The sequence below is a fragment of the Streptomyces sp. NPDC057877 genome, assembly GCF_042796855.1.
Classification (GTDB): Bacteria; Actinomycetota; Actinomycetes; order Streptomycetales; family Streptomycetaceae; genus Streptomyces.
Genome location: NZ_JBHVMS010000007.1, coordinates 502,916 through 560,269 on the forward strand (window position 1 = coordinate 502,916; position 57,354 = coordinate 560,269).

The 57,354-nt window shown below is 73.3% G+C and carries 47 protein-coding genes (1 of these 47 running past the window's edge); 24 read left to right on the forward strand and 23 right to left on the reverse strand.

Translation table 11 applies throughout. From position 1 onward, the window contains the following. Window positions 1-118: 118 nt before the first annotated feature. The 4 genes from ACFVQG_RS23850 to ACFVQG_RS23865 all read left to right on the forward strand — a co-directional run bounded on the left by ACFVQG_RS23850 (window position 119) and on the right by ACFVQG_RS23865 (window position 3,947). On the forward strand, window positions 119-1,480 hold the full coding sequence (locus ACFVQG_RS23850; RefSeq protein WP_383386860.1) for a peptidase C39 family protein: 1,362 nt from the start codon (window positions 119-121) through the stop codon (window positions 1,478-1,480). A gap of 63 nt (window positions 1,481-1,543) precedes the next feature. Next, window positions 1,544-1,705, forward strand: a complete 162-nt coding sequence (locus ACFVQG_RS23855) for an SCO1431 family membrane protein (RefSeq protein ID WP_383386863.1) — start codon at window positions 1,544-1,546, stop codon at window positions 1,703-1,705. Window positions 1,706-1,793: 88 nt separating this feature from the next. Beyond that, on the forward strand, window positions 1,794-2,462 hold the full coding sequence (locus tag ACFVQG_RS23860) for a TetR/AcrR family transcriptional regulator (RefSeq protein ID WP_383386866.1): 669 nt from the start codon (window positions 1,794-1,796) through the stop codon (window positions 2,460-2,462). 312 nt (window positions 2,463-2,774) lie between these two features. Then, entirely contained in the window at window positions 2,775-3,947 is a 1,173-nt protein-coding gene (locus tag ACFVQG_RS23865; RefSeq protein WP_383386869.1) for an acyl-CoA dehydrogenase family protein, read from the forward strand. Here ACFVQG_RS23865 and ACFVQG_RS23870 read toward each other — a convergent pair. Both ACFVQG_RS23870 and ACFVQG_RS23875 read right to left on the reverse strand, forming a co-directional pair. After that, entirely contained in the window at window positions 3,910-4,182 is a 273-nt protein-coding gene (locus ACFVQG_RS23870; RefSeq protein WP_383386872.1) for a hypothetical protein, read from the reverse strand. The two genes, ACFVQG_RS23865 and ACFVQG_RS23870, sit on opposite strands and share 38 nt — an antisense overlap. Before the next feature lie 200 nt (window positions 4,183-4,382). Then, window positions 4,383-4,844, reverse strand: a complete 462-nt coding sequence (locus ACFVQG_RS23875) for a hypothetical protein (RefSeq protein ID WP_383386875.1) — start codon at window positions 4,842-4,844, stop codon at window positions 4,383-4,385. Window positions 4,845-5,078: 234 nt separating this feature from the next. Here ACFVQG_RS23875 and ACFVQG_RS23880 point away from each other — a divergent pair, with 234 nt between their 5' ends. From ACFVQG_RS23880 to fxsA, 4 genes are all read left to right on the forward strand, one after another. Then, on the forward strand, window positions 5,079-5,519 hold the full coding sequence (locus ACFVQG_RS23880) for an Lrp/AsnC family transcriptional regulator (protein WP_016434164.1): 441 nt from the start codon (window positions 5,079-5,081) through the stop codon (window positions 5,517-5,519). A 118-nt stretch (window positions 5,520-5,637) separates the two neighbouring features. Beyond that, window positions 5,638-7,242, forward strand: a complete 1,605-nt coding sequence (locus tag ACFVQG_RS23885; protein ID WP_383386879.1) for an amidohydrolase — start codon at window positions 5,638-5,640, stop codon at window positions 7,240-7,242. Between the two features lie 541 nt (window positions 7,243-7,783). Continuing rightward, window positions 7,784-8,569, forward strand: coding sequence for a polyprenol monophosphomannose synthase (locus tag ACFVQG_RS23890; protein ID WP_383386882.1), 786 nt, complete (start codon window positions 7,784-7,786; stop codon window positions 8,567-8,569). A gap of 65 nt (window positions 8,570-8,634) precedes the next feature. Then, window positions 8,635-9,195 (forward strand): FxsA family membrane protein, encoded by a 561-nt coding sequence (fxsA, locus tag ACFVQG_RS23895; RefSeq protein WP_383386885.1) that lies wholly within the window; start codon window positions 8,635-8,637, stop codon window positions 9,193-9,195. 301 nt (window positions 9,196-9,496) lie between these two features. Here fxsA and ACFVQG_RS23900 read toward each other — a convergent pair whose 3' ends face one another. The 4 genes from ACFVQG_RS23900 to ACFVQG_RS23915 all read right to left on the reverse strand — a co-directional run bounded on the left by ACFVQG_RS23900 (window position 9,497) and on the right by ACFVQG_RS23915 (window position 13,038). Then, on the reverse strand, window positions 9,497-9,871 hold the full coding sequence (locus ACFVQG_RS23900; protein WP_003977404.1) for an RNA polymerase-binding protein RbpA: 375 nt from the start codon (window positions 9,869-9,871) through the stop codon (window positions 9,497-9,499). Between the two features lie 278 nt (window positions 9,872-10,149). Further along, window positions 10,150-11,496 (reverse strand): MFS transporter, encoded by a 1,347-nt coding sequence (locus tag ACFVQG_RS23905; RefSeq protein WP_383386887.1) that lies wholly within the window; start codon window positions 11,494-11,496, stop codon window positions 10,150-10,152. Between the two features lie 49 nt (window positions 11,497-11,545). After that, on the reverse strand, window positions 11,546-12,313 hold the full coding sequence (locus ACFVQG_RS23910; RefSeq protein WP_383386889.1) for a glycerophosphodiester phosphodiesterase: 768 nt from the start codon (window positions 12,311-12,313) through the stop codon (window positions 11,546-11,548). Continuing rightward, window positions 12,310-13,038: a YitT family protein gene (locus tag ACFVQG_RS23915; RefSeq protein WP_383386892.1), complete on the reverse strand. Its 729-nt coding sequence runs from the start codon at window positions 13,036-13,038 to the stop codon at window positions 12,310-12,312. Before ACFVQG_RS23915 ends, ACFVQG_RS23910 begins: the two co-directional genes overlap by 4 nt. 34 nt (window positions 13,039-13,072) lie before the next feature. On the opposite strand from ACFVQG_RS23915, the gene ACFVQG_RS23920 reads away from it, so the two are divergent. Next, the gene (locus ACFVQG_RS23920; protein ID WP_383386895.1) at window positions 13,073-14,572 is read left to right on the forward strand and encodes a PLP-dependent aminotransferase family protein; all 1,500 of its coding nucleotides are present in this window, start codon (window positions 13,073-13,075) and stop codon (window positions 14,570-14,572) included. A 126-nt stretch (window positions 14,573-14,698) separates the two neighbouring features. Here ACFVQG_RS23920 and ACFVQG_RS23925 read toward each other — a convergent pair whose 3' ends face one another. Next, window positions 14,699-16,351: a hypothetical protein gene (locus tag ACFVQG_RS23925; RefSeq protein ID WP_383386898.1), complete on the reverse strand. Its 1,653-nt coding sequence runs from the start codon at window positions 16,349-16,351 to the stop codon at window positions 14,699-14,701. 46 nt (window positions 16,352-16,397) lie between these two features. Next, entirely contained in the window at window positions 16,398-16,592 is a 195-nt protein-coding gene (locus ACFVQG_RS23930; protein WP_383386901.1) for a hypothetical protein, read from the reverse strand. A 306-nt stretch (window positions 16,593-16,898) separates the two neighbouring features. Here ACFVQG_RS23930 and ACFVQG_RS23935 point away from each other — a divergent pair, with 306 nt between their 5' ends. From ACFVQG_RS23935 to ACFVQG_RS23955, 5 genes are all read left to right on the forward strand, one after another. Beyond that, window positions 16,899-17,291: an ankyrin repeat domain-containing protein gene (locus tag ACFVQG_RS23935; protein WP_383386904.1), complete on the forward strand. Its 393-nt coding sequence runs from the start codon at window positions 16,899-16,901 to the stop codon at window positions 17,289-17,291. Between the two features lie 323 nt (window positions 17,292-17,614). Further along, window positions 17,615-19,033, forward strand: a complete 1,419-nt coding sequence (locus ACFVQG_RS23940; protein WP_383386907.1) for a HEAT repeat domain-containing protein — start codon at window positions 17,615-17,617, stop codon at window positions 19,031-19,033. Between the two features lie 139 nt (window positions 19,034-19,172). Next, complete coding sequence (locus ACFVQG_RS23945; RefSeq protein ID WP_383386910.1) at window positions 19,173-20,303, forward strand: glycosyltransferase family 4 protein; 1,131 nt, start codon at window positions 19,173-19,175, stop codon at window positions 20,301-20,303. Next, a complete protein-coding gene (locus tag ACFVQG_RS23950) occupies window positions 20,300-21,511 on the forward strand; it encodes a glycosyltransferase (protein ID WP_383386913.1) in 1,212 nt (403 codons plus the stop codon). Before ACFVQG_RS23945 ends, ACFVQG_RS23950 begins: the two co-directional genes overlap by 4 nt. Further along, window positions 21,508-22,359, forward strand: coding sequence for an SGNH/GDSL hydrolase family protein (locus ACFVQG_RS23955; RefSeq protein WP_383386916.1), 852 nt, complete (start codon window positions 21,508-21,510; stop codon window positions 22,357-22,359). The genes ACFVQG_RS23950 and ACFVQG_RS23955 overlap by 4 nt, the downstream gene beginning before the upstream one ends. 8 nt (window positions 22,360-22,367) lie before the next feature. On the opposite strand, the gene ACFVQG_RS23960 is transcribed toward ACFVQG_RS23955, so the two are convergent. From ACFVQG_RS23960 to ACFVQG_RS23980, 5 genes are read right to left on the reverse strand one after another with little or no spacing between them, the layout of a single operon-like run. Beyond that, entirely contained in the window at window positions 22,368-23,237 is an 870-nt protein-coding gene (locus tag ACFVQG_RS23960; protein WP_383386920.1) for a biotin-dependent carboxyltransferase family protein, read from the reverse strand. Next, window positions 23,234-23,884, reverse strand: coding sequence for an allophanate hydrolase subunit 1 (locus ACFVQG_RS23965; RefSeq protein ID WP_383386923.1), 651 nt, complete (start codon window positions 23,882-23,884; stop codon window positions 23,234-23,236). The genes ACFVQG_RS23960 and ACFVQG_RS23965 overlap by 4 nt, the downstream gene beginning before the upstream one ends. Further along, window positions 23,881-24,639 (reverse strand): LamB/YcsF family protein, encoded by a 759-nt coding sequence (locus ACFVQG_RS23970; RefSeq protein ID WP_383386926.1) that lies wholly within the window; start codon window positions 24,637-24,639, stop codon window positions 23,881-23,883. Before ACFVQG_RS23970 ends, ACFVQG_RS23965 begins: the two co-directional genes overlap by 4 nt. An 18-nt stretch (window positions 24,640-24,657) precedes the next feature. Continuing rightward, on the reverse strand, window positions 24,658-25,479 hold the full coding sequence (locus ACFVQG_RS23975; RefSeq protein WP_383386929.1) for a putative hydro-lyase: 822 nt from the start codon (window positions 25,477-25,479) through the stop codon (window positions 24,658-24,660). Then, window positions 25,476-26,789 carry an MFS transporter gene (locus ACFVQG_RS23980; RefSeq protein ID WP_383386932.1) on the reverse strand — a complete coding sequence of 438 codons (1,314 nt, stop codon included), beginning with the start codon at window positions 26,787-26,789 and terminating at the stop codon, window positions 25,476-25,478. Before ACFVQG_RS23980 ends, ACFVQG_RS23975 begins: the two co-directional genes overlap by 4 nt. Before the next feature lie 224 nt (window positions 26,790-27,013). Here ACFVQG_RS23980 and ACFVQG_RS23985 point away from each other — a divergent pair, with 224 nt between their 5' ends. The 4 genes from ACFVQG_RS23985 (at window position 27,014) to ACFVQG_RS24000 (ending at window position 35,037) form a co-directional block, all read left to right on the forward strand. After that, window positions 27,014-27,721 (forward strand): GntR family transcriptional regulator, encoded by a 708-nt coding sequence (locus ACFVQG_RS23985; protein WP_383386935.1) that lies wholly within the window; start codon window positions 27,014-27,016, stop codon window positions 27,719-27,721. Window positions 27,722-27,812: 91 nt separating this feature from the next. Beyond that, a complete protein-coding gene (locus ACFVQG_RS23990; RefSeq protein ID WP_383386937.1) occupies window positions 27,813-29,339 on the forward strand; it encodes a hypothetical protein in 1,527 nt (508 codons plus the stop codon). Window positions 29,340-29,412: 73 nt separating this feature from the next. Beyond that, a complete protein-coding gene (locus tag ACFVQG_RS23995; protein WP_383386940.1) occupies window positions 29,413-30,303 on the forward strand; it encodes a hypothetical protein in 891 nt (296 codons plus the stop codon). Between the two features lie 30 nt (window positions 30,304-30,333). Continuing rightward, on the forward strand, window positions 30,334-35,037 hold the full coding sequence (locus ACFVQG_RS24000; protein WP_383386943.1) for a hypothetical protein: 4,704 nt from the start codon (window positions 30,334-30,336) through the stop codon (window positions 35,035-35,037). Window positions 35,038-35,185: 148 nt separating this feature from the next. Here ACFVQG_RS24000 and ACFVQG_RS24005 read toward each other — a convergent pair whose 3' ends face one another. The 9 genes from ACFVQG_RS24005 to ACFVQG_RS24045 all read right to left on the reverse strand — a co-directional run bounded on the left by ACFVQG_RS24005 (window position 35,186) and on the right by ACFVQG_RS24045 (window position 48,917). After that, complete coding sequence (locus tag ACFVQG_RS24005; protein WP_383386946.1) at window positions 35,186-36,646, reverse strand: aldehyde dehydrogenase family protein; 1,461 nt, start codon at window positions 36,644-36,646, stop codon at window positions 35,186-35,188. A gap of 89 nt (window positions 36,647-36,735) precedes the next feature. Beyond that, complete coding sequence (locus ACFVQG_RS24010; RefSeq protein ID WP_383387091.1) at window positions 36,736-37,686, reverse strand: ABC transporter substrate-binding protein; 951 nt, start codon at window positions 37,684-37,686, stop codon at window positions 36,736-36,738. Window positions 37,687-37,751: 65 nt separating this feature from the next. Beyond that, window positions 37,752-39,791, reverse strand: coding sequence for an ABC transporter permease (locus ACFVQG_RS24015; RefSeq protein ID WP_383386949.1), 2,040 nt, complete (start codon window positions 39,789-39,791; stop codon window positions 37,752-37,754). 2 nt (window positions 39,792-39,793) lie between these two features. Then, entirely contained in the window at window positions 39,794-40,894 is a 1,101-nt protein-coding gene (locus ACFVQG_RS24020) for a glycine betaine/L-proline ABC transporter ATP-binding protein (RefSeq protein WP_383386952.1), read from the reverse strand. Next, complete coding sequence (locus tag ACFVQG_RS24025) at window positions 40,894-42,471, reverse strand: GMC family oxidoreductase (RefSeq protein ID WP_383386955.1); 1,578 nt, start codon at window positions 42,469-42,471, stop codon at window positions 40,894-40,896. The genes ACFVQG_RS24020 and ACFVQG_RS24025 overlap by 1 nt, the downstream gene beginning before the upstream one ends. Window positions 42,472-42,611: 140 nt before the next feature. Then, on the reverse strand, window positions 42,612-43,793 hold the full coding sequence (locus ACFVQG_RS24030) for an aromatic ring-hydroxylating dioxygenase subunit alpha (RefSeq protein WP_383386958.1): 1,182 nt from the start codon (window positions 43,791-43,793) through the stop codon (window positions 42,612-42,614). A gap of 11 nt (window positions 43,794-43,804) precedes the next feature. After that, complete coding sequence (gene solA / locus ACFVQG_RS24035; protein WP_383387094.1) at window positions 43,805-44,959, reverse strand: N-methyl-L-tryptophan oxidase; 1,155 nt, start codon at window positions 44,957-44,959, stop codon at window positions 43,805-43,807. 129 nt (window positions 44,960-45,088) lie between these two features. Further along, window positions 45,089-47,764: an FAD-dependent oxidoreductase gene (locus ACFVQG_RS24040; protein ID WP_383386961.1), complete on the reverse strand. Its 2,676-nt coding sequence runs from the start codon at window positions 47,762-47,764 to the stop codon at window positions 45,089-45,091. A 319-nt stretch (window positions 47,765-48,083) separates the two neighbouring features. Next, entirely contained in the window at window positions 48,084-48,917 is an 834-nt protein-coding gene (locus ACFVQG_RS24045) for an IclR family transcriptional regulator (RefSeq protein ID WP_383386964.1), read from the reverse strand. 378 nt (window positions 48,918-49,295) lie between these two features. Here ACFVQG_RS24045 and ACFVQG_RS24050 point away from each other — a divergent pair, with 378 nt between their 5' ends. After that, a complete protein-coding gene (locus tag ACFVQG_RS24050; RefSeq protein ID WP_383386967.1) occupies window positions 49,296-49,616 on the forward strand; it encodes a bifunctional 3-phenylpropionate/cinnamic acid dioxygenase ferredoxin subunit in 321 nt (106 codons plus the stop codon). Between the two features lie 2 nt (window positions 49,617-49,618). After that, window positions 49,619-50,806, forward strand: coding sequence for an NAD(P)/FAD-dependent oxidoreductase (locus tag ACFVQG_RS24055; RefSeq protein ID WP_383387097.1), 1,188 nt, complete (start codon window positions 49,619-49,621; stop codon window positions 50,804-50,806). Window positions 50,807-51,108: 302 nt separating this feature from the next. Here ACFVQG_RS24055 and ACFVQG_RS24060 read toward each other — a convergent pair whose 3' ends face one another. Continuing rightward, window positions 51,109-51,615, reverse strand: coding sequence for a hypothetical protein (locus ACFVQG_RS24060; RefSeq protein WP_383387100.1), 507 nt, complete (start codon window positions 51,613-51,615; stop codon window positions 51,109-51,111). A gap of 418 nt (window positions 51,616-52,033) precedes the next feature. Between ACFVQG_RS24060 and ACFVQG_RS24065 the strand changes: the two genes are divergently transcribed. The 4 genes in view from ACFVQG_RS24065 to ACFVQG_RS24080 are tightly spaced (at most 24 nt apart) and all read left to right on the forward strand, a layout consistent with a single transcriptional unit that may run on beyond the window. Then, window positions 52,034-54,934, forward strand: coding sequence for a nitrate- and nitrite sensing domain-containing protein (locus ACFVQG_RS24065; protein ID WP_383386970.1), 2,901 nt, complete (start codon window positions 52,034-52,036; stop codon window positions 54,932-54,934). Then, on the forward strand, window positions 54,931-55,368 hold the full coding sequence (locus tag ACFVQG_RS24070) for a roadblock/LC7 domain-containing protein (protein WP_383386973.1): 438 nt from the start codon (window positions 54,931-54,933) through the stop codon (window positions 55,366-55,368). The genes ACFVQG_RS24065 and ACFVQG_RS24070 overlap by 4 nt, the downstream gene beginning before the upstream one ends. Window positions 55,369-55,377: 9 nt before the next feature. Next, the gene (locus tag ACFVQG_RS24075) at window positions 55,378-55,773 is read left to right on the forward strand and encodes a DUF742 domain-containing protein (RefSeq protein ID WP_383386976.1); all 396 of its coding nucleotides are present in this window, start codon (window positions 55,378-55,380) and stop codon (window positions 55,771-55,773) included. A gap of 24 nt (window positions 55,774-55,797) precedes the next feature. Further along, window positions 55,798-57,354 carry the start of a hydantoinase B/oxoprolinase family protein gene (locus ACFVQG_RS24080; protein ID WP_383386979.1) on the forward strand. 2,088 nt of this gene lie beyond the right edge of the window, so the window shows 1,557 of its 3,645 coding nt (coding positions 1-1,557); the start codon lies at window positions 55,798-55,800; the stop codon falls past the right edge of the window.

The following is a 57,354-nucleotide window of genomic DNA, read 5'->3' on the forward strand; positions in this document are numbered from 1 at the left end:
TATTGGTGGACGCGCCATGGCCCCAAGTGCTGGCCGGACGGCCCGGTCAGCGTTCATAGTTGGCCCACGATCCAAGCACTGACCTGCCCCGACTTCGACACCTGGGGGTCTTTCGCCCATGAGCAGAGCCGAACAGCCGTCCCGCAGAACCCTCCTGGCCGCCGCGGTCGTCGCCGCGGTGGGCAGCGGCGCGGGAGGGGCGGTGGCCCACGCGGCCAGCAACGCCCCGGGCACCGCCCAGGCCCCGGCCCGCCCCATCGACAACCGCGCCTGGACGTCGTACACCGACTGGCGCACGGGTGCGGCGCGCGGCACCCGTGCCGTCGGCGGCGCCCGGCCCGGCCTGGTGATCGGCACGCCCGCCGGGAGCGCCGACTACACCGACCCGCACACCGGGCGCGGCGCCGCCTGGGAGTACGCGACCTGGACCTCCCCCGTGCACCGGCCCAAGGTGCCCTCGACCGAGGTGATCGCCTCCTGGAACGCCCACACCCCCGGCGGCACCTGGCTCCAGGTCGAGCTGAAGGGCACCTACTCCGACGGCACCGACACCCCCTGGTACGTCATGGGCCGCTGGGCGGCGGGCGACGAGGACATCCGGCGGACCTCGGTGGACGACCAGGGCGACGGCAAGAGCAGTATCTGGACGGACACGTTCGCCATCGACGACGCCGCGTCGGGGCTGCGGCTGACCGCGTACCGGCTGCGGCTCACCCTCTACCGCAGGCCCGGCACCAAGCTCACCCCGACCGTGTGGCGGCTCGGCGCGATGGGCTCCGACATCCCCGACCGCTTCACCGTGCCCGCCACCGCCCCGGGCCTGGCCCGCGAGCTGATCGTCCCGCGTTACTCGCAGGAGACCCACGTCGGCCAGTACCCCGAGTACGACAACGGTGGCGAGGCCTGGTGCAGCCCCACCTCCTCGCAGATGATCGTCGAGTACTGGGGCGGCCGTCTCACCGACGAGCAGCTGTCCTGGGTCGACCCGGCCTTCGCCGACCCGCAGGTCTGCCACGCGGCCCGGTACACCTACGACTACCAGTACGCGGGCTGCGGCAACTGGCCCTTCAACGCCGCCTACGCCGCCACCTTCGACGGCATCCAGGGCGTGGTCACCCGGCTCGGCTCGCTCACCGACCTGGAGACGCTGATCGCGGCGGGCATCCCGGCCATAACGTCCCAGTCGTTCCGCGAGGAGGAGCTGACCGGGGCCGGGTACGGCACCTCCGGCCATCTGATGACCGTGATCGGCTTCACCGCCGACGGCGACGTGATCGCCAACGACCCGGCCTCGCCGAGCAACGAGGCGGTGCGGCGCGTCTACCGGCGGCGGGAGTGGGAGAACATCTGGCTGCGTACCAAGCGGTACAACGCCTCCGGCAAGGTCGTCTCCGGCACGGGCGGCGTCTGCTACCTGTACTTCCCGGCCCGGCCGACCGCGCGCCAGCGCGCCGCGCTGCAGGCGGTCGGGGTGTGCTGAGCCGCCCCCGGCTGTGACCAACCTCTCGGCCGTACGGGGGGCAGGCGGTGGCAGGGTGGACGGATGACCGCACACCCCGCCACCGCCGCCCTCGTCCGAACCGGCGGCCCGCTCGTCCGTACCGGCGGCCCCAAGGACGACGGCCCGAAGATCGTCGAGCAGGCCCTGGGATGGGTCCTCGTCGTGGTCGTCGCCATGCTCGTGACCCAGCTCGGCCTGCTCTGACCCCGGCCCTCCGGCTGTGACCTGACCCACTGGCCGACCTGCCATACTGCCGTGGAGTCCCGCCGCCCCCCGGAGACCAGGGTCGAAATTGAATATCAGTCAACAGCGCGCCACCGCCGACGCCGCCCGTCCCCGGGTCCGCGGCACCGAGCGCTCCCTGGCGCGCCGCGCCGAACTCCTCGCCATCGGGCGGCGGCTGTTCGCCGACAGGTCCTACGACGCGCTCTCCATGGACGACATCGCCCGCCAGGCCCATGTCGCCAAGGGGCTGATCTACTACTACTTCCAGTCCAAGCGCGGCTACTACCTCGCGATCGTCCAGGACTCGGTCGCCGACCTCGTCGACTTCGCGGCCCGTGAGGCCGAACTGCCCCAGCTGGACCGGGTGCACCGCACCGTCGAGAGCTATCTGCGCTACGCCGAGCACAACCAGGCCGCCTACCGCACCATCGTCAGTGGCGGCGTCGGCTTCGACACCGAGGTCCAGGCCATCCGGGACGGCGTCCGCGAGGCGATCGTCGACACCATCGCCGACGGGGCGTACGGCAGCCGGGACGTGGCGCCGGTCGCCCGCATGGGGCTGCTCGGCTGGGTGTGCGGCGTCGAGGGCGCGACGCTGGACTGGATCGACCGGCCGGGGCTGTCCCGCGAGACGATGCGGGAGCTGCTGGTGAGGACGCTCGGGGGGACGCTGCGGGCGATCGAGGAGCTGGATCCCGCGTACCGGGCTCCCGCTCCGGCCCGCCGGGACGGCTGACGCGGGGCGGCGGGCCGGTGGTTCCGGGGCGGGGGCGTGGGGGAGCCTCCCGGGGTTGGTCCACGGGGCCGCCCGAGGGGTCCCGGCGCCTCTGGCGTTCCATGCCGTGAGCGGGCGGGTACGTGTTTGAAGTGAGCGGTCGTTAACCGGTGACGGGAGGTTCTCCATCGGGCATACTCACAGCGCAGCCGCTGGTCAGCCGCTTCCGAGACCCGGGAGCGGGAGCACCGGCGGATGCCGTGAGACCCGGCGGAGCCGCCACCACCCGAGACGGTGCCCGCCGCTGTGCCCGAAAGGGAGGAGAGCGTTTCCATGCCCGACCGCGCCCCGCACCCGGTGGACCGTCAACTGCCCACGGACGAGGCCCGGGACCTGATCTCGCTCGTCCGTGACATCGCACAGCGCGAGATCGCCCCGCAGGCGGCCGAGGAGGAGGACGCCGGCCGCTTCCCGCGCGAGATCTTCTCCCTGCTGTCCCGGTCGGGCCTGCTCGGACTGCCGTACGACTCCGAGTACGGCGGCGGTGACCAGCCGTACGAGGTCTACCTCCAGGTCCTGGAAGAACTGGCCGCCGCCCGCCTCACCGTCGGCCTCGGCGTCAGCGTGCACACCCTGGCCTCCTACGCCCTCGCCGCCTACGGCTCCAAGGAGCAGCAGGTCGAGCACCTGCCCGCGATGCTCGGCGGCGGTCTGCTCGGCGCCTACTGCCTGTCCGAGCCGTCGTCCGGATCGGATGCCGCGTCGCTGCGGACGAAGGCGGTGCGCGACGGCGACGACTGGGTGATCACCGGCACCAAGGCCTGGATCACCCACGGCGGCGTCGCCGACTTCTACACCGTGATGGCGCGCACCGGCGAGGAGGGCCCGCGCGGGATCACCGCGTTCCTGGTGCCCGGCGACGCCCCGGGGCTGAGCGCCGCGGCGCCGGAGAAGAAGATGGGCATGAAGGGCTCGCCCACCGCACAGGTCCACCTCGACGGCGTACGCGTCCCGGACGGCCGCCGCATCGGCGACGAGGGCCAGGGTTTCGCGATCGCGCTCTCCGCGCTCGACTCCGGGCGGCTCGGCATCGCGGCCTGCGCGATCGGCGTGGCCCAGGCGGCGCTGGACGAGGCGGTGTCGTACGCGGCCGAGCGGCGGCAGTTCGGCAAGCCGATCGCCGACTTCCAGGGGCTGCGCTTCATGCTCGCCGACATGGCGACCCAGATAGAGGCGGGCCGCGCGCTGTACCTGGCGGCGGCCCGGCTGCGGGACGCGGGGCGGCCCTTCGCCCGGCAGGCCGCCATGGCGAAGCTGCACTGCACCGACACGGCGATGCGGGTCACCACCGACGCCGTACAGGTCCTCGGCGGGTACGGGTACACCGCGGACTTCCCTGCCGAGCGCTATATGCGCGAGGCCAAGGTGCTCCAGATCGTCGAGGGCACGAACCAGATCCAGCGGATGGTCATCGCCCGCCATCTCGTGGGCCCGGAGACCCGCTGAACTGTCCCGGCAGCACCAGGGGCGCCGCCAGCCGGACCCACTCCGGGTCGTGGCGCCCCGGCAGGGTGCGGCCGTGGCCCGCCCAGGTCTGGAGCAGATCCCGGTAGATCGGCGGGTCCGACAGCTGCGGCGGAGGCGGCTGTGCGGGCAGCGGAACCGATTCGGCGGGGCGGCGGACGAAGATCTGGCGCTGCCGCCCGGTCGCCGACGGGGTGGCCGACTGAATGGGGGTCATACCCGGCCAACGCGGGAGCAGGCGGGCAGGTCACCGGCGCACGGAATCGGGAGTGCGTTCCCGGAGCGCTCCGGCGCGTGCGTGCCGGACCCGCACCACGGCAGGCTGGGGCTGTGGTGCGGGGTGGCTACGGGGTGTCGCGAGGTGCGTCAGGAAGGCGCTGTGACGCGAGAGGCGTCGGCGGCCCGGCGTGACGTGGCTCAGGCGGCCTGACGGGAGGTGTCCACGGCGGCGTGGTGCCGCATCGCGGGGACCCTGATCGGGCGTGAACCCGGACCGCCCACGTGCGAGAAGGGCTGCATCCGCCAGTCGAGCCCCTGAGGGAGCGTCAACAGCAGGGCGGTGTCCTGCTCCTGCGGTTCCACGGTCTCGTCGGCGGGGCGGGCGTCCGAGGCCCGGCGGCCCGTACCCGCGCAGACCGTGAGGCCGAACGGGTTCCACGGCGAGGCGCACAGCGCGTGCTCCGGCAGGACCTCCTCGTCCGCCAGCAGGGCGATGGGCTGGGCGCAGTCCGGGCAGACCACCCGGTACATCTCGAAGGTGTCGTACGCGTCAAGCTCGTCGGCGTCGAAGTCGTCGGGTTCGACGCCCTCCGGCGTGGGCTCGACGACAAGCTGCTGCCGCTTGGGTGCGGTGCGACCAGGGCGCTTAAGACTCTGCATGGGATTCTCCCCCTCGGGCTGGGCCGTGAAGGCGCTGCGGCCTCGACCACACCAAGCACTTCCCGTCCCGCATCCGGGGTAATCACGGGAACATTACGGAGCCCGTTCGAGGGGTGTGGTCTTCGTCACATGCCGCCCGCAGGTGCCCGGCCCGGCGCTTTTGTCCCCTGAGGGCGGCCCGGTCCGTTCTGCCGAGGTATCCGCGGAGATCAAGCGCACTGTAGGTTCTGCGCCATGGAGGAGCTGGACCGTCAGATCGTGCAGCTGCTCGTCAAGGACGGGCGGATGAGCTACACCGACCTGGGCAAGGCCACGGGCCTGTCCACGTCGGCCGTGCACCAGCGGGTGCGTCGGCTGGAGCAGCGTGGCGTCATCCGCGGCTACGCCGCGGTGGTCGACCCCGAGGCCGTGGGGCTGCCCATGACGGCCTTCATCTCGGTGAAACCGTTCGATCCCAGCGCGCCGGACGACATCGCGGACCGGCTGGCGGGCGTTCCCGAGATCGAGGCGTGCCACAGCGTCGCGGGCGACGAGAACTACATCCTCAAGGTGCGGGTCGCCACCCCGCACGAGCTGGAGGAACTGCTGGCCCGGCTGCGGTCGTTGGCGGGGGTGTCCACGCGGACGACGGTCGTGCTGTCGACGCCGTACGAGGCACGGCCGCCGCGGGTGTGACGGTCGTACCGCCGGTGCGGGTGACCGGTGGCTGATCGCGCAGTTGCCCGCGCCCCTGGGCGGCGTTGTGGGTGACCCCTGTGCAGCGGGTTCCCGGCGTGGGGTGAGACTGGTGCGCATGAGTGAGCGCACCGAGCCGGTCAAGACCGTTCTGCTTCGTCGTGGAGAGGTCCACAGTCCCGCCGATCCCTTCGCCACCGCCATGGTCGTCGAGCGGGGTCAGGTGGCCTGGGTCGGCTCCGAGGGGGCGGCGGACGCGTTCGCGGACGAGGCGGACGAGGTCGTCGACCTGGACGGCGCGCTGGTCACCCCGGCGTTCACCGACGCCCATGTGCACACCACCGCCACCGGTCTCGCGCTGACCGGCCTCGACCTGTCGGCCGCGCCCACCCTGGACGCGGCCCTCGGTCTGGTCCGGGAGTTCGCCGCCGCCCGCCCGCACGACCGCGTGCTGCTCGGGCACGGCTGGGACGCCGCCCGGTGGCCCGGTGGGCGCCCGCCGACGCGCGCCGAACTCGACGCGGCCACCGGCGGGCGGCCCCTGTACCTCAGCCGGATCGACGTGCACTCCGCGGTCGTCACCACGGCCCTGCTGGACCTGGTCCCCGGCGAGGTCACCCGGGAGGACCGCCCGCTGACCGCCGACGACCACCACGCCGTACGGGCCGCCGCGCTCGGGGCCGTCACCCCGCTCCAGCGCACCGAGGCCCAGCGCGCCGCCCTCGCGCACGCCGCCTCGCTCGGCATCGGCACGGTCCACGAGTGCGCCGGACCGGAGATCTCCGCCGAGGACGACTTCACCGGGCTGCTGCGGCTGGCCGGTGCGGAGGACGGGCCGCGGGTGGTCGGCTACTGGGCGGAGCGCGATGTGGAGCGGGCGCGGGAGCTGGGGGCCGTCGGCGCGGCCGGGGACCTGTTCGTCGACGGGGCGCTCGGCTCCCACACCGCCTGTCTGCACCAGCCGTACACCGACGCGGACCACACCGGCACCGCCTACCTGGACGCCGACGCCGTCGCCGCGCATGTCGTCGCCTGCACCGAGGCGGGGCTCCAGGCGGGCTTCCACGCCATCGGCGACGCCGCGGTGAGCACGGTCGTCGACGGGGTGCGCGCCGCCGCCGAGAAGATCGGCCTGGCCCGCGTACGCGCCGCCCGGCACCGGATCGAGCACGCCGAGATGCTCACCCCCGACACCGTCGCCGCCTTCGCCGAGCTGGGGCTGACGGCGTCCGTGCAGCCCGCCTTCGACGCGCTGTGGGGCGGCGAGGACGGCATGTACGCCCAGCGGCTCGGCGCCGAGCGGGCCCGCACCCTGAACCCCTTCGCCGCGCTGCTGCGCGCCGGGGTCCCGCTCGCCTTCGGCTCCGACAGCCCGGTCACCCCGCTCGACCCGTGGGGCACGGTCCGCGCCGCCGCCTTCCACCACACGCCCGAGCACCGGATCTCGGTGCGGGCGGCGTTCACCGCGCACACGCGCGGCGGCTGGCGGGCGATCGGCCGGGACGACGCCGGTGTGCTGGTGCCGGGCGCGCCCGCGGACTACGCCGTGTGGCGCACCGGCGACCTCGTCGTCCAGGCCCCCGACGACCGGGTGGCACGCTGGTCGACCGACCCGCGCTCCGGCACCCCCGGGCTGCCTGATTTGAGCCCTGGCTCCGAGCTGCCCGTATGCCTGCGTACGGTGGTCGGCGGCCGGACCGTGTTCGTACGGCCGGGCGAGTGATCTACGGGGGCGGCGCTGTGGCCGCCCCCGCCCGCCACCCCTCCCACGACCTGCGCATCCTCGCCGCCGACCGGCGAGCGGACGGAAGACCGGCCGGTCCGGCGACTGTTGACAGGCAGCGGCCGGGGGCCGGTAGGTTCGGCCGGGTCCACCATCGGACGCCCGACCGGGGAACCTCCGCGCACTCGGCGCGGCGCCGCTGGGTCAGGGACGGTGTACCGCACCGGGGCACCGCCACTGGGAGCCAGGCTCAGCGTCCGCGCTGGCCGAGGGAAGGTTCCGGCCGGTCGGCAAGGTGTGACCGGGGTGGGGCCCGCGCGCTCAGTAGACAACGGCTTCAGGTCGATCCGCAGCCAGCGGGTCCCAGGTCGGACCGAAGGGCGCCGGGCCCCCATCCGCCGCATCCGGGCGAAAGACACCGAAAGAACTGATCCCTACCCCGAACTTCGGCGATCGACACCGGAATACCAACGTCCCCTCACGTCGGCGCAGGCCGCGAGCACTATGGTGGACCTCTGCGTACGGACTTGAAGGGGCAGCAGTGAACGACGGCGACGGGACCCTCGCGGCACAGGACCGGGCGAGGCGCTTCGGTCCGCTCGGCACGGCTCTGGTGATCATCCCGACCTACAACGAGGCCGAGAACATCGCGTCGATCGTCGCCCGGGTGCGCGAGGCCGTCCCCGAGGCGCACGTCCTGGTCACCGACGACAACAGTCCCGACGGCACCGGCAAGCTGGCCGACGAACTGGCCGCCTCCGACGACCACGTCCAGGTGCTGCACCGCAAGGGCAAGGAAGGGCTCGGCGCCGCCTATCTCGCGGGCTTCCGCTGGGGTCTGGAGCACGGCTTCGGCGTACTGATCGAGATGGACGCCGACGGCTCGCACCAGCCCGAGGAACTGCCCCGGCTGCTGACCGCGCTCAAGAACGCGGACCTCGCGCTCGGCTCGCGCTGGGTGCCCGGCGGGCGGGTGGTGAACTGGCCCAAGGGCCGGGAGTTCATCTCCCGTGGCGGGAGCCTCTACTCGCGCGTGCTGCTGGACGTGCCGATCCGTGATGTCACCGGCGGCTACCGCGCCTTCCGCCGCGAGACCCTCGAAGGGCTCGGTCTGGAGGAGGTGGCCTCGCAGGGGTACTGCTTCCAGGTCGACCTCGCCCGCCGCGCCGTCAGGGCCGGTTACCACGTCGTCGAGGTGCCGATCACCTTCGTGGAGCGCGAGCACGGCGACTCCAAGATGAACCGCGACATCCTGGTGGAGGCGCTGTGGCGGGTCACCACCTGGGGGGTGGGGGAGCGGGTGGGCCGCGTCCTGCGGCGCCGCTGACGGTCCCGGAAGACCTGGCCGCCCCGCTTATCCCGTGCTGAGCCGGGGCCAGGCACACTGGAGGCATGACGACTGGCGCTCAGACCTCCGCCCAACCTGCCCGGCCCCCGCGCTCCCGGCTGCGGACCTTCCTGCCGCTGGGCGTCGCGGCCTGGCTGGTGCTGGAGATCTGGCTGCTGACCGTGGTCGCGGACGCGGCGGGCGGCCTTACGGTGTTCCTGCTGCTGATCGCCGGGCTGGTGCTCGGCACCGTGGTCATCAAGCGGGCGGGCAGGCGCGCCTTCCAGAACCTCAACGAGGCGATGCAGCGGGGCACGGCCCCCTCGCGCGGGGGTGGCAACGGCCTGATGATGCTGGGCGGTCTGCTGCTGATGATGCCCGGCCTGATATCGGACGCGTTGGGCCTGGTCCTGCTGGTGCCGCCGGTCCAGAAGGCGCTGAGCCGCCGCGCCGAGCGCACCTTCGAGCGCAGACTCCGCACCGCCCGCCCCGGCACCCTGGGCGACGCCTTCCAGCAGGCCCGGATGCACCGCCCCGACGGCAAGGTCGTCCAGGGCGAGGTCATCAGGGACGAGCCCGAGCCACGGGACCGGCCGGAGGGGCCGCGCCCCCCGCTCGATCGCTGAGCTGGGCTGGCCGGGTCCCCTGCTTGCCGCTGGGCTGAAACCCGCTGCTCCGTGGGGTCGCCGCGAGGGACGGTGCCCGCTGCCCGGCCGCTGGGCATCTCCGTAGCCCGGCCGCTGGCCGTGCCCCTTGCCCGGCCGCTGGGCGTGCCCGCCACCCGACCGTTGGGCTGGGCCGCCGTCGCCCGCTCGGCCGCCGGGTGGGCCCCGTCACCCGAATCCGCGCACGCCAACGACCGCGGGCGCCGTACATGTACGTACGGCGCCCGCGGTCAATGTGGTGCCTAGATTGTCACGCCTTCGGCTACGCGCTCTTGCGGCTGTCCCTGGGGTGCACCGCAATGTTCATCGCACCGGAACGCAGCACGGCGAGACGCTCCTCGAGGACCTCTTCGAGTTCCTCGCGGGTGCGCCGCTCCATCAGCATGTCCCAGTGCGTACGCGCAGGCTTGGCCTTCTTCTCCTCCGGACCGTCGCCGTCCACGAGAAGTGCCTGGGCCCCGCAGACCTTGCACTCCCACTCCGGCGGGATCTCCGCCTCGACCGAGAAGGGCATCTCGAATCGATGCCCCTTCTCGCATGCGTACTCCACGGCCTGGCGCGGGGCCAGGTCGATGCCGCGGTCCGTCTCGTAGCTGGTCACCACGAGGCGCGTGCCGCGAAGAGCTCGCTCACTCATGAATCGTGCCTCCCGGGCTTGTCGCCCACAGGACAGGTGTCGCTGTCGTCGTCATCCGGTCAACGTCCGGTCGGCGGTAAAGATTCCCGTTCCGAGTCCCGTTCCGGGTCATGCGTCGCCGTCGTAGCCGCAGCCTTGTCAACCAGTGCAGTACCCACCGGCGCCCGGTTTGTCACATCTGAAAGGAGATGTCACCCAGCGTTTCGGCATCTTTGACGCGCAGTAACGGTACGCCTGGCAGGCCAAACGCGTACACTACAGCCCTTTCGCTCCGAGTGCTAAATCCTGTCCGGCACCGGATTGCCCGCGTCGCGGATCGCCTGCCGCACCGGGACCCGGGCGAGCAGCACGAAGCCCAGGACGAAGAAGGCCACCAGCGAGATGATCGCGTCCCGGTAGCTGCCGGTCAGCTGGTAGGTCAGCCCGAACAGCAGCGGGCCGAGCCAGCTCATCCCGCGGTCGCTCAGCTCGTACGCCGAGAAGTACTCGGCCTCCTTGCCCGGCGGGACCAGATGCGAGAAGAGGGAGCGGGACAGCGCCTGGCTGCCGCCGAGCACCAGGCCGATGCCCGCGGCCAGCACGAAGAACCACACCGGGGCCCCGGCGGGGAGGAAGTAACCGGCGCCGAGGGTGAGCGTCCAGGCGACCAGCGAGCCGAGGATCGTGCGCTTGGCGCCGTACGTGCGGGCCAGCCTGCCGAGGGCCAGCGCGCCCGCCACCGCCAGCACCTGCACCAGCAGCACTGCCACGATCAGCGTGGACTGTTCCAGGCCCAGCTCCTCCGAGCCGTAGACCGACGCCTGGGAGATCACCGTCTGGATGCCGTCGTTGTAGAGGAGGTACGCCAGCAGGAAGGCCAGGGTGAGCGGGTGGCGGCGCATGTCGCGCAGGGTCGCCGCGAGCTGCGCGCGGCCGGGCAGGGCGGCCTCCCGCGCGGGGGAGCGGCGGTCGCGCAGCCGTCGTAGCGGAATGATCGCGAAGGCGCCCCACCACAGACCGGCCGAGGCCAGGCAGATGCGGACGGCCGTGCTCTCGGAGACGCCGAAGGAGTCGTGGGCGAGATACAGGACCAGGTTGGCGATCAGCATCAGGGCGCCCGCCGCGTAGCCCAGGGCCCAGCCGCGCGAGGAGACCGCGTCGCGCTCCTCGGGCGGCGCGATCTGCGGGAGGTAGGAGTTGTAGAGCATCATCGCCACCGACTGGGCGGCGTTCGCCACGACCAGCAGCGCGCCGCCGAGCAGATAGCGGTCGCCGTCGAGGAAGAACATGCCCGTCGTCGCCGCGGCGCCCACATAGGCGGCGGCAGCCAGGAGCGGCTTCTTGCGGCCGGTGCGGTCGGCGGCGGCGCCCACCAGCGGCATCGCCAGGATCGCCACGATCACCGACAACGACACCGCGTACGCGAAGAAGGAACCCGCGCGCACCGGGATGCCGAGGGGGTGGACGAAGCCGTCGGCGTCCGCGGCCGACTTGGCGACCGAGGTCAGGTACGGCCCGAGGAACACCGTGAGCACGCTGGTGGAGTAGACGGAGCAGGCCCAGTCGTAGACGTACCAGCCGCGCTGCTCGCGCCGCCGTTCCGCGGTCTCGTCGGCGGCCTGTGCCCGCACGGTGTCGGTGCCCACCCGTGCCCTCGCTTCCCCGTGCGGCGCCGCACGAAGGCCCGGGCCGGGGTCAGACCCAGACGCCCCGGTCCTCCATGACCTTGCGCAGTGTGTCGATGTGATCGGTCATGATGCCATCGACGCCCAGGTCCAGGAGACGGTGCATGGCCTCGGCCTCGTTGATCGTCCACACGTGCACCTGGAGCCCGCGCGCGTGGGCGCTGCGCACGAAGCGGTGGTCGACCACCTGGATGCCGGACTGGCTCTCGGGCACCTGCGCGGCCACCGCCGAGCGGCGCAGCGCGGCCGGAACCCCCCAGGACCTCAGCCGCAGATTGAGTACCCCGCGGGTTCCGTACGACGTCGCCAGGCGCGGCCCGGCCAGCCGCTGGGCGCGCACCACCCGGGCCTCGGAGAACGAGCCGACGCAGATCCGGTCCCAGCAGTCGGTGCGGGCGATCAGGTCGAGCAGGGGGTGCAGCGCGGGCTCCGCCTTGATGTCGACGTTCCAGCGGACCTCGGGGAACTCCTCCAGCAGCTCCTCGAAGAGGGGCACCGGTTCCTGGCCCGCCACGCGCGCGTGCCGTACGTCCGCCCAAGGCAGGTCGGCGATGCGGCCCGCCCCGTCGGTCACCCGGTCCAGCGTGGCGTCGTGGAAGGCGACGAGCTTGCCGTCGCGGGTGGCGTGCACATCGGTCTCGATGTAGCGGTAACCGGTCTCGACCGCGCGCCGGAACTGCAGGGCGGTGTTCTCCAGGCCGTCCGCCGCGCCGCCCCGGTGGGCGAAGGCGAGGGGGCCGGGGTGGTCGAGGTAGGGGTGGCGTATCCGCGGGGTCACCTTCGCAGTATCGCGCGCCGCGATGGCGCGGTGGCAACGACCGTGCTGCCGCCGGATGCCGTCGGGACGGCGAAAACGCGCAGAAAGAGCTGGGCGAGCGGACCGATCGACACCGCGTACAACAGGGTGCCGACGCCGATCGTGCCGCCGAGCAGGAAGCCGGTGATGACGACCGCCACCTCGACCGCCGTACGCATCAGGCGGATCGAGCGGCCGGTGCGCCGGTGCAGGCCCGTCATCAGGCCGTCGCGCGGGCCGGGTCCGAAGCGGGCCGCGATGTAGAGGCCGGTCGCCACGCCGTTCAGCACGATCCCGGCCAGCATCAGGGGGACGCGGACGGTGAGGGCGTGGGCGTCGGGGACCAGGGCGAGGGTGCCGTCCATCGCGATGCCGACGACGAAGACGTTGGAGACGGTGCCGAGGCCTGGGCGCTGGCGCAGCGGGATCCACAGCAGCAGCACCGCCGCGCCGACGATGATCGACACGACGCCGATGGTCAGGCCGGTGCGCTCGGCGAGGCCCTGGTGCAGCACGTTCCAGGGTTCCAGGCCCAGGCCCGCCCGGACGAGGAGCGCGGAGCTGGCGCCGTAGAGGGCGAGGCCCAGATAGAGCTGGATCAAACGGCGCGGGACGTGTCCCTGCGTGGGCGACGCGGACAAGAGGTGCCCCCCTGGTGGTGAAGTGGCCTGACGCGTGACACTCTGTGGCTTGGTAGGTAGGGCCATCCAGGGCCAATTCGGGGAAGGTGGACTGATCGTCATGGCGCAGTGGACCTCGGCGGTGGGTGCGGCGCAGCTCGCCCGGCTGCTCACCTCACAGCAGGACCGGCCCGCGGGCCCGGGGACGCGCCGTCCGCCCGCCTACCGCGCGCTCGCCGACGGCATCCGGCTGCTGGTGCTCGAAGGGCGCGTCCCGGTGGCCGCCCGGCTGCCCGCCGAGCGCGAACTCGCCCTGTCGCTGTCCGTGAGCCGTACGACGGTCGCCGCCGCATACGAGGCCCTGCGCGGCGAGGGCTTCCTGGAGTCGCGGCGCGGGGCGGGCAGCTGGACCGCCGTACCGGCCGGTAACCCACTGCCCGCGCGGGGGCTCGAACCGCTGCCGCCCGAGGCGCTCGGCTCGATCATCGACCTCGGCTGCGCCGCGCTCCCGGCGCCCGAACCCTGGCTCACCCGGGCCGTGCGGGGGGCCCTCGAGGAACTCCCGCCGTACGCCCACACGCACGGCGACTATCCGGCCGGGCTGCCCGCACTGCGCGCCATGATCGCCGACCGGTACACCGCGCGCGGGATCCCCACCATGCCCGAGCAGATCATGGTGACGACCGGGGCGATGGGCGCCATCGACGCGATCTGCCATCTGTTCGCGGGGCGCGGTGAGCGGATCGCCGTCGAGTCGCCGTCGTACGCCAACATCCTCCAGCTGATGCGGGAGACCGGTGCCCGGCTGGTGCCCGTGGCGATGGCCGCGGGACTCACGGGGTGGGACATGGACCGCTGGCGGCAGGTGCTGCGGGAGGCCGCGCCGCGGCTCGCCTATGTCGTCGCCGACTTCCACAACCCGACCGGCGCGCTCGCCGACGAGGACCAGCGGCGGCAGCTCGTCGAGGCGGCCCGCTCGGCCGGGACCGTGCTGGTCGCCGACGAGACGATGACCGAGCTGTGGCTGGACGACGACGTGCGGATGCCCCGGCCGGTGTGCGGGTTCGACCCCGCCGGGTCCACGGTGATCACCGTCGGGTCGGCCAGCAAGGCCTTCTGGGCCGGGATGCGCATCGGCTGGGTGCGGGCCGCGCCGGACGTCGTCCGCAGCCTGGTCGCCGCCCGCGCGTACGCCGATCTGGGCACGCCGGTCCTCGAACAGCTCGCGGTGAACTGGCTGTTCGGCACCGGGGGCTGGGAGCAGGCCGTCGAGATCCGGCGCGCCCAGGCCCGCGACAACCGGGACGCGCTGGTCGCCGCCGTGCGCCGGGAGCTGCCCGGCTGGGAGTTCGAGGTGCCCCAGGGCGGGCTCACCCTGTGGGTGCGGGCCGGGGGGCTGTCCGGGTCGCGGCTCGCCGAGGCGGGGGAGCGCGTGGGGGTGCGGGTGCCGTCCGGGCCGCGGTTCGGGGTCGACGGGGCCTTCGAGGGGTATGTGCGGCTGCCGTTCACCGTGGGGGGCGCGGTGGCCGAGGAGGCGGCGGCGCGGCTGGGGGCGGCGGCGCGGCTGGTGGAGAGCGGGGGCGCGGGGGGCGGGGAGACGCCGCGGACGTTCGTGGCGTAACCGCGGGCCCGGGGCTCGTCGCTAGGTCGCTATAGGGGAGCGCACGGTTGCGGGGCTCGTCGCCGTGCGGAACGCATGGCCCCGGGGCTCGTCGCCGTGCGGAGCGCACGGCCCCGGGGCTCGTCGCTACGACGTCTCCGCCACCGCGGGCACCGGGTCCGGCTTGTCGAGGGTGGGCCGCGGGGCGGGCTCGGGGGCGGCTTCGGTCTTGCTGTCGGCCGGGGCCTCCGCCGGGGCCTCCATCGGGGCCTCGACCTCCCCGTCCACCGGGGTGGTGCGCGGCGGCAGCAGGTCCAGTACCGCCTGCCGGTGGGCCTCGCTCGTCGCGTCGTCGTAGGGGTCCGGGGTCGCCGGGACCTGGAGGCGCAGGACCGGTCCGTTGCCCAGGCGGGCGTAGCCGCGGCCGGGTGGGACGTCGGTGACCGGCGTGGTGTGCGGCGGGGCGCCCAGGTACTGCTCCAACTGCGCGGCGGTCGCGGGGCCGAGGACGACACGCGCGCGCGTGTGCTGCCGTACCGGCTCGCTCAGCGCGTCCACGCTGTCGAACTGTTCGGCGACGACGACCGTGACGCCCGCCAGGCGGCCGTGCCGCAGCGGGACCTGGAGCAGGGACTGCGGGTCCTTGTGGCCGTCGGCGGCGGCGACATGGGCGAGGGCGGTCGGGCGGTCCAGGAGGAGCCACAGGGGCCGCTTGGTGTCGTCCGGCGGCGGGTGGCCCGCCTGGCGGGCGCGGTTGACGGCGATCAGTCGGCGCTCGGTCTCGTGCGCCGCCCACTCCAGGCTGGCCAGCGCCCCGGCGAGCGCGCACTCGACGGACAGGACGCCGTCCCGGCCGGTGAGGCAGGCGTACTCGCCGGTGCCGCCGCCCTCGACGATGACGACGTCGCCGTACTCGAGGGCCTGGAGGGCGATGGAGCGCAGCAGGGTCGAGGTGCCGCTGCCGGGCTGGCCCAGGGCCAGGAGGTGGGGTTCGGTGGAGCGCAGGCCGGTGCGCCACACGACCGGCGGGATGTCGTGCTCCTCCTCGCCGTAGGTGAGGGGGAGCGTGCGCTGGACCTCGGTGCGGTCGGTGAGGCCGAGGACGGTCTCGCCGGGCGCGGTGACGAAGCGCTGGGCGGCGATGCCGGTCGGGAGGGGGGCGAGGGCGGTGACCGTGAGCTGGTTGCCCTCCTCGTCCCAGTCGAAGTGGTACTCGCGGCCACGGCCCGACTTGGCGGTGAGCAACTGCTCGATACGCGCGCGTGCGGCCGGTTCGCCGTCCGTGAAGTACGCCGGGTAGTCGATGACCAGGCGGTCGACGCGGCCCGAGGCGTCGAAGTCGTACGACGTCAGGGCCTTCTCCCAGTCGCCGCCGTGGGCGTACACCGGCTCGGGGTCCTCGGCCGCGGAGAAGTACGGCACCAGCGCCTCGTAGAGGGACTTCAGGCGCTGGACCTGGGATTCGTCGGGCCCGTCCGAGGCCGCTGGGGTGCGGTCGCGGCCCTGCCACGCCGCCGCCGCCATCAGGGTGACGGCGGCGAGCAGGGGGCCGTACGGCACGAGCGCCACCACCAGGATGACCGAGGCCACCAGGAACAGCAGTGGACCGCGCTTGTCCTTGGGGGTGTCGGACCACCTGCGCCGCCCGGCCGAGGCCAGTCGGCGCAGCCCGCGCGTGATGGTGATCAGCGGGTGGAGGACGTCGGTGGCGCTGTCGGCCGCCGTCCGGGCCAGCTCCCGGCTCCGGGCGAGCTGTGCGCTGCCGCTGCTCAGAATGCGGGGGAGGGGGCGCCGGGCCACTGCTGTCTCCTGGAGGTGCGTACGGGTGGGGAGGGGCGGGAGGGCGTCAGAACTTGATGCCGCCCAGCAGGCTCGCGAGGCTCTCGCCGCCCGCCTTGATGCTTGGCGCGATGGCCGTACTCGCGAGGTAGAAGCCGAACAGGACCGAGATCAGTGCGTGCGACGCCTTGAGTCCGTCCTTGCGGAAGAAGATGAAGACGACGACGCCGAGCAGGACGACTCCGGAGATGGAGAGAATCATGAGGGTCTCCTGGTGTGAGGGGACAGTCACCATGAGTACTTCCAGGCTCACAGCATGTATCCATACGACAAAAGGTGCAACTGGGTGAAATTCCGCAGATTTCGTCCGGATGGTCGAGCCGTCGTCGGCGCGCCGGACCGGCGCGGTTGCGTCCGGCGGGCGCATTGGTGATCTTTGCCTCGGGCGTGACCGGTCATGTGCGCCCGCAGCAAGTACGCTGGCGATTCACTCGTACGGCCGCTCCGCTCGCCGCCGTACGCTGCTCCCCGCAGTCCCCGAAGCACGCAGTGAGAGGCGGTCCCGCCGATGACCGATGTCCCCGACCCCGAGGTCGTGGAACTCGCGACCAAGATCTTCGATCTGGCCCGGCAGGGGCAGACCGAGGCCCTGGTGGCCTATGTCGACGCGGGCGTTCCGGCCAACCTCACCAATGACCGCGGGGACTCCCTGGTGATGCTGGCCGCCTACCACGGGCACGCCGCGACGGTGCGTGCGCTGCTCGGGCGCGGCGCCGAGGCCGACCGGATCAACGACCGGGGTCAGACCCCGCTCGCCGGGGCCGTCTTCAAGGGCGAGCAGGAAGTGATCAGAGCCCTTCTGGAGGGTGGTGCCGATCCTGCCGAGGGAACTCCCTCGGCCGTTGACACCGCTCGGATGTTCGGCAAGACAGAACTGCTGGAATTGTTCGGCGCACACTGATCCGAACGCCCTGACCAGCGCGGACAGGCCGCCTGACGGGGTTTGGAACGGAAAACGGGGGAGGCGGAAGAAGGCCGCCGGAAATATCGGTCGCGGTACTGATAACCGCCGAGTCATCATGACGTCGTGATTCACGGACGCGATGGCTGGGCAGGTGTTGCCGCACCGCGCGGACCGTGACGGTCCGCTCGGGCCACTTGACGAGAGGCAGAGGAAGATGGTCTACAGCAAGCAAGAGACGGCGGGCGCCCCGACGTGTTGTCACGCGGCCAGGTAGTGCACATTCCCCGGTTGCGTCGACGCTTGATGTGAGGCTGTTTCCCATGTTCGATCCGGTCATAGCGCCCAGCGGTACGCTGCTCGGCCTGCTCCAGCGGGGCCGCGGCGACGGCACACTGCACGCGCTCACCGCCCCCCGTCCGGAAGCGCTCGCGGCACTGAACCACTGTGTGCTGCGCGACCCCCGCCACGACTGGCAGGTGGAGAACCGCTCCCTCTACTACGCCCGCCTCTACCTCGACCTGGGCGGCGATCTGGACGCCATCGAGGCGCACCTGTTCGATGCCGAGGACGTCCTCGACACCGAGGAGTCCCGCACCGGGCTCGCCCTCGCCGTCCTCGGCCACCTCGCCTCCTACGGCCGCCGGGACGCGCTCGACCTGCTGCGCCGGTACGCCGCCCACGGCTCCAACTGGGCGTGGGCCCTGGACGAGCTGGCGCTGCGCGACGACGACGCCGGGCTGCGCGCCCTGGCCGTGCCCGTGCTCGCGCGATTCCCCGCCGACGCGGAGGGCGAGGCCGAGCTGGCCGCCGCCGTACGCGACGCTTTCGAGCCACGGCCGTGGCGGCTGTGGGCGGAGGACTCGCGCGAGGCGATCGCCACGCGCGTGCGTGCCGCCCAGGAGACCGGCTGCTTCGACCGCTGGCAGCGGCAGATGAGCCCCTCGGGACCCCGTCCCGGCTGGAGCGTGCAGGCGGTGTTCGAATGGGCCCACCAGGGCCTCGAACGCGGCGCCGCCCTCCATGTGCCCGCCGCCCGGTGTCTCAGCGCGGTCGCGGGCCCCGAGGACCGGGCCGAGATCGTGCAGGCGGCCAAGGACGGCTCCGACGGCGCCCGCTGCACGGCCCTGCGCTACCTCGCCGACGGCAACGACTCCGACGCCCTCCACCTGATCGAGGCCGCCGTCGCCGGTGGCTCCGCGGTCGTCGTGGAGGCCGCCGTGGACGCCTTCGAACGCATGCGCAGTGTCGCCGCCGTCGACCGCGCCCGCGGCTGGGTCCAGCGGCCCGACGCGCTCGGCGCCGCCGCCGGACGGATGCTCGCCTGCCGGGGCGCCGCCAGGGACAGCGACCTCGTCCTCGGCGCCCTGCGGGAGGCCGTACGCAGCGAAGGCCCCGACGCGCCCACCCTGTGGACCCTGATCGACGGCGCCGGACGGCTCGGCATCGTCTGCGCGGCGCCCGTGCTGCGCCACGTCTACCGCGAGACCGCCTCCTCCCACCTACGCGGCCGGGCCGCCCGCGCGCTCGCCGCCACCGACCCCTCCTTCGCCACCGGATTCGCCGTCGAGTGCCTGTGGGACTGCGAGGAGACCACCCGCGAACTGGCCGCCCGGCACGCCGAGACCGGCGACACCCGCGTCGTGGAGCGACTGCGCCGCCTGGCCGCGGATCCAGCCGAGGAGGCGGAGGTCCAGACGGCCGTACGCAGCCGGATCGGCCCCGACGCGCCCGCAGTGTGAACGAGGGGTGACTCGCGGGTCAGGAGCGCATGGACACGCCCTGACCTGCGCATGTGCCGATCCAGAAGCTCATGGGACGTTCCTCGCCAGGAAAGATCCACGTTGACGCGGCCACGTCCAGTACGGCGACAACACCCGTATGCGTGTCGTCATCGTGACCGAATCCTTTCCCCCCGATGTGAACGGCGTGGCAAACTGCGCGCTCCAGACCGCCCGGCACCTCGTCGATCGCGGTCACGCTCCCCTCGTCGTCGCACCGGCGCCCGCCCCGGGCAACAAGGCCGACGCCGCCCTGGCGCCGTGCCCCGTGGTCCATGTCCCCTCCCTACCGCTCCCCGGCTACCCCCAGGTCCGCGTCGCTCTCCCCAGCCGACGCCTGGCCGCCGCGCTCGTCGAACACCGCGCGGACGTCGTCCACCTGGCCAGCCCCTTCATCCTCGGCGTCCGCGGCATGGCCGCCGCCGCCCGGCTCGGCATCCCCGCCGTCGCCGTCTACCAGACCGACCTGGCCGGATACGCCCGCACGTATGTGGGCGCCGGTGAGGCCGCGGCCTGGCGGCGGATCCGCTCCGTGCACTCCGCCGCCGACCGCACCCTCGCGCCCTCCAGCGCCTCCCTGCGCGACCTGGAGGCGCACGGCGTGCCCCGGGTACGGCTGTGGCCGCGCGGCGTGGAGACCGGCCGCTTCCGCCCCGACCGCCGCGACGAGGCACTGCGCCGCGAACTCGCCCCGAACGGCGAGGTGATCGTCGGCTACGTCGGACGCCTCGCCCCCGAGAAGCAGATCGAACTGCTCGCCGGTGTCTGCGCCCTGCCCGGTGTGCGCGTGGTCGTCGTGGGCGACGGGCCGAGCCGCCCCGGCCTGGAGGAGACGCTGCCCGGTGCCGTCTTCCTCGGCCGCCGCGGCGGGGACGACCTCGCGCGGATCTTCGCCTCGCTGGACGTCTTCGCGCACACCGGTCCCTTCGAAACCTTCTGCCAGACCGTGCAGGAGGCCATGGCCAGCGGCGTGCCGGTCGTCGCGCCCGCCGTCGGCGGCCCGCTCGACCTGGTCGACCACGGCCGCACCGGGCTGCTGGTCCCGCCGCGCGACGCCGACGCCGTACGCGACGCGGTGGCGACCCTGGTCGCCGACCCCGCGCTGCGCGCCGCCTACGGCTCCGCCGGGCGCGCCACCGTCGAGGGGCGCACCTGGGCGGCCGTCGGTGACCGGCTCATCGCCCACTACGAGGACGTCCTCGCCGCGCGGACGGCGGTGATGGCGGCATGAGCGCGGTCGCGCGCGGGGACGCCCTGCGGATCGTACGGCTCGCCAACTTCGTCGCCCCCGCCTCCGGCGGCCTGCGCACCGCCCTGCGCGAACTGGGCAGGGGCTTCCTGGCCGCCGGACACGAGCCGGTCCTCGTCGTGCCCGGCGAGCGCCACAGCGACCAGGAGACCGAGCAGGGCCGCGTCATCACCCTGCCCGGCCCGCTGCTGCCCGGCACCGGCGGCTACCGCGTCCTCACCGACAAGCGCCGCGTCGCCGCCCTGCTGGAGGAGCTGGCCCCCGACCGGCTGGAGGTCTCCGACCGTACGACGCTCAGGTGGACCGGCCGGTGGGCGCGGCGCGCCCGGGTGCCCGCGGTGATGGTCTCCCACGAGACCGCCGACGGCGTGCTGCGCACCTGGGGGCTGTCCGAGGGCCTGTCCCGGCGCGCCTCCGACGCGCTCAACGCCCGCACCGCGCACGCCTACGCGCGCGTGGTGTGCACCACCGAGTTCGCCGAGCGGGAGTTCGTCAGGATCGGCGCCACCAACGTCGTACGGGCACCCCTGGGCGTCGATCTGGTGACCCGGCACCCGGCGCTGCGCGACCCGGCGGTGCGCGAGCTGCACGCGCGCGGGGACCAACGGCTGCTGGTGATGTGCTCCCGGCTCTCCGTGGAGAAGCGGCCCGGCACCGCCCTGGACGCCCTGGAGGCGCTGCTGCGGCGCGGCGGGAAGGCGGTGCTGGTGGTCGCCGGGGACGGGCCGCTGCGCGGGCGGCTGGAGCAGCGGGCGGCGGAGCGGGACCTGCCGGTGACGTTCCTCGGGCACGTCGCCGACCGTGAGCTGCTCGGCGCCCTCCAGGCCTCCGCCGACGTGTGCCTGGCCCCGGGGCCCGCGGAGACCTTCGGACTCGCCGCGCTGGAGGCCATGGCGTGCGGTACGCCCGTGGTGGCGAGCGCCTCCTCCGCGCTGCCGGAGGTGATCGGCGCCGCCGGGGCCACCGCGGCCGACCACGGGGAGGCCTTCGCCGACGCCGTGACGATGCTCCTGGAACGGGCCGAGGGCGAGCGGCGGGAGGCGGCACGCGCGCGTGCGGAGTGCTTCGGCTGGGACACGGCGGTCGCGTCGTTCCTCGCCGCGCACGACGCGCCGGTCCGGGTGGAGCGGCCCGCTGCGCCGAGCGGGGGCGTGCAGCGGCCCGCCGTGTCGCGCGGGGGCGCGGCATGAGACCCGTGTCCTTCGTGGCGCTCGGCGACTCCCTCACCGAGGGGGTGGGCGATCCCGTGGGCGGCGGGTGGCGCGGCTGGGCCGCGCTGCTCGCCGCCGCGCTCGGCGAGCGGCCCGCCGAGCTGACCAACCTCGCGGTCAGCGGGGCGCAGACCCGGGACGTGCTGGAGACCCAGCTGCCCGCCGCGCTGGCCCTGCGGCCCGACGTCGTGTCCGTCCTCGTCGGCGTCAACGACACCCTGCGCCGCACCTTCGACATCCACGCCGTCGCCGCCCGCCTCGACGAGGTGTACGCCGCCTGCACCGCGCAGGGCGCCGTCCTGCTCACCGCCTGCCTGCCCGACCCCGGCGCGATGCTCGGGCTGCCGGGCGCGCTGGCCCACCCGCTGGCCCGGCGGCAACGGGCGGTCAACACCGTGGTGCACGCCCTCTCGGAGCGGTACGGGGCCGTCCATCTGCACGCGGCCGAGGGCGCCTGGCTCACCGACCGCGCGATGTGGAGCGCCGACCGGCTGCACCCCGGGGAGCGCGGTCACCGGCAGCTGGCCGTGCGCTTCCACGCGCTGCTGGCCCGCACCGGCCTGGCGAGCGGCGCCGGGCCCTCGCCGGACCCGGAGTTCCCGCCGCCCACGCGGGCGGCGCGGCTGCGCTGGATGGCCACCGCGGGCACCGGCTGGGTGGCCCGCCGGTGCACCGACCTGCTGCCCCAACTGCTGCGCCTCGCGGCCGACGAGATGCGCCACCGCGCGCGCGGCACGAGCGCCCGGCTCGACCTGCGCACGGCCCACGCGGTGTCGGCGGCGCTGGCCGCGCTGTCGGTGGGGGAGGGGCGGGCGGAGGCGGCGTAGCCGGGGCCTCAGCGGCGGCGCACCGCCAGGAAGCGCACCGGGGTGCCGGGGCGCGCCTGGGCCGCCGCGGGCAGGTCGGCGGCGCGGACCACCGCGATCACCGGGTAGCCGCCCGTGGTGGGGTGGTCGGCCAGGAAGACGACCGGGCGGCCGTCCGGGGGGACCTGGACCGCGCCCAGCACCATGCCCTCGCTGGGCAGTTCACCCGGCCGCGCCCGCTCCAGGGCGGGCCCCTCCGTACGCAGCCCGATGCGGTTGCTCGCGGCCGACACCCGGTACGCGCGCGTGGTGAGGACCCGCAGGGCGCCCGGGGTGAACCAGTCGTCGCGCGGGCCCGGGGTCACCCGGAGGAGCAGTTCCGTCGGAGGGCGCGGCTGCGGGGCGACGTCCACGCGCGCGTGCGGTCCGGTGGCATGCCCCAGGGGGAGGACCGCGTCGTCGGTGAGGGGCGGCGGGCCGAGCCCGGACAGCAGGTCCGTCGAACGGCTGCCGAGCACCGGCTCGACGGTGATGCCACCGGAGAACGCGACATAGCCGCGTACGCCGGAGATCGCCGCGCCGACGTCCAGCAGCGCCCCGGCGGGCACCCGCACCGGCGCACCCCAGGCGACCGGACGCCCGTCGACGGAGACCGGGCAGGGCGCGCCGCCCACCGCCACGGTGACCGCCGAACGCGGGCGCACGGCACAGCCGTTGAGCGTCGTCTCCAGGACGGCCGCCTCGCGCGCGTTGCCGACCAGCCGGTTGACAAGCGCCGCCGCGGGCGCGTCGAGCGCGCCGGAGCGGGGGACGCCGAGGTGGGCGTGGCCGGGGCGGCCGAGGTCCTGCACGGTGGTGAGGGCGCCGGGGCGTACGACGGCGAGGGCGCGGTCGGTCATGCGGTCACCGCTCCCGCTCCCGCTCCCGCTCCCGGCACCGGCACCGGCACGAAGCGCACCCGCGCTCCGGGCGACAGCAGCGCGGCCGGTACGCGCGCGTGGTCCCACAGCACCGCGTCGGTGGTGCCGATCAGCTGCCAGCCGCCCGGCGACGAGCGCGGGTACACGCCCGTGTAGGGCCCTGCCAGCGCCACCGCACCGGCCGGGACGGCGGTGCGCGGAGTGGCCCGGCGCGGGACGTCATAGCGGGGCGGCAGCCCGGTCAGATAGCCGAAGCCGGGCGCGAACCCGCAGAAGGCGACCCGGAACTCGGTGGCGGCGTGCACGCGGGCCGCCTCCTCCTCGGTCACCCCCCAGTGCGCGGCGACGTCCACCAGGTCCGGGCCGTCGTAGCGCACCGGGAGTTCGACCACGTGCCCCGCGCGCGGGGGCGCGGGCGGCACCTCGGAGGCGGTCAGCTCGGCGGCGAGGCGGGCCGGGTCGGGGACACCGTCCAGGAGGACCGTGCGGGCCGCGGGCACGATCTCCCGGACCCGCAGCGCCCCCTCGGCGCGACGGCGCAGCAGCTCCGCGTGCAGGGCCTGCGCCTCGTCCCCCGAGGACACCTCGACGAGCAGGGCGTCGTCACCGACGGGCAGAGCCCTCATACGAAGGACTCCACCCGGACGCCCGACTCCTCCAGCCGCCGTCTGACCCGCCGGGCCAGCTCCACCGCGCCCGGCGTGTCGCCGTGCAGGCACAGGGAACGCGCGCGTACGTCGATCCGCGCGCCGGAGTGCGCGATGACCGTCCCCGCACGGGCCAGGCCCACCGACCGCTCCACCACCGCCTCCGGGTCGGTGACCACGGCGCCGTCCCGCGCGCGTGGGACGAGCGTGCCCTCGTCGGTGTACGCGCGGTCCGCGAACGCCTCGGGGACGTCCGGGAGCCCCGCCTTGGCCGCCAGCTCCAGCAGGCGCGAGCCGGGCAGCCCGAGCACCGGCAGCGTGGCGTCGGCGAGGAGTACCCCGTCGACGACCGCGCGGGCCTGCTCCTCGTCGTGCACGACCCGGTTGTAGAGCGCGCCGTGCGGTTTGACGTAGGCCACGCGCGATCCCGCCGCGCGGGCGAAGACCTCCAGGGCGCCGATCTGGTAGGCCACTTCGGCCGTCAGCTCGGCGGGCGGCACGTCCATCGCGCGCCGCCCGAACCCCGGCAGGTCCCGGTAGGAGACCTGCGCCCCGATCGTCACCCCGCGCTCGGCCGCCAGCTCGCACACCCGCCGCATGGTGGCCGCGTCCCCGGCGTGGAAGCCGCAGGCCACGTTGGCGCTGGTGACGACGGACAGCAGCCGTTCGTCGTCGGTGAGCCGCCAGCGGCCGAACCCCTCGCCGAGGTCGGCGTTCAGATCGATCGAGGTCATGGATCCTCTCCACTCGGGTCAGGCCACGCGGTACTGGTCGTCGCGCGTGTCGGTCAGGAACATCTGCCCCGGTGCGTGGGTGAGGGCGAACGGCGGGCGGGAGGCCGCGAGGGCCGCCTGCGGGGTCACACCGCAGGCCCAGAACACCGGGATGTCGTCCGGTTCGGCGGTCACCGGGTCGCCGAAGTCGGGGCTGGCCAGGTCGTCGATGCCGAGCGACGCCGGATCGCCGCAGTGCACCGGGCCGCCGTGCACCGCCGGGAGCAGACTGCTCTCCCTGATGGCCGCCGCCAGCCGGTCCGGCGGCACCGGGCGCATCGACACCACGAGCGGACCACTCAGCCGCCCCGCCGACCGGCACTGACGGCTTGTCACGTACATCGGGACGTTGCGGCCCTGCTCGACATGGCGGATCGGCACGCCCGCCGCCATGAGCGCCCACTCGAAGGTGAAACTGCACCCCAGCAGGAACGTCACCAGGTCGTCCCGCCAGTACGACAGCACGTCCGTGGGCTCGTCGACCAGTTCCCCGTCCCGCCACACCCGGTAGCGGGGCAGGTCGGTGCGCAGATCAGCGCCGTCCGCGAGGACGGTCGTCCAGGAGCCCGCGTCGGTGACGTCGAGCACCGGGCACGGTTTGGGGTTGCGCTGGCAGAACAGCAGCATGTCGTACGCCCAGTCGGCGGGCACCGACACCAGGTTGACCTGGGTGTGCCCGGCCGCGACACCGGCCGTGGGCCCGGTCAGTCCGGCGCGGAACCGGGCCCGGGCGGCTTCCGGGCTCCACGCGTGCGCGTGCTCCTCGGCCAGCACTACGGGGCCGTCGTCGATGCGGTTCACAGCAGCTCCCTTCCACGGGTCTCCGGCAGTCCGAGCAGCGCCAGCGCGGCGAGACCGTATCCGATCGCGCCGAAGACCAGCGCGCCGCCCACGCCCCAGCTGTCGGCCAGGAAACCGACCGTCGTGGGGAAGACGGCGCCCACCGCGCGTCCGGTGTTGTAGGTGAAGCCCTGTCCCGTGCCGCGCACCGCCGTCGGGTACAGCTCGCTCAGGAACGACCCGAACCCGCTGAAGATGGCCGACATGCAGAAGCCCAGCGGGAAGCCCAGCACCAGCAGCAGGGTGTTGGCTCCGCTCGGGATGTTGGTGTACGCCAGGATGCACACGGCCGACAGCAGCGCGAACAGCCAGATGTTGCGGCGGCGGCCCAGCCGGTCGGTGAGGTAACCGCCCGTCAGATAGCCGAGGAAGGCCCCGGAGATCAGGAACGTCAGATAGCCGCCGGTGCCGACCACCGACAGGCCGCGCTCGGTCTTAAGATACGTCGGCACCCAGGTCGCCAGCGTGTAGTAGCCGCCCTGGACGCCGGTGGAGAGCAGGACCGCGAAGACCGTGGTGCGCAGCAGGCCGGGCTTGAAGATGGCCTTGAAGGAGTCGGCCGCGCTGCCGTTCCCGCGGCTCCTCTCGCGGACGGCGGCGGCCTGCGGCGCGTCGTGCACCCGGCGCCGCATCCACACCACAAGGAGCGCGGGCAGCGCGCCGGTCCAGAACATCACGCGCCAGGCCAGGTCGTCGTCGAGGAAGGAGAACACCAGCGTGTAGACGATCGCGGCGGCGGCCCAGCCCACGGCCCACGAACTCTGGATGGCGCCGAGGGTGCGGCCCCGGTGCTTGGCGCTCGCGTATTCGGCGACCAGGATCGCGCCGACCGCCCACTCGCCGCCGAAACCGAGGCCCTGGAGGGCGCGGAAGACCAGCAGCGTCTCGTAGTTGGGCGCGAAGCCGCAGGCCACGGTGAAGACCGCGTACGTGATCACCGTGATCATCAGTGCCTTGACCCGGCCGATCCGGTCGGCGATGACGCCCGCGAGCGCGCCGCCGACCGCCGAGACGACCAGGGTGACGGTGGTGAACAGGCCCGTCTGGCCGCTGTCCAGGCCGAAGTACGCGGCGAGCGCGACCATGCTCAGCGGGAGCGTGAAGTAGTCGTACGAGTCCAGGGCATAGCCGCCGAACGCACCGGCGAAGGCGCGGCGTCCGCGCGGGCCGAGGGCGCGGAGCCAGCCCAACGGGCCTTCGTCGCCGGTGTGTTCGCGGGTTGCCGGGTGCGGGGCGGTGGCTGGGGCCTGCGGTGGAGGGGTCGTGCTCATGGGCACCTCGCAGTGGGAGGACGGAGGGTGCGTGGACTGAGCCGTGCCGTGCGGTGCCTTGCGGTGCCGTGCCGTGCCTTGCGGTGCCGTGCCGTGCGGTGCCGTGCCGTGCCTTGCCGTGCGGTCCTGCGGTGCCGTGCGGTTCGTAGCAACGTAGAGGATCGTTCAACGATCCTTCAATACCCATGTTGTCTCGTTCTTGTGTCTGCGGTTGAATTCCGGGCATGGCAGAGCAGCTGACGGGACTGGCCGACGACCGGGCCCTCCTCGGGCGCACCAGCACCGCCGAGCGGGTCTCGGACATCCTGCGGAGCCGGATCGCCGAGGGGTTCTTCCCGCCCGGGACCCGGCTGTCGGAGGAGGGCATCGGCGGGGCGCTCGGCGTCTCCCGCAACACCCTGCGTGAGGCGTTCCGGCTGCTCACCCATGAACGGCTGCTCGTCCACGAGCTGAACCGCGGGGTCTTCGTGCGGGTGCTGACCGTCGAGGACGTCGAGGACATCTACCGCACCCGCCGCCTCGTCGAGTGCGCCGTCGTGCGCGGGCTCGGCGAGCCGCCGTACGCGCTGGACGGGCTCGCGTCGGCCGTCGCCCAGGGCGAGCGGGCGGCCCTCGAGGAGGAGTGGGGCGGCGTGAGCACCGCCAACATCCACTTCCACCGGGAACTGGTCGCACTGGCCGGGAGCGCCCGCACGGACGAGCTGATGCGCAGCGTCTTCGCCGAACTCCGGCTCGCCTTCCACGTCGTGGACGACCCACGGCGCCTGCACGAGCCCTACCTCGCCCGCAACCGGCAGATCCTCCAGGCCCTCCAGGCGGGCGACCGGGCCGAGGCCGAGCGGCTGCTCGTCGTCTACCTCGACGACTCGCTGACGGGGATCGTCGAGGTCTACCGCCGCCGGGTGGGCGCGGACGCGGACAGCACCGCCTGAGCCGACGCCCGGCCCCGTCGCGCCGCCGTGACGGTGGTCGCTTCTGCGGCCGTTTGGGTCGTTGTCAGACCGAGGACCTAGTCTGTGCACCGTGACTTCGCCTGCATCGACGGACAGTGTTCCGCCCCAGCTCAGCGCGGGGCCGCGGCCCGCGACGGGCCCGGCCGCCGACGAAGGACTGGCGCGGCGGCTGCGCGCGCTCGCCTGCACCGCGCCGCTGCACGACCTGGACGCCCGCAAGGCGAACCTGGCGGGCGAGTACTCGGTGTACGGCATGGCGGAGGTCGCCCTCGCCGCGATCGACCTCGTCACCCTGAACATGGACTTCGACACGGGTGCCGACCACGACCAGGTCGTCGCCCGGCTCATCCCGCGCATCGCCGCGCAGGCCCCCCGCCGCCCCGTCGCCGAGCACGAGCGCGTGGCCCGCTGGGTGCTGGAGAACCTGATCAACGTCGGCAGCGTCGACCGCGGCTTCCGCGCCGTGTACGGCACTTTCGCACCGGACGGGTCGTATGTCCGCCGGGACTACGACTTCAAGCTGATCGAGGAGGTCCCCGGCCCCGGCGGCAGCGTGTACCTCCGTACGACGGACGAGGCGGTCAACGTCCTCGTCGGCGCCCTCGACACCGACGTCACCAGCGCCCAGATCGCCGCCGAGGTCAAGCTGGAGGTGCTGATCAACCGCGGTCGGCTCGCCGACGCCCAGCTCGCCGCCGAGCAGGCCCGGTACCGCACGGTGCAGTACTCGGAGACGCTGCGCCGCGCCCTGGACGCCACCCGCCGCAACGTCCGCGCGGTGGACTGGCTCAGCGCCGTCCCCGACATGATCACCGAGGCCCTGGACCACGTCGCCGACCGCTACCGCCACGAGAACGCGATCCTCACCAACATCCGCAAGGCCCGCGACGAGTCCGAGGACCCCGAGCACAAGCGCCGCGCGGCCGAGCTGGTCGACATCGTCAAGGACTGCATCCGCAGGCACACCCAGCTCCAGTCCCGGCTGCTGGAGGCGGGCCCCCTGTTCCGCGCCGAACAGGACCGGCAGGCCTTCGCCACCCCGATGACGACCTCCGGCACGGACCTGTACGGCCATCTGCTCGCCCCCACCCTGCCCCTCCCGCTGGAGCGGGCGATCCGCGTCACCGACGCCTTCTTCGGCCGGGGCACCGGACTGCGCACGCCCGTGTCCACGCGGGTCGGCGATCTCGTCGACATACTGCTGACGCCCCCGGTGGAGCGCGAGCACCTGGGCGCCGAGATGCCGGAGCCCGACCTGATCGCCACCCCCGACGACAGCCGCTTCAGCGAGGAGCAGCTGGCGGCGGCGACGGACCTGCTCGACCTGCCCGCCGACGCCCCGCGCCGCCTGTCCGGCCTGCTGGCCGAGGCCCGCCGCCGGGACCCCGAACTGCCCTACCTGGTGGCCCTGCTGGCGGTGCACGCGGCCAGCCCTCCGGTGGGCACCGCCTACCGCCAGGGCGAGCGGAAGCTGCTCTTCGCCGTGGACGACGGCACCGAACTGGACGACCCCGAGTTCGGCGGCGCCGACCTCATCGTGGGCACCGCCCTGCTGGACGCGGCCGGAATGGCGGCCGACCGGACGGAGGCCGCGTGAGCCCACACCCCGGCACCCCTGCCGTCCAGCGACAGCGCACGCACCCACGACCCCGCAGCAAGGAGCCCCAGCCGTGACCGAGCCCGTCGACCGGAGCGAGCAGGAGACCGCCGCCGTGCCGGTGAGCGCCGCCGTCACGCCCGCCGACGCCGCCGACGCGGCGCGGCTCGTCGCCTTCGGACTCCAGCCCAAGCTCCAGCCCGCCCGCGACCAGGAGTACGCGGACCTGCTGCGCCGCTACCGCGAGGACCCGCCGTTCGCCCGGCTCGCCGACGCCGTGGCCACCGGGCTCGGCCTGGTGGTCCTGGAGGTGTCCCCGCGCGCGGGCATGGCCGTGACCGCCGCCGAGGACTCGGTGTTCGCCGTCCGCATGGGCGACTACGCGCGTCGCACCTCCGCCGACTCCGCCGACCGCTTCCTGCACGGCCTCGCCCACCTCGCCGTCGCCGCGATGGCCTTCCCCCGCCCCGAGGACCTCGCCGACGACGGCTACATCGGCCGGGTCACCGTCAACGGCGTCGACGCCTTCGTCCGGCAGGCCTGCCGCCGCCTGGAGGAGCGGGCCGAGGAACAGGGCGACAACACCGACCCGGTGACCGACGCGCCCGGCCTGGAGGCCGCCTGGCGGGTCTGGGTCAGACGCAGCGCGACCGGCGCCACCAAGGACGCCCGCCGCCTCGCGGGCTCCACCACCGGCATCGTCGCCAAGGCCGTCGCCTTCCTCACCGACTCCGGCTTCCTCCAGCGCACCGGCGACGACCACGGCGGCACCTACCGCACCACCGCCCGCTACCAGCTCCAGGTCCGCGACATGGCGGGCAGCGCCGCCCTCGCCGAACTGCTGGAGCTGGGCGTGGTCCCGGTCACCGACGGCACCCCGACCCTGCTGCCCGCCGACGACACCGACGACCTGGAACTGGTCGCCGACGCCGGACTGCCGTTCCACGCCTCCCCCCAGCCCTGACCCCCCGCAGAAGACTTACGAGAGTCCGCCATGTACGAGCTGTCCCGGGTCCGCCTCTACTCCATCGGACCCGCCGGTGCGCGCTACGCCGACACCGTGCTTGACCTGCGCGGTGTCGGCGAGCGGGTGCCCGACCCCGCGCCCACCCAGGCGGAGTTCTTCGAGGACGAGCCGGTCGGCCCGCCGCGCCGCCCCGCCCCCGCGGGCGTGCTCTTCCTGGAGAACGGCGGCGGCAAGTCCGTCCTGCTGAAGCTGATCTTCTCCGTGATGCTGCCCGGCCACCGCAACACCCTCGGCGGCGCCAGCTCCGGCGTGCTGCGCAAGTTCCTGCTCGCCGACGACTGCGGCCATGTGGCGCTGGAGTGGCAGCACGTGCTGACCGGCGAGTGCGTGGTCGTCGGCAAGGTCAGCGAGTGGCGCGGGCGGCAGGTCTCCAACGACCCGCGCAAGTTCGCCGAGGCCTGGTACTCCTTCCGCCCCGGGCCCGGACTGAGCCTGGACAACCTCCCCGTCGCCGAGGCCACCGCCGTACGCCCGTCCGTAGAGGGCCAGTCCGGCGCCCGGGGCCGCCGCCGCACCATGAAGGGCTTCCGGGACGCCCTCACCGAGTCCGGCAAGACCTACCCGCACCTGGAAGTGCACTGGGAGGAGACCCACGAACGCTGGACCGAGCACCTCGGCGAACTCGGCCTCGACCCCGAACTCTTCCGCTACCAGCGGGAGATGAACGCCGACGAGGGCGAGGCGGCCGGTCTGTTCGCGGTGAAGAAGGACGCCGACTTCACCGACCTCCTCCTGCGCGCCGTCACCGACACCCGCGACACCGACGGACTCGCCGACCTCGTCAGCGGCTTCGGGAACAAGCTGGGCCGCCGCGCCGAGCTGATCGCCGAACGGGACTTCACCGCCGGGTCGGTGGACCTGCTCGGCCGGATCGTCGAAGCCGCTGAGGCCCGCGCGCGTGCGCGGGACATCCACGCCGCGGCCGAGCGGCGCACCCGTACGCTCTCCCGGCGGCTGTCGGTGCGCGGCACCCAGGAGCGCGCCCGGGCCACCGACCTCGCCCAGCGCGTGACGGCCGCCGCCTACGCCGTCACGCACGCCGAGTCCGCGCGCGAGCGCAGCGCGCTGATCACCGCCGAACTCGCCTACCGGCACGCCTCCCTGGCGCTCGCCGCCGCCGAGAAGTCCGCCGCCGCACAGAAGCGCGAACTCGCGGACGCGCGCACCCTGCACTCCGCCTGGCAGGCGGCCGAGGCCGTACTGCGCCACCGCGCCGCCGCCGACCGGGTCGCGCGGGTCGCCGCCGCGATCCAGGAGGCCGAGCGGGACGCCGCCCCCGCGCTGGCCGCCCGCACCAAGGCCGCCGTCGACCTCGTACGAGCCCTGCACGCGGCTGCGGAGAGCGCCGAGCACCTCGCCAACGAGGAGGAGGAGCGGTCCGGGGCGCTCCAGGAGGTCAGCGACTCGGCCTACCGGGACTCCACCGCCGCCGCCACCGAGGCACAGCGGGCCCGCAGCGAGGCCGAGCACCTGCGGCAGCGGCTCAGCGAGGTCGAGCAGGAGACCGCCGAGGCCGTCCGCGCGGGCTGGCTCGACGACAGCGCGCCCGACGCCGACCCGGCCCGCGCCGCGCTCGCCGCCAGCGACGCCGAGAAGACGGCCGTCGCCGCCTGGGACACCGCCCGCGAGGCCTCCCGCCGGGCCGCCGAGCACGCGCGCGAGGCGGCGTCCGCCGAGACCCGCGCGGAACTGACCGCCGCCCGCGCGGCCGACGCCGCACTCGCCGCCGACCGCGCCTACGACGGCGAGCGCCGCACCGCCGAGGCCCTCGCGGCCGAGACCCGGCTCGCGGAGCTGCTGAGCCTGCCGGGCACGGGCACGGGCGCGGGCGCGGGCACGGGCACGGGCGCGGGCGCGGGCACGGGCACGGGCACCACCACCGCACGCCCCGGCGTCCCGGCGCCCCGCGTCGCCGGTGACACCGGAGCCACGGCCGCCGACACCCCCCTCACCCCCGAGGAACTCGACCGCTTCGCCGACGAGTTGCGCACCCTCCTCGACGACGCCGTCTCCTCCGCCGAACGCCAGCTGTTCGAGCTGCGCACCGCCGCCGCCGACGACGCCCGCATCCTCGGCGCCCTCGGCGACGGCGGACTGCTGCCGCCGGGACCGGACGTCCTCGCCACCGTCGAGTACCTCGGCGAGCACGGCATCCCCGCCCTGCCCGGCTGGCGCTATCTCGCCCAGGCCGTCGACCCCGCCGACCACGCGCGCGTGCTGGCCGCCCGCCCCGAACTGGTCGACGGCGTGATCATCACCGACCCGGCCTCGCACGCCCGAGCCCGCGAGGCGCTCGCCGAGGCCGCGCTGCTGCCCCGGTCCGCCGTGGCCGTCGGCACGGCCGCCGCCCTGCTCGCCCCCACCCCGGCGTCCGGCACGGACGACGGCGCCCCCAGCGTGTTCCTCGTCCCGCCGAACCCGGCCATGCACGACGAGCACGCCGCCGACGAGGAGCGGCAGGCGCTGCGCGCCCGGGCGACCGAGCGCGACGAGGAGATCCGGGCGCTCGCGGCCCGGCTCGGCAAGGACCGGGAGCTGGCCGCGCGGCTCGCCTCCTGGCGCACCGGCTGCCCGGCCGGACGCCTCGTCGAGCTGGCCGAAACCGCCCGGGAGGCGCGCGCCTTCGCCGAGGAGACGGAGGCCGAGCTGGCCGAGGCGCGCACCGTGCGGGCGGAGGCCGAGGAGGCCGCCGCCGAGGCCGCCCAGGCGCGCGACGAGCGGCAGGAGGCCGCGCAGAAGGCGCGCCGCGCCGCCGACGCCCTCGCCGGACTCGCCTTCCGGCTGCGCGAACGCGCCGGATGGCAGGCCCGGCTGCGTGAACTCGCCGACGAGGCCGCCGAGTCCGAGGCCCGCGCCCAGGTATGCCTCGACCGCGCCCGCGCCGCCGACGAGGACCGCCGCGCCGCCCAGCGCGCCGCCGACGACACCCGCCGCACCGCCCGCGCGCTGCGCGCCGAGCGCGCCGAGATCGCGGGCGCCCCCGACGACGTACCCGAGGACGGTGCGGACGGGCCGAAGTCGTCGCTGCCCGCCCTGCGCGAGGCCTACCGCGCCGCCTCCCAGGTGTACGAGAAGGTCGGCGTGGGGGCCGATCTGCGGGCCGAGCAGGCCCGCGCGGAGAGCGACGAGAGCGCCGCCCGCACCGAGCTGGACCGGCTCAGCAACAAGGTGCGCACCCGCGCGGAGCAGCTGCTCCAGTCGCCGGACGGCTCCGACGGGCCGTCCCGGCAGGCCGCCGCCGCCCGCGCCGAGGAGTTGGTGCAGCTCCTGGAGACCCGGATGTCCACCGCGTCCGAGCAGCTCGGACGGCTGCGCGGCGAGGCCGAACGGCACGCGCCCGAGGAGGGGGACGCCCACACCGACCTCCCCGAGGAACTGCTCCCGCGCGACGCCGAGCACGCCCAGGCGCTGCTGCGCACGGCCACCGCCGAACTCGCCGCGCGCACCGAGGCGCTGACCCAGTCCCGTGACGCCCACGCGGAACTGCTCGCCGCGCACCGCGCCGCCGAGGACGCGGCCGGGGGCTTCGACGAGATCGCCGCGCTCCTGCGCGACCTGCTGCGCGAGCACACCCCCGACGACGACCAGGAACAGCCCGAGCCCTACCCCGGCACCCTGGAGGACGCCCGGCAGTCCGCCGCCGAGACCCGCCGCTCCCTGCGCGGCTGCGCCGCCGACCTGTCCGCCGCCGAGACCGCCGTCCGCGAGGCCAGCGACATCCTCGTCCGGCACGCCAACTCCACCCGCTACGAACAGGTCCGCACCCCCGCCCGCCAGCAGATCCGCGAACTGCCCGCCGCCGCGCTGCCCGAGCACGCGCAGAAGTGGGCCGACGCCTTCGCGCCCCGGCTGCGCGTCCTCACCGACGAACTCGCGCAGTTGGAACGCAACCGCGACTCGATCGTGGACCGGCTGCGCGGACTCGTCGAATCCGCCCTCGCGACCCTCCGGTCCGCCCAGCGGCTGTCCCGGCTGCCCGAGGGCCTCGGCGAGTGGTCGGGGCAGGAGTTCCTGCGCATCCGCTTCGAGGAACCCGACCAGGCCACCCTCACCGAACGCCTCGGCGAGGTCATCGACGACGCCACCCGCGCCGCCGTGAAGAAGAACTCCGACCTGCGTCGCGACGGCATGTCGCTGCTGCTGCGCGGGGTCGCCGCCGCCCTCCAGCCCAAGGGCGTCGCCGTGGAGATCCTCAAGCCCGACGCCGTGCTGCGCGCCGAGCGGGTGCCCGTCGGGCAGATGGGCGACGTGTTCTCCGGCGGCCAGCTCCTGACCGCCGCCATCGCCCTGTACTGCACGATGGCGGCGCTCAGGAGCAACGACCGGGGCCGCGACAAGCACCGCCACGCGGGCACGCTGTTCCTGGACAACCCCATCGGCCGCGCCAACGCGACCTATCTTCTGGAACTCCAGCGCGCGGTGTCCGACGCGCTCGGCGTGCAGCTCCTGTACACCACCGGCCTGTTCGACACCACCGCGCTCGCCGAGTTCCCGCTGGTGATCCGGCTGCGCAACGACGCAGACCTGCGCGCCGGGCTGAAGTACATCAGCGTCGAGGAGCACCTCCGGCCGGGGCTGCCACAGCCCGCCCCGGCCGGGGAGGGGGAGGCGGTGCACAGCGAGATCACCGCCACCCGGATGTTCAAGCGGCCCGCCCCCCAAGGAGGCTGACCTCAGGCGGCCCGCCCCCCAAGGAGGCTGGCCTCAGGCGGCCCGCCCCCCAAGGAGGCTGGCCTCAGGCGGCCCGCCCCTCAAGGAGGCTGGCCTCAGGCGGCCCGCCCCCCAAGGAGGCTGGCCTCAGGCGGCCCGCCCCAGGAGGTCAGGCGAACCAGCCCTGCGGCGCGGGGCTGGTGTTGCGCCAGACGTGCTTGGTCTCCTGGTACTCCGCGAGCCCGGCGGGCCCCAGCTCCCGCCCGGTTCCGGACTGCTTGAAACCGCCCCACTCGGCCTGCGGGACGTAGGGGTGGTAGTCGTTGATCCATACGGTGCCCAGCCGCAGCCGGGCCGCCACGCGCGCGGCACGCGCCTCGTCACGGGTCCACACGGCGCCCGCGAGACCGTAGATCGTGTCGTTCGCGAGCCGCACGGCCTCGTCCTCGCCGCTGAACCGCTCCACGGTGAGGACCGGCCCGAAGGACTCCTCCCGCACCACGGACATCGAGGCGTCGCAGTCGTCGAGCACGGTCGGCAGGTAGTAGAACCCCTCGTCGAGCCCCTCCGGTCGCGCGCCCCCGCACCGCAGCACCGCGCCGTCCTCGACGCCCCGCGCGACATACGCCTCGACCTTGGCGAGATGCGCGGCGGAGATCAGCGGCCCGGTCTGCGCCCGCTCGTCGAACGGCCCGCCGACCCGGATCAGCCGCGCCCGCCGCACCACCTCGGTCACGAACCGTTCGTGCAGCGCGTCCTCGACCAGCAGCCGCGCCCCCGCCGAGCAGACCTGCCCCGAGTGCAGGAACACCGCGGTCAGCGCCATGTCGACGGCCGCCTCGAAGTCGGCGTCGGCGAAGACGACGTTGGGGTTCTTGCCGCCGAGTTCCAGCGCCACCTTCTTCACCGTCCCGGCCGCGGCGGCCATCAGACGGCGGCCGGTGTGCAGGCCCCCGGTGAACGACACCAGGTCCACGTCCGGGTGCTCGCCCAGCGGAGCGCCTGCCTCGGGCCCGGCGCCGAGGATCAGGTTGCCGACACCCGGCGGCAGACCGGCCTCCTCCAGGAGACGCATGAGGTGGATCGCGGTGTGCGGGGTCAGCTCGCTCGGCTTCAGCACGAAGGTGTTGCCCGCGGCGAGCGCCGGGGCGACCTTCCAAGCCGTCTGGAGCAGGGGGTAGTTCCAGGGGGTGATCAGGGCGCATACCCCGACCGGCTCGTACACCACGCGGCTGTCGGCGTTCTGCGTGCCCGTGTCGACGACCCGGCCGGTCTGGGTGCCGATCAGCCGTCCGAAGTAGCGGAAGCAGGCGGCCACGTCGTCGATGTCGTACGCGCTCTCCACCAGCCGCTTGCCGGTGTCGAGGGACTCGGCGCGGGCCAGCGCGGCCTTGTCGCGCTCCAGCAGACCGGCCACCCGCAGCAGCAGGTCGCCGCGTTCGGCGGCGGGCGTGTGCGGCCAGGGGCCCCCGTCGAACGCGCGCCGGGCGGCGGCGATCGCGTCGGCGGTGTCCGCGCCGCCCGCCTCGTCGACCACCGCGACGAGGGTGCCGTCGGCGGGACAGCGGATCTCACGGGTCCGCTTGTCGCGCGGGGCGGCCCAGGTACCGCCGATGAACAGGTCCGGCATTGCGTGCCTTTCTCAGGTACTCGGTCCGAAGGGCCGTCCGGGCGCGGGTGGTTCACACCGGCGCCCGGACGGCCCTCAGGGGGTTCTCGCTACGGCAGCCAGGCCTTGACCACGTCGGGGTTGGCCTCGACCCACTTCTTCGCCGCCGCGTCGGCGCTCATCTTCTCGTCAGCGATCATCGCGGCGACCTCGTTCTGCTGGTCCGCGGTCCATTGGAAGTTCTTCAGGAACGTCGCCGCGTCCCCGCCGTCCTTGGCGAAGTCGGCGTTGAAGTACTTCTGCAGCGGGGTGTTGGCGTAGCCGCAGGCGACCTTCTCCGGGTCGGCGTCGCAGCCCTCCTTGTACTCGGGCAGCTTCACCTCGACCAGCTCCATCTGGGCGTTGAGCCACTGCGGTGTCCACCAGTAGCCGATGAACGGCTTCTTGGCGGCGTAGTTCTCCTTCATCTGGGTGATCTGCGCGGCTTCGGAGCCCGCGTAGACGGTCTTGAAGTCCAGCTTCAGGTTCTTGATGATCGCGTCGTCGTTCGTGGTGTACGACGGCGAGCCCTCGAGCAGCTGGCCCTTGTCGCCGCTCTCCGCGGTCTTGAAGAGGTCCGCGTACTTGTTGAGGTTCTTCCAGTCGGCGATGTCCGGGTGCTCGTCGACCAGGTACTTCGGCACGAACCAGCCGATGTGCCCGGTGACACCGAGGTCGCCGCCCGCGACGACGGTCTTCTTCTTCTCGACGTACTGCTCGATCTTCTTCGGCGCGCCGCCCCAGTCCTCCAGGACGGCGTCGACCTTGCCGCTGTTGAGGCCGTCGATGGCCACCGACTCGTCGAGCTGGGTCGTCTTGACCTTGACGTCCAGCTCCTCCTCCATCACGTACTTGGCGACCGCGGCGTTGGCCTCGGCACCGACCCAGGACGGTACGGCGATGGTGACCTCGTCGGAGTCGCCGGAGGAGGACGTGTCGGCGGCACCGCAGGCGCTGAGCGCGGTGAGGGCGAAGGCGGCGGTGACGGCGGCGGCGGCGCGGCGGGTACGGGTTCTGTTCATCATGGAGGCGGTGTCTCTCGTTTCTCTTTGGATCTTCGAATGCGGCGTGGCGCGGAAAAGCGGGGTCAGCGGGTGGACAGCCGGTCGTCCGTACGGCGCTGGGTGGCCCGGTCGAGTACGAGGCCCAGCAGGACGATGGCGACGCCCGCGGTCAGGCCGACGCCGAGTTCGCTCTTCTGCAGCCCGTAGACGACGTCGTAACCGAGTGCGCCGGAGCCGACGAACCCGCCGACGATGACCATGGCGAGCACCAGCACCACGCCCTGGTTGAGCGCGAGCATCAGCGCGGGGCGGGCCAGCGGGAGCTGCACCTGGCGGATCTGCTGCCAGGTCCCGGCGCCCAGGGAGCGGGCCGCCTCCAGCGCGGCGGCGTCGACCGAGCGCAGGCCCTGCACGGTGATGCGGACCACCGCGGGCAGCGCGTAGAGGACGGCCGCGGCGACGGCGGCGGCGCGGCCCACGTTGAACAGGGCGACCACCGGGATCAGGTAGATGAACTGCGGCAGCGTCTGCATGGTGTCCAGGACCGGACGCAAGAGGCGCTCAAGGAGCGGCATCCGGGCGGCGGCCACCCCGATCACGAACCCGGCCAGCAGCGTGAGGACCACGGCCGCGAGGGCCTGCGAAAGGGTGTCGAGGGAGTGCTCCCAGACGCCGGTCACGCCGACCGCCGCCATCGCCACGGCCGCGGTGCCCATGGCGCCCCAGCCGCCCGCGAGCAGCGCGAAGGCCGCGGCGAGCAGGACCAGCAGCCACCACGGCGTGGCCGTCAGACCGTCCCGCAGCGGGTTGAGGATTCCGGTGGTGAAGCCGTCCGCCCAGGTGCGGGTGCCGCCCAGCACGGGCACGCCCTCGGCCAGGTTCCTGGTGAACCAGGCGACGGCGTCGTTGACCGGCTCCGCGATGTCCACGGTCCAGTCGTCCGACCACTCGCCCGGCGTCGCGGCCTTGCCGACGGCGAGCAGGGCGGCGAACGCGCCCGCCACCGCCGTCCAGGCCCGCCAGCCGTGCAGCCAGGCGGCGCCGGTGGGCCCGCCGTCGCCGAGGCGGTCGCCCGCTGCGGCGGTGGTGCGGTCCAGCCAGATCGCCAGCAGCACGATCGGGACGCCCGCGGCGAGCGCCGCGCCGACGTCGACCGTGGACAGCGCGCGGAAGACCTCCTCGCCGAGGCCGCCCGCCCCGATGACGGAGGCGATGGTGACCATGGACAGCGCCATCATGATGGTCTGGTTGAGGCCCAGCAGGATCTCCTTGCGGGCCAGCGGCAGCCGCGCCGTCAGCAGCCGCTGCACGGGCGTGGCCCCGAGGGCCGCGGAGGCCTCCATCACGGCCGGGTCGGCGCCGCGCAGCCCGAGCGAGGTGAGCCGTGCCATCGGCGGGGCGGCGTAGATCACGGTGGCGATCAGCGCGGAGGGCACACCGATGTCGAAGACCAGCACCAGCGGCAGCAGGTACGCGAACGCGGGCATGATCTGCATGGTGTCGAGCACCGGGCGCAGCAGCCGCTCGAACCGGTCCGACAGCCCCGCGCCGAGCCCGAGCAGCCCACCGGCCAGGGCGGAGACGAGGACGGCGACCGCCATGAGCGCGAGCGTCTCCATGGTGGCTTCCCACATGCCCAGCAGCCCGCACACCACGAAGGTGCCGAGCGCGGTGGCCGCCGTGCGCAGCCCGCGCCGCCCCAGGCCGCCGATCCGCCAGGCCAGCAGCACCGCCGCTGCGGTCACCGCGAACCAGCCGAGGTTCAGCAGGAGGTCGGTGACCCAGTCCACCGAATCCTCGGCCCAGTTGCTCAGATGCAGCAGGAAGTAGAGGAAGACCGGGCTGGTGTCGCGGTTGTCGAGGACCCAGTTGTACGCGTCGTCGAGCGGGCCCTGGACATCCACGGTGAGGTCGCCGGGCCAGGCCCCGCTGCCCCACATCACCGCCGCGAACGGCACCAGCACCACGGCGGCGGCGATCAGCGCGACCAGCCGCCGGGTGGACGGCCGCGCGACCGACAGACGGCGCAGCAGGAACGTACGCGTGGCGACGCGCTGGGCACCGCCCGGCGGGGAACCGGTCTTCTCCGAGGGGGCCTGTTGTTCGGGTATGAGCGTGCTCATCGTCAGCTCACCGCCGCCCCACGCGGACCGATGCCCGCGACGACGGCCAGCAGGTTCTCGTGGTCGACGACACCCACGCAGTCGCCGTCGTCCACCACGCACACGGCCCCGCCGGTGCGGGCGACGGCCTCGATGGCGGTGCTGACGACCGCGTCCGGGGCCAGGGCACCGGGATGTTCCGGGCCGTCACAGGCCCCGGCGCGCATGGCGGAGCGCACGGTGATGACCTGCTCGCGCGCGACGTCGCGGACGAAGTCGCGCACATAGTCGTCGGCGGGCTGCGCGACGATCTCCTCGGGCGTGCCCAACTGGACGATCCCGCCGTCCCGCATCAGCGCGATCCGGTCGCCCAGCTTCAGCGCCTCGCTCAGGTCGTGGGTGATGAAGACCATCGTGCGGCCCTCCTCGCGGTGCAGCCGGATGACCTCCTCCTGCATGTCACGCCGGATCAGCGGGTCGAGCGCGCTGAACGGTTCGTCGAACAGCAGCACCTCGGGATCGACCGCCAGGGCCCGGGCGAGCCCGACACGCTGCTGCTGACCACCGGACAACTGGCTCGGCCTGCGGTGCTCCATGCCCTCCAGACCGACCTTCGCGATGACCTTCATGGCCTGCGCCCGGCGCTCCAGCTTGCCGACGCCCTGGATCTCCAGGCCGTACGCGACGTTGTCGAGGACCGTGCGGTGCGGCAGCAGACCGAAGTGCTGGAACACCATCGAGGCGCGGTGGCGGCGCAGTTCCCGCAGCCGTGCCTTGTCCATCGCCAGCACGTCCTCGCCGTCGATCTCCAACTCCCCGGAGGTGGGCTCGATCAGCCGGGTCAGACAGCGCACCAGGGTGGACTTGCCGGAGCCGGACAGGCCCATGACGACGAAGACCTCGCCCTTGCGCACGTCGAAGGACACGTCCCGCACGGCGACCGTGCAGCCCGTCTCGCGGCGCAGTTCCTCGGTGGAGAGCGCGGCGAGTTCCGCGTTGCCGGGGATCCGCTCCGCCTTCGGTCCGAAGACCTTCCACAGGCCGCGCACGGAGAACACCGGCGGCACGGCGCCGGAGTCGTCCGCGGGCTCCCGCGCGGGTTGCTTGGACAGGGTGGTGGTCATCAGGCATCGACTCCCGGGTTCGTCGGCCGAGTGAGCAGGTCGGCGCACTTCTCGCCGACCATGAGGACCCCGATCATCGGGTTGACGGCGGGGATGGTGGGGAAGACGGAGGCGTCGGCGATCCGCACCCCGCGCAGCCCGTGCACGCGCAGGTCGGGGCCGACGACGGCCGCCGGATCGCCGGGAGCGCCGATCCGGCAGGTACCGGCAGGGTGGTAGACGGTGTGCGCCACCTTGCGGGCGTACTCGCTCAGCTCCTCGTCGCCGGTGACGTCCGGGCCGGGGCAGACCTCGCGCTTCAGCCAGCCCGCCAGCGGTTCGGTCCGCGCTATCTCACGGGCGATGCGGATGCCGTCGACGAGGGTACGGCCGTCATGGTCGTCCTCGTCCGTGAAGTACCGGAAGTCCAGCGCCGGTTTGGCGTCCGGGTCGGCGCTGGTGAGGTAGAGACGGCCGCGGCTGCGGGGCTTGGGGATGTTGGGGGTCATCGAGACGCCGTGGGGCGGCTTCTCGTAGCCGATCCGCTCCGGGTTGTCGGTGAACGGGATCTGGTAGAAGTGGAACATCAGGTCCGGGCCGGACGACGCGGGGTCCCGGCGGACGAACAGCCCGGCGTCGGAGTCCATCGCGGAGTTCTCCGGGATGGGGCCGTGGGTCTCCCAGACGATCACCGACTCGGGGTGGTCGAGCAGGTTCTCGCCGACGCCCGGCAGGTCGTGCGCGGCGGGGATGCCGAGCGCGGCCAGGTCGTCCTTGGGTCCGATGCCGGACAGGAGCAGCAGCCGGGGGGTGTCCACGGCGCCCGCGCACAGGATGACCTCACGGGCCGCGCGGACGGTCCGCTCCGCCCCGTCGGCGCCGCGCACCCGCACGCCCGTGACCCGCTCGCCGTCCAGCTCCAGCCGGTACGCCCAGGTCTCCAGCAGGATCGTCAGGTTCGGCCGGTCGTCCATCACGGGGTGCAGATACGCCACCGAGGCCGACGAGCGCTTGTTGTCCTCGGGGTGGTACGCGAGGTCGAAGAAGCCCACTCCCTCGGTGAACGGCTTCCGGTTGAAGCCCTCCACGCGCGGCACGCCGGTGGCCCGTTGGGCGGCGTCGACGAAGTCCCGGGCGATGGCGTTCCGGTCCTTCTCGTCCACCGGGACGATGTGGTTCAGCAGCCGGTCGTAGTACGGGTCCATGGCCGCCGCGTCCCACCCCTCGGCGCCCGCCTCGACCCACTCCGCCCAGTCGGAGGGCAGCGGCTTGAAGCTGATCAGGGTGTTGTGGGAGGAGCAGCCGCCGAGGACCCGGGCGCGGCTGTGCCGGATGTGGCTGTTGCCGCGCGGCTGTTCGGTCGTCGGGTAGTCGTAGTCGAGTTCGCCGCCGAGCAGCCCCAGCCAGCGGCGCAGCGTCAGCACCTCGGGCCGGTCCACGTCGGACGGGCCGCCCTCGATCACGGCCACGCTCACGCCGGGGTCCTCGGTCAGCCGCGCCGCGACGACCGATCCCGCCGTGCCGCCGCCGACCACTACGTAGTCGTACGTCTCCCGCTTCCCGTGGTCATACGTCTCCTGCTCGTCCTGCTCGGGCATGAGGTCTCTGCTCCTTGTCGTGCGTGCCGGATGCCTTCCCGGCCCACCCATGACCGGTCAGGTTGTTGACTGGACATGGGGCGGGGCACCTGCCCTGATGTCATGAACTCATTCGAGAACATGTGCAGATGTGATGTGCATCACATCGACGGGTCGTCTATGGGCCCGAGTTGACGCAGCAGCCACGCGTGGAAGGCGCCGATGTGGTGCTCGCTGGGCACCAGCACCCCGCCGTCGCGGTACGCACGCGACGCCATCGCGGGCTGGGTCCGCTCGCAGGCGTCGAAGTCCTGCCTGTTCACCCGGTGGAACAGCTCCACCGACCTCGACACGTCCGCCCCCGACGCCACCACCTCCGGCGCGTACAGCCAGTCGCACTCCACGACCGTGCGGTCCGCGGCGAGCGGGAACATCCGGTGCAGGATCACGTGATCGGGTACGAGGTTCACGAACACCGTCGGCTTCACGGTGATGGCGTAGTAGCGCCGGTCCTGCTCCTCCGTCAGCTCCGGCAGCGTGCCGAAGCCCGCGCTGCCGTCCACCGTGAAGCCCTCGACCCCGGAGCCGAACGCGGCGCCGTGGCCGACGTAGTACTGGGCCGCGTAGCCGTCGGCGAACTCCGGCAGCACCTCGGTGAGTTCGGGGTGGATCGTCGCGCAGTGGTAGCACTCCATGAAGTTCTCGACGATCAGCTTCCAGTTGGCCCGTACGTCGTAGCGGACCCGTTCGCCGAGGGCGAGGCGCTCGGTGCCGTAGTGCTCGATCGCGGCCGGGTCGCCGAGCCGTTCGACGGCGGCGCCGACGACCGTCTCCTCGAAGGACGGCGGCTCGTCGGCCAGACACACCCAGGCGTAACCGAGCCACTCGCGCAGGGCGACCCTGACCAGGCCGTACTCGACGCGGTCGACGTCCGGCATCCCAACCAGGTTGGGCGCCGCGATCAGCCTGCCGTCCAGGTCGTACGTCCACGCGTGGTACGGGCATTGCAGGGTGCGGCGCACCTCGCCGGACTCCTCCAGGCACAGCCGCGCCCCGCGGTGACGGCAGACGTTGAGGAAGGCGCGCAGCTCCCCGGTGCGGGCACGGGTGACGAGGACGTTCTCGCGGCCGACCTGGACGGTGCGGAAGGCGCCCGGCCGGTCGAGGTCGGCGCCACGGACGGCGCAGAACCACATCGCCTCGAAGACGCGTTCCTGTTCCCGCCGGAAGATCTCCGGGTCGGTGTAGTGGCGGCCCGGCAGGGTCGCCCTCAGGCTCGGGGGAAGCGGGTCGCGGCCCGGAGGGACGGGTGCGGGCGTCCCGGGGAGGGGGGTCGTGGTCACGGTCGGGCTCCTCAGGCGGACGCGGCGGTGAGACGGGTCGGGGCGAACAGGTCGATCGGGTGGGCGGTGGCGCCGGTCAGCGCCAGATCGGCGAGGATCTCCCCGACGACGGGCACGAACTTGAAGCCGTGCCCGGAGAAACCGCAGGCCACGGTCACGGAGTCGGGGTGCGCGGGGTGCCGGGCGATCACGAAGTGCTCGTCGGGGGTGGTGGAGTACATGCAGGTGGCGGCCTTCAGGAAGGTGCCGGGCAACTCCGGGAGACAGCCGGACAGGTGCTCGGCCATGACCCGGACCTCGTCCTCGTGCACGGTCCGGTCGATGGTCTCCGGGGTGGTGACGGAGCCCTTGCGGAAGAAGGCGACCTTCGCGCCCTGGACCGGCCCGTCGATGGCCGGAAACCCGTACACCTGGACCCCGGCCGGGTCCTCCCAGATGTAGACCGGGTGCCGGTCGGGGCGGAACCGCTCGACGCCGTGCCGCGGCTGGAACCAGTACATGACCTGCCGCTCGATCGTGCACGGCACCCCTAGATCACCGAGCAGCCGCGGCGCCCACGCCCCCGGGCAGATCACCAACTGCCCCGCGGTGTAGGTGTTCTCGGCGGTGTGCACGCGCACGCCGTCCCGGTACGGCTCCCAGCGCGTCACCGGTTCCTCGAAGTGCAGGTCGGCGCCCTGGCCGGTGGCGAGCTGGAGGTGCGCGGCGACGGTGTTCTCGGGGCGCAGCAGGCCCGCCTTGCGCTCGTACAGCGCCACTTCGCCGTCGTCCGGCGTCAGGGTCGGGAAACGGCGGCGGATCTCGCGCGCGTCGAGCATCTCGTGCGGCAGGTCCCACTCGGTGGCCGAGCGCAGCGAACCGGAGACGGTCCGCGAGTCGGGTCGGCCGACCATCACGCCGCCGCTGAGCACCGCGATCTCCCGGCCCGTGGCCCGCTCCAGCTCCCCGTACAGCTCGTAGGCGCGCAGCAGGAGGGGCACGTACGCCGGGTCCTCGAAGTACGACTGCCGGGTGATCCGTGAACCGCCGTGGCTGGAGCCGCGGTCGTGCACCGGGCCGAACTTCTCCAGGCCGAGGACGCGTGCGCCGCGGGCCGACAGGTGGTGGGCGGCGGCGCTGCCCATGCCGCCGAGGCCGATGACGATGACGTCGTGGGTGGGGGACATGGGGGACATGGGGGGCATGGGGGGCTCCTGGGGTGGGCGGCGCCCCGAAGGGGCGCGGGGAACCGCGCGACCGGCCACGACGGTGTGGCAGACGATCGACGGCATGACACGGCTCTGTCAGCGGAGCGCTCAGCGGCGGATGCGGGTCATCTTCGGGTCGAACAGAGGCTCGTCGGCGATGGTGGCGGGCACCTTCTCGCCGAAGTACTCGATGTGCACGCCGGTGCCGGGGAGCGGCCCGGCGGGAAGCCAGGCGTAGGCGACGCAGCGGCCGAGGGTGTAGGAGTACGCGGCGCTGGTGACGTATCCCGCCGGAAGCGGGGCGTCGCCGGTGTGGACGGGTTCCTTGCCGAGGACCACGGCCGCGGGGTCGTCGAGGACGAGCGGGGTGAGTCTGCGGGTGGGTTCGCGCGCGGCGAGGCGCCGCAGTGCCGCCTTGCCGACGAAGTCGTCCTTGTCCATACGGACCGCGAAGCCGAGGCCCGCCTCGAACGGGTGGTGCTCGTCGGTCATGTCGACGCCCCACGCGCGGTAGCCCTTCTCCAGGCGCAGGGAGTTGAACGCGGAGCGCCCGGCCGCGATCACGCCGTGCTCCCGTCCCGCCTCCCAGAGCGTGTCCCAGAGCCTGAGTCCCAGGTCGGCGGTGGTGTACAGCTCCCAGCCCAGCTCACCGACGTACGACAGCCGCAGAGCCGTCACCGGGACGTGTCCGATGTACGTCTCCTTCGCGCGGAAGTACCCGAAGCCCTCGTGGGAGAAGTCGTCGTGGGTGAGTGGCTGGACGAGGTCGCGGGCGCGCGGGCCCCAGACACCGATGCAGCAGGTGCCGGAGGTGATGTCCCGGACGTGCACGCCGTCGGGTGCGTGGCGCAGCAGCCAGTCCAGGTCGGCGGGGGAGTTGGCGCCGACCTGGAAGCGGTCGGGGCCGAGCCGGGCCACGGTGAGGTCGGAACGGATGCCTCCGGTGTCGTCGAGGAGGAGGGTGTAGGTGACGGCGCCGGGCTTCTTGCGGAGGTTGTTGGTGGTCATGCGGTCGAGGAAGGCGAGGGCTCCGGGGCCGGTGACCTCCAGGCGGCGCAGGGGGGTCATGTCGTAGAGGGCGACGCGCTCGCGGGTGGCCCGCGCCTCCGCGGCGGCGACGGGGGACCAGTAGCGGGCCGACCAGGGGTCGCGGCCGGGGAGCGGGTCGAGGGCGTCGACCAGCGGGGCGTTCGCCTCGTACCAGTGCGGGCGCTCCCAGCCGCCGCCCTCCAGGAAGAACGCCCCGAGCCGCTCCTGACGTGCGTGGAAGGGACTGACCCTGAGCGGGCGTGGCCGCTCCAACGGCTGAAGGGGGTGGATGACGTCGTACACCTCGACGAACTGCTGTGAACCGCGTTCACGGATGTACGACGGTGAACGCTGCGCCTCCTCGAAACGCGTGACGTCGCACTCGTGCACGTCCAGGGACGGCCGTCCGTTCACCATCCACTCGGCGACGGCCCGGGCGACTCCCGCGGAGTGGGTGACCCAGACCGCCTCGGCCAGCCAGAAGCCCCGCACCGTACGCGACTCACCGAGGACCGGCATGCCGTCCGGGGTGAAGGAGAAGACGCCGTTGAAACCCGACTCGACCTCGGTGCCGCGCAGGGCGGGCAGCAGGCGGCGGCAGTCCTCCCAGCTCGGCGCCCAGTCGTCGGCGGTGAAGGGGTAGGACGAGGGCATGTCCCTGCTCCGGGCCCGCGCCTCGTCGTACGGCGGGACCGTGAACGGGTCTACGGGCAGCGGCCGGTGGGCATACGAGCCGATGCCCATGCGGTCGGTGTGCTCGCGGAAGTAGAGGTCACGGTCCTGGAAGCGGAGGATCGGCATCGAGGCCTCGGCGGTGGCCCCGCTCAGCTCGGGCAGCGGTCCCGTCCTGGCGTACTGGTGGGCGAGGGGTTGCAGGGGCACGTCCACTCCGGCCATCCGGCCGATGACGGGGCCCCAGAAACCGGCGGCGGAGACGACGTGGTCGGCGGGGAAGGTGCCTCGGTCGGTGACTACGGCGGTGACTACGGCGGTGACGCGGCCGTGCTGGCGCTCGATGCCGGTGTTCTTGACGTCGGTGTTCTTGACGTCGGTGTCCTCGGGGTCGGTGTCCTCGGCGTCGGTGTCCTTGACGCCGGTGACCTTGATGTCGGTGACCGTGTGGCGGTCCAGGAAGCGGGCGCCTCGTGCGGTGGCGCGCTCCAGTTGGGCGCGGGAGGCGAGCAGGGCGCGGGCCAGTCCGTCGTCGGGGGTGTGGAAGCCGCCGAGGACGGCCGACTCGTCGAGCAGCGGCCACAGTTCCTTGCAGCGGGCCGGGCCGACCACCTCGCCGCGGACGCCCCAGGCCGCCGCCAGGCCTGCCCGGCGGTGCAGGTCGGCGAGGCGCTCGGGGGTGGTGGCCAGCTCCAGTCCGCCGACGGGCTCGAAGCAGGGGACCCCGTCGACCCGCAGTGCGCCGAACTTCTCCACCGTGTACTTGGCGAATTCCGTGAGCGTCTTCGAGGGGTTCGTCCGGAAGACGAGGCCGGGCGCGTGCGAGGTGGAGCCGCCTGGTGCGGGCAGCGGGCCCTGTTCGAGGACGGTGACGTCGGTCCAGCCGCGGGCGGTCAGTTCGTCGGCCAGGGAGCAGCCGACGATGCCTGCGCCGATGATGACCACGCGGGGGCCGCGCGGGCGGGTTTCGCGGGTTTCGGGGGCTGAGGTGCTTCTGGGGTTTGCCGTGCTTTCGGGGATTGCCGTGCTTTCGGGGATTGCCGTGCTCTCGGGGATTGCCGTGCTCTCGGGGGTGCGGGACATGCCCCTCCTTGGCTCATGGGCGGGTGGTGGGGATGTGCTGACGGGGGCGATGCGCTTGGAGGCGGGTCACGACCGGGCTCCTCTGCTGTTGCGCAGTGCACGATCGGTTGCGCGATGGGGAACATAGTGGGAATGCCCCCAAGCGGCCGTCAAGGGCCGTGAGTTAAGCCTCTGCAAAAGGAACGGGACGACCGAAACCTGTCGGACACACAGCGGCGCGGGACCAGGAGAACCCGGTCCCGCGCCATGCCTTCGTCGTGCTGCGGAGGTCGTCAGGTGCGGTATGCCCGCTGGCCCGTCAGTGGCCGCAGCGGGTCGGTCAGAAGCCGTAGCCCATACGGCGGGACAGTTCGGTGCCCGCCGCCACCGTGCGCTTGGCCAGCTCCGGCAGCCGGTCCGGGCTCATCCGGTACACCGGCCCCGACACGCTGATCGCCGCGACCACCTTGCCGTCGTGTGCGCGCACCGGGGCCGCCGCCGCGGCCAGGCCCAGCTCCAACTCCTCGACGGTGACCGCGTACCCCTGCTCGACGACGGTCTCCAACTCGCCGCGCAGCAGGGACGCGGCGGTGACCGTGCGCTCGGTGAGCCGCGGCAGCGAGCGGGCGAGCAGCCCTTCGCGCAGGGTGGTCGGCAGGTGCGCCAGCAGCACCTTTCCGCTGGCGGTGGCGTGCAGCGGGGTGCGTCTGCCGAGCCAGTTCTGCGCCGTCACGGAGGCGGTGCCGCGGGCCTGCATGATGTTGACCACCGCGTCGTCGTCCAGCACCGCGATGTTCGCCGTCTCGCCCAGCTCGTCGGCGAGTTCCCGGCAGACCGGGACACCCTCCTGCGAGATGTCCAGCCGCACCGCCGCCGCCCCCGCCAGCCGCAGCACCCCGGCCCCCAGGTAGTACTTGCCGCGGTCCTTCGCCTGGGATACCAGCCCACGGTTCTCCAGGACGCCGAGCAGCCGGAACGCCGTGGACTTGTGCACCTCCAGCTCATCGGCGATCTCGGTGACGCCCGCCTCGCCGTGCCGCGCGAGGATCTCCAGCACGCTCACCGCGCGGTCCACCGACTGGACGGCGCTGGCCCCGCCTCTGCCGTTCTGCTGCGCGGCACTCGCCGCCACGCTCTCCTCGACTCGGTCGGACTGCCTCCGCGTGCGGGCCATAGCTCGACTCTCACCACCTGACGGCCCTGTTTGGGCCGCATCTTCGGGAACCCCTTGACGTGACGGTCATCCCGCCCGGATTCTGTTGCGCATAGCGCTCGTCCATGCGCCATGTGAAACATCATGTTACCGAAGCGTCGGGCGCCCGGTAGGGGGCGGACCGTACTGGCCAACGACGGTCGGTACGCGCCGACATCTCGCATGCCCCGCTCTGCGCTGTCCCGCGCCGCACTGCCCTGCCCGGCACGTGTTCCGCCCTGTACTGCCTGCTCTGCCACCTCCGCACGCGCTCATCGCTGACTGCTCATCACCCATCACCCATCACCCATCACTCATCGCTGATCGCTGATCGCTCATCGACAAAAAAGAGGGGGGCCCGTGATTCCCGTCTGCCGCCTCGAAGACCTCCCCGAGGGTGAGTCCATCCGTATCGAGACCAGCCCGCCCATCGCCGTGTTCCATGCCGACGGCGAGTTGTACGCCATCGACGACACCTGCACCCACCAGGACGCCTCCCTCTCCGAGGGCTGGCTGGAAGGCTGTCTGGTCGAATGCCCCCTGCACGCCGCCTCATTCGACCTGCGCACCGGCCGTCCCACCTGCCTCCCGGCCCGCCGCCCCGTCCGCACCCACCGCGTCACCGTCGACGACGGCGTCATCCACGTCCATCAGACCGCGGAGGAGGGCACGGCCGCATGAGCATCAGGACCGTGACCATCGTCGGCGCCTCGCTCTCCGGCCTCTACGCCGCCCGGGAACTGCGCGCCCAGGGCTTCGACGGACGCCTGGTCATCGTCGGCGCCGAGAACCACCCTCCCTACGACCGCCCACCCCTCTCCAAGGACTTCCTCACCGGCCACACCGACGAGCCCCAGCTGGCCCTCACCGACGACGAGGAGACCACCGCTCTCGACGCCGAGTGGCTCCTCGGCGTCCGCGCCCAAGGCCTCGACACCCGCGCCCGCACCCTCCATCTCGACGACGGCCGCACGGTCCGCGCCGACGGCGTGGTCCTCGCGACCGGCGCCTCGGCCCGCCGCCTGCCCGGCGACCTCCTCACCGGCGTCCACACCCTGCGCACCCTCGACGACGCCCGCGCCCTGCGCACCGAACTCACCGCGGGCCCGCGCCGGATCGTCATCGTCGGCGGCGGCTTCGTCGGCGCCGAAACCGCCTCCTCATGCGCCACCCTGGGCCACACCGTCACCGTCATCGAGTCCTCCCCGCTCCCCCTTCTGCCCCAACTCGGCCCGGAACTGGCCGCCCTGTGCGCCACCCTCCACGGCCGCGGCGGCGTGGAACTGCTCACCGGCACCGGCGTGGCCGGTCTCCTGGGCCAGGGCGCCGTCACCGGCGTCGCCCTCGACGACGGCCGCGTCCTCCCCGCCGACGTCGTGATCACCGGCATCGGCGCCACCCCCAACACGGAGTGGCTGTCGGGCTCGACGCTCGCCGTGCGCGACGGCGTCCTGTGCGACGAAGGCTGTGTGACCGCGCTACCGCGGATCGTCGCCGTCGGCGATGTCGCACGGGTCGGCGGCCACCGCGCCGAACACTGGACCTCCGCGACGCAACAGCCCCGCGTCGCCGTGGCCAACCTACTCGCAGGGCGCACCGTCGAGACCATGCGATCGGTGCCCTATTTCTGGTCCGACCAGTACGGCACCCGCATCCAGTTCGCCGGTCGGCGCCAGGACGGCGACACCGTCCGCATCGCCGAGGGCGGCCTGGCCGACGACGGCGCACCGGCCGAGGACGGTCTCCTCGCCGTGTACGAACGGGACGGCCGGACCACCGCGGTCCTCGCCGTGAACCGTCCACGGCCGTTCACGCGAGCCCGTCGCGAACTGGCGCGCGCGGGGGAGCGGATGGCGTCGGCCGCCCTCTGACCGGCTGCCTGGGCTGGCGTGGGCTGGCCTGGCCTTGGGCTGCCCAGGGGCAGGTCGCCGTCTGGCTGGCTGTCCCCGAGGCTGGTTGCCTTGTGGACGGATGCCTTGTGGCTTGCTGGCTGGCGCGCCCGGCCGAAGTCCCCTGCGACCGTGTGCCGCTCAGCCGCTCAGCCGCTCAGCCGCTCAGCCGCTCAGCTCCTCAGCTCCTCAGCTCCTCAGCTCCTCAGCTCCTCAGCCCTCTCAGCCCTTCAGCCCTTCAGCCCTTCAGCCCTTCAGCCCTTCAGGCCTCTCAGCCCCTCAGGTCAGGGATGGGACAGCTGCCCGGTCCCCCCGGGCCGCCGTATCCGCTCCTGACCGCTCCCGGCGGCCTTCGCCTGCCGCCGCGCCCGGCGCCGCTCGCGTCGCAGGGCCCGCGCGGTGCTGCTGGGCATCGACACCACGCCGTTGCGCTGCTTCCAGACCTGGCGGGTCACCCAGACGTCGAGGACGCCCCAGGTCGCCACCACGGTGCTCGCCACACTGCTCAGCACCATCGGGAACGCCAGCCACGACCCGGCCAGGGTGCTCAGGAACGCCACCATCGCCTGCACCAGCGTCACCGCGACGATCAACACCGCCCGCACGGCCGCCGTACGCACCGGGTCGGGCAGCCGGTGCCGCCGCGCGGGCTCCTCCACCCACAAGGGCCGGTAATACGGCTGCTCCCGGGCTGCCGGTATGTCGCGATCCGGCGCCTCGGAGCCCTGCCGCGCCGACGGTCGCTCCGCCTCGCCCTGCTCGGGTGCCTCGTACCGCTCCGCCGTGCCCATCACCGTGTCACTCCCCACCGCCAGCAGACCCCTCGCCCGGGTCCGAAGACCCGACTCCCCTTGGCTGCCCGGCTTGCGCTGATTTACGCCGCCCGGGTGCAGGATGCGGCTCCTGTGGCCGATTCCGCCCCCATTTCCTGTACAGAACGACGAACGGCGCGCCCGGAAGATTCCCGGACACCGAAAAATTCTGGCCAAATGCCCATGTGCGCGACCCTCGTTCAACGCGAGGGCCCCGGGCGGTTGACGGGAGGCAATCTCCCGCAATGCCCTGACAACTCCGCATCTCTTGACTCGCGTGCGGAAGTTCGGCCTCCGGAAGAGTCTTCGAGTTCGCTGTGCGTCGGTAGTAGGCTCGCGCCGTTTGTTGACGCACATGCGTACCCCCTGCCGGTGGGGGGTCGAGCTGGGGGAGTCCATGCGCTTTCGCGGGAAGTCCATCCGCCGGAAGATCGTGGCGCTGCTTCTCGTGCCGTTGGTGTCCCTGACCGCGATCTGGGCCTTCGCCACGGTACTGACGGGGCGTGAGGCGGGTCGGCTGTTCAGCGTGTCGTCCCTCATAGAGGAGGTCGGCTACCCCACCGAGGACACCGTCCGTGTCCTCCAGCAGGAACGCCGCCAGACCCTCGCCCATCTCGCCGACCCCCGGGCCTCCGACGGCCTCGCCGCGCTCAAACGCAGCCGAGGCGCCACCGACCGCGCCATCTCCGAGATCCGGCGCAACGCCGCCGACCCCGATGTGCGCGACGCCCTCGGTCCCGGCACCGCCGACCGGCTGGCCGCCGTTCTGGACGCCTTCGACGGTCTCGACTCCCTGCGCCGCAGCGTCGAGGACGGCACGATCAACCGCGCCCAGGCCCTCGACCAGTACGACCTCCTCGTCGACCCCTGCTATGTCCTGCTCGCCAACCTCCACGCGGTGGACGACGTCGAGCTGGACAAGCAGTACCGCGCGCTCGTCAACCTGGCCCGCGCCCGGGAACTGCTGTCCCGCGAGGACGCCCTCCTCGGCTCCGCCCTGATCGTCGGCGAACTCTCCCGCTCGGAGATCCGCCAGGTGTCCGACCTCGCGGCCCAGCGCGACCTCCTCTACGACACCAACCTCCCGCTGCTGCCCTCCTCCGAACGCGGACGCTACGAACGCTTCTGGAAGAACGCCGACTCCGCCCCGCTGCGGGTGGCCGAGGAGGCCGCGATCGCCGCCGGGCCCGGCACGCCGAGCGGAGTCACCGCCAAGAGCTGGGACACCGCCGCGGGCCATGTCCTCGACGAGCTGAGCACCCTCGACGACGAGGCGAGCGACCGCTACCAGGACCGCGTCAGCCCCATCGCCACCGGCGTCATCGTCCAGGCCGTCTTCGCCGGTGCCCTGGGCCTGGTCGCCCTGCTGCTGACGGTGCTCGTGTCCGCCCGCATCGGCCGCGGCCTCATCCGCGACCTCAGGCAACTGCGTCTGGAGGCCCATGAGGCCTCCGGCGTCCGGCTGCCCAGCGTGATGCGCCGTCTCTCCGCGGGCGAACAGGTCGACGTGGAGACCGAGGTCCCGCGCCTGGAGTACGACCGCAACGAGATCGGCGAGGTCGGCCAGGCCCTCAACACCCTCCAGCGCGCCGCGGTCGAGGCCGCCGTCAAACAGGCCGAACTGCGCTCCGGCGTCTCCGAGGTCTTCGTCAACCTCGCCCGCCGCAACCAGGTCCTCCTGCACAAGCAGCTCACCCTGCTCGACACCATGGAACGCCGGACCGAGGACCCCGAGGAACTCGCCGACCTGTTCCGCCTCGACCACCTCACCACCCGGATGCGACGGCACGCCGAGGGCCTGGTGATCCTCTCCGGCGCCGCCCCGTCCCGGCAGTGGCGCAAACCGATCCAGCTCATGGACATCGTCCGCGCCGCCGTCGCCGAGGTCGAGGACTACGAACGCATCGAGGTCCGCCGACTGCCGCGCACCGCCGTCACCGGCCCGGCCGTCGCGGACCTCACCCATCTGGTGGCCGAACTCCTGGAGAACGCCACGGTGTTCTCCCCGCCGCACACCGCCGTCCAGGTCCTGGGCGACCGGGTCGCCAACGGCTTCACCCTGGAGATCCACGACCGTGGCCTCGGCATGACCGCCGACGCCCTGCTGGACGCCAACCTCCGGCTCGCCGAGACACCGGAGTTCGAACTCTCCGACACCGACCGGCTCGGCCTCTTCGTGGTCAGCCGCCTCGCCCAGCGGCAGAACGTCCGAGTCTCGCTGCAGACCTCCCCGTACGGCGGCACCACCGCCGTCGTCTTCATCCCCGACGCGCTGCTGACGGACGACGTGCCGGACACCAACGGCATCGGCTTCCGCCTCGACCGGCCCCGGCCGTCCCGCGAGGCCGAACTCGAGGAGAGCCGCAGAGCCGCGCTCTCGCAGGTGCCGGTGCGGGTCCCGGGCCTGCCCCCCTCGCTCCTGGACGGGCCGATCGAGCTGGAGGCCCCGGTCGACCTGGACGCCATCGACGACTTCCCCGGTGTGCTCGACGGCGAGGAGAGCGAACGCGGCGGACTGTTCCGCCCGCGCCGCTCGGGCTCCCCCGCTGACCACGGCACGATCGGACGCCGGGGCGAGCAGCATCCGCTGTCCGGCACCGGTAACCCCGACCCGGACACCGCGGACCTGGATGACCTGGACGGCGACCGCCTCACCGCCCCGGTCCAGTTGCCCCGCCGGCGGACACCCAAGCTGGTCAGCTCGCACGGCCGCCCCGTGTCCGAGCCCCGCCCCCGGCGCACGGACGCCGACCTGGACACCCCGGTCGGCCGCGGCCCGGACCGCCCGGAGGGGGACGAGCCCGCTCCGCTGCCCACGCGCCGCCGGGGCGCGTCCGCCATCGGCCGACGCACCAGCCCGTCCGACCGCCCGGACCGCCGTCCGCAACCGGCGGAACCCACCCCGGCCGAGACCACCGGACCCACGGCCCACGACCCCGGCGACTCGGCGAGGCCCCCGGCCGCCCCCGCACGAACCCGCGGCACCGCGCCTACGCCCCGCGGCTCCGCCACGGGACCCCAAGACGACCGCCGCCCCACGGCCGAGGGGCCAGGCGACGGCACAGGAGCACTGCCACGGCGCGTACGCCAGGCCAGCCTGGCGCCGCAACTCAAGCAGGAACCCAGGCCGCGCACCGAGGACCGGTCGGCACCGGAGGACCGGGACGCCGACGAGGTACGCAGCCGTATGGCCTCGCTCCAGCGCGGCTGGCAGCGCGGTCGGCAGGAGAACGCCGCGGGCGACGACGCCGACAGCGGCACAGCACCAAAAGGAACGACTAAGGGGGACGGTCGATGACCGCACCGAAGGAGACCGGCGACACCGCGACCACCAGGTCCGGTGAGCTGAACTGGCTCCTCGACGATCTGGTGGACCGCGTCGCGAGCATCCGCAAGGCCGTCGTGCTCTCCGGCGACGGACTGGCGACCGGGGTGTCCAAGGACCTCACCCGGGAGGACGGTGAACACCTGGCCGCGGTCGCCTCCGGATTCCACAGCCTGGCCAAGGGCGTGGGCCGCCACTTCGACGCCGGTGGCGTCCGGCAGACGATCGTCGAACTCGACGACGCCTTCCTCTTCGTCACGGCCGCGGGCGACGGCAGCTGTCTCGCCGTCCTCTCGGACGCGGACTCCGACGTCGGTCAGGTGGCCTACGAGATGACACTCCTGGTGAAGCGGGTCGGCCCGCATCTGAACGCCGCTCCGCGCACCGATCTGCCCTCGAGCGGGTAGTGGGATGGCATGAGCGCAGACGGTCAGGCAAGAAGCCACTGGTTCGACGACGACGCGGGACCGGTCGTCCGCCCCTACGCCATGACGCGCGGCCGCACCAGCCATGCGGCCCAGCACCGCCTCGACCTGATCGCGGTGGTCGTCACGGAACGTCTGGCGGACGACCCGGAGGAGGACCCGACGCTGTCCCCGGAACACATGGACATCGTCGACCTGTGCCGTGAGACTCCCCAGTCCGTCGCCGAACTCGCCTCCGAACTCGATCTGCCGATCGGGGTCGTGAGGGTCCTCATCGGGGACCTCGTCGACAGCGAGTTCGTCCATGTGACGCGTCCCGTGCCCCCCGCCGAACTGCCCGACGAGAGTATTCTGCGCGACGTGATCAACGGCCTCCGGGCGCTGTGAACAGCGCGGAAGCGGGGTGACGACGTGACTGGCTGGCAGTTCTGGGTCGACCGGGGCGGCACCTTCACCGATGTCGTCGCGCGCCGCCCCGACGGCCGTCTGCTGACCCACAAGCTCCTGTCCGACAACCCGGCGCGCTACTCCGACGCGGCGGTCGCCGGAGTCCACGCCCTGCTGGCGGGCTCCGGCGAACCCGTGGAGTCCGTGCGCATGGGCACCACGGTCGCCACCAACGCCCTCCTGGAGCGCAAGGGCGAACGGACCCTGCTGGTCATCACCCGCGGCTTCCGCGACGCCCTGCGCATCGCCTACCAGAACCGGCCCCGCATCTTCGCCCGCCACATCCAGCTCCCGGAGCTGCTGTACGAGCGGGTGATCGAGGTCGACGAGCGCATGGCCGCGGACGGCACCGTCCTGCGGCCCCCCGACCTCGAGGCCCTCGCGGGCCCGCTGCGCCAAGCGTACGACGACGGGATCCGCGCGGTCGCCGTCGTCTGCATGCACAGCCACCTCCACCCCGCCCACGAACACGCCGTCGGGGAACTGGCCGCCCGCACCGGCTTCCCGCAGATCTCGCTGTCCAGCGAGGTCAGCCCCCTGATGAAGCTCGTCCCGCGCGGGGACACCGCCGTCGTCGACGCCTACCTCTCGCCCGTGCTCCGCCGCTACGTCCAGCACGTCGGCGACCGGCTCGAGGGCGTACGGCTGATGTTCATGCAGTCCAACGGAGGCCTCGCCGAGGCCCGGCAGTTCCGCGGCAAGGACGCCATCCTGTCCGGGCCCGCGGGCGGCATCGTCGGCATGGCCCGCATGTCGCGGCTCGCCGGTTTCGACCGCGTCATCGGCTTCGACATGGGCGGCACCTCCACCGACGTCTCCCACTACGCGGGCGCCTACGAGCGTGTCTTCACCACCCAGATGGCCGGTGTCCGGCTGCGCGCCCCCATGCTGGACATCCACACCGTCGCGGCGGGCGGCGGCTCGGTGCTGCACTTCGACGGCTCCCGCTACCGCGTAGGGCCGGACTCGGCGGGCGCGGACCCGGGTCCCGCCTGCTACCGCGGCGGCGGACCGCTCGCCGTCACCGACGCCAATGTGATGCTGGGCCGCATCCAGCCCGCGCACTTCCCCCACGTCTTCGGCCCCGACGGCGACCAGCCCCTCGACGAGACGCTGGTCCGTGACCGCTTCGCCGCCCTCGCCCACGAGATCCGGGACCGCACCGGCGACGACCGCACCCCCGAACAGGTCGCCGAGGGCTACCTGGCCATCGCCGTCGCCAACATCGCCAACGCCGTCAAGCGGATCTCCGTGCAGAAGGGCCACGACGTCACCCGCTACGCCCTGACCACCTTCGGCGGGGCGGGCGGCCAGCACGCGTGCCGGGTCGCCGACTCCCTCGGCATCCGCACCGTCCTCGTGCCGCCCATGGCCGGGGTGCTCTCCGCCCTGGGCATCGGCCTCGCCGACACCACCGCCATGCGGGAGCAGTCCGTCGAGGCACCCCTGGAACCCGCCGCCATGCCGGACGTCCGGAAGACCGCCGACGACCTCGAGGCCGCCGCCCGCGCCGAACTCCGG

Excerpts from the sequence above, each read along its gene's own strand:
- ACFVQG_RS23850 (WP_383386860.1), top strand. The coding sequence starts at position 119 with ATGAGCAGAGCCGAACAGCCGTCCCGCAGAACCCTCCTGGCCGCCGCG.
- ACFVQG_RS23855 (WP_383386863.1), top strand. The coding sequence starts at position 1,544 with ATGACCGCACACCCCGCCACCGCCGCCCTCGTCCGAACCGGCGGCCCG.
- ACFVQG_RS23865 (WP_383386869.1), top strand. The coding sequence starts at position 2,775 with ATGCCCGACCGCGCCCCGCACCCGGTGGACCGTCAACTGCCCACGGAC.
- ACFVQG_RS23870 (WP_383386872.1), bottom strand. The coding sequence starts at position 4,182 with ATGACCCCCATTCAGTCGGCCACCCCGTCGGCGACCGGGCGGCAGCGC.
- ACFVQG_RS23875 (WP_383386875.1), bottom strand. The coding sequence starts at position 4,844 with ATGCAGAGTCTTAAGCGCCCTGGTCGCACCGCACCCAAGCGGCAGCAG.
- ACFVQG_RS23880 (WP_016434164.1), top strand. The coding sequence starts at position 5,079 with ATGGAGGAGCTGGACCGTCAGATCGTGCAGCTGCTCGTCAAGGACGGG.
- ACFVQG_RS23885 (WP_383386879.1), top strand. The coding sequence starts at position 5,638 with ATGAGTGAGCGCACCGAGCCGGTCAAGACCGTTCTGCTTCGTCGTGGA.
- fxsA (WP_383386885.1), top strand. The coding sequence starts at position 8,635 with ATGACGACTGGCGCTCAGACCTCCGCCCAACCTGCCCGGCCCCCGCGC.
- ACFVQG_RS23900 (WP_003977404.1), bottom strand. The coding sequence starts at position 9,871 with ATGAGTGAGCGAGCTCTTCGCGGCACGCGCCTCGTGGTGACCAGCTAC.
- ACFVQG_RS23915 (WP_383386892.1), bottom strand. The coding sequence starts at position 13,038 with ATGGCCCTACCTACCAAGCCACAGAGTGTCACGCGTCAGGCCACTTCA.
- ACFVQG_RS23920 (WP_383386895.1), top strand. The coding sequence starts at position 13,073 with ATGGCGCAGTGGACCTCGGCGGTGGGTGCGGCGCAGCTCGCCCGGCTG.
- ACFVQG_RS23930 (WP_383386901.1), bottom strand. The coding sequence starts at position 16,592 with ATGATTCTCTCCATCTCCGGAGTCGTCCTGCTCGGCGTCGTCGTCTTC.
- ACFVQG_RS23935 (WP_383386904.1), top strand. The coding sequence starts at position 16,899 with ATGACCGATGTCCCCGACCCCGAGGTCGTGGAACTCGCGACCAAGATC.
- ACFVQG_RS23940 (WP_383386907.1), top strand. The coding sequence starts at position 17,615 with ATGTTCGATCCGGTCATAGCGCCCAGCGGTACGCTGCTCGGCCTGCTC.
- ACFVQG_RS23945 (WP_383386910.1), top strand. The coding sequence starts at position 19,173 with ATGCGTGTCGTCATCGTGACCGAATCCTTTCCCCCCGATGTGAACGGC.
- ACFVQG_RS23950 (WP_383386913.1), top strand. The coding sequence starts at position 20,300 with ATGAGCGCGGTCGCGCGCGGGGACGCCCTGCGGATCGTACGGCTCGCC.
- ACFVQG_RS23955 (WP_383386916.1), top strand. The coding sequence starts at position 21,508 with ATGAGACCCGTGTCCTTCGTGGCGCTCGGCGACTCCCTCACCGAGGGG.
- ACFVQG_RS23960 (WP_383386920.1), bottom strand. The coding sequence starts at position 23,237 with ATGACCGACCGCGCCCTCGCCGTCGTACGCCCCGGCGCCCTCACCACC.
- ACFVQG_RS23965 (WP_383386923.1), bottom strand. The coding sequence starts at position 23,884 with ATGAGGGCTCTGCCCGTCGGTGACGACGCCCTGCTCGTCGAGGTGTCC.
- ACFVQG_RS23970 (WP_383386926.1), bottom strand. The coding sequence starts at position 24,639 with ATGACCTCGATCGATCTGAACGCCGACCTCGGCGAGGGGTTCGGCCGC.
- ACFVQG_RS23980 (WP_383386932.1), bottom strand. The coding sequence starts at position 26,789 with ATGAGCACGACCCCTCCACCGCAGGCCCCAGCCACCGCCCCGCACCCG.
- ACFVQG_RS23985 (WP_383386935.1), top strand. The coding sequence starts at position 27,014 with ATGGCAGAGCAGCTGACGGGACTGGCCGACGACCGGGCCCTCCTCGGG.
- ACFVQG_RS24000 (WP_383386943.1), top strand. The coding sequence starts at position 30,334 with ATGTACGAGCTGTCCCGGGTCCGCCTCTACTCCATCGGACCCGCCGGT.
- ACFVQG_RS24005 (WP_383386946.1), bottom strand. The coding sequence starts at position 36,646 with ATGCCGGACCTGTTCATCGGCGGTACCTGGGCCGCCCCGCGCGACAAG.
- ACFVQG_RS24010 (WP_383387091.1), bottom strand. The coding sequence starts at position 37,686 with ATGAACAGAACCCGTACCCGCCGCGCCGCCGCCGCCGTCACCGCCGCC.
- ACFVQG_RS24015 (WP_383386949.1), bottom strand. The coding sequence starts at position 39,791 with ATGAGCACGCTCATACCCGAACAACAGGCCCCCTCGGAGAAGACCGGT.
- ACFVQG_RS24020 (WP_383386952.1), bottom strand. The coding sequence starts at position 40,894 with ATGACCACCACCCTGTCCAAGCAACCCGCGCGGGAGCCCGCGGACGAC.
- ACFVQG_RS24025 (WP_383386955.1), bottom strand. The coding sequence starts at position 42,471 with ATGCCCGAGCAGGACGAGCAGGAGACGTATGACCACGGGAAGCGGGAG.
- solA (WP_383387094.1), bottom strand. The coding sequence starts at position 44,959 with ATGTCCCCCACCCACGACGTCATCGTCATCGGCCTCGGCGGCATGGGC.
- ACFVQG_RS24040 (WP_383386961.1), bottom strand. The coding sequence starts at position 47,764 with ATGTCCCGCACCCCCGAGAGCACGGCAATCCCCGAGAGCACGGCAATC.
- ACFVQG_RS24045 (WP_383386964.1), bottom strand. The coding sequence starts at position 48,917 with ATGGCCCGCACGCGGAGGCAGTCCGACCGAGTCGAGGAGAGCGTGGCG.
- ACFVQG_RS24060 (WP_383387100.1), bottom strand. The coding sequence starts at position 51,615 with ATGGGCACGGCGGAGCGGTACGAGGCACCCGAGCAGGGCGAGGCGGAG.
- ACFVQG_RS24065 (WP_383386970.1), top strand. The coding sequence starts at position 52,034 with ATGCGCTTTCGCGGGAAGTCCATCCGCCGGAAGATCGTGGCGCTGCTT.
- ACFVQG_RS24070 (WP_383386973.1), top strand. The coding sequence starts at position 54,931 with ATGACCGCACCGAAGGAGACCGGCGACACCGCGACCACCAGGTCCGGT.
- ACFVQG_RS24075 (WP_383386976.1), top strand. The coding sequence starts at position 55,378 with ATGAGCGCAGACGGTCAGGCAAGAAGCCACTGGTTCGACGACGACGCG.